This is a genomic window from Bacillus sp. RC251, from assembly GCF_044908765.1.
GTDB classification, from domain to species: Bacteria; Bacillota; Bacilli; order Bacillales; family Bacillaceae_G; genus Bacillus_A; species Bacillus_A wiedmannii.
Map to the genome: position 1 here is coordinate 1 of NZ_JBIYDP010000012.1, position 57671 is coordinate 57671.

The window sequence follows — 57671 nt, forward strand, 5'->3', positions numbered from 1 at the left end:
AAAATATTATCCGGTATTAGCCCCGGTTTCCCGGAGTTATCCCAGTCTTATGGGCAGGTTACCCACGTGTTACTCACCCGTCCGCCGCTAACTTCTTGAGAGCAAGCTCTCAATCCATTCGCTCGACTTGCATGTATTAGGCACGCCGCCAGCGTTCATCCTGAGCCAGGATCAAACTCTCCAATAAAGTTAGTTTGTCTAGCATCTAAAAATAAAAATTGACGTTTCACGTTGTTTGTTTCGTTCAGTTTTCAAAGAACTACTCGGTCGCTCATTTGCGACTTCCTTATGTTAACATCTTCGTTTTTCGATGTCAACTAAGTTTTTCAATTTCTTTTTTGTCGTTTTCTGCGTTTCCGCATCAGCGACGGTTATTAATATATCATGGTGAAATTCGAAATGCAACACCTTTTATAAACTTTTTTTTAGATCACCCTAATTTCTTTGTTAATATCATATACTTAAACGAAATATCTCTTTCATGTATACATAATTCCTACATATATTCTATATAAAGTAACTCTATCAAAAGCGTTTCTTTCTATAATAAATGTTTTATTTATATACCATATCATACAAGGAGGAATATATATGGACTATGCCGATTTATTAATCAAACTAGGTCTCTCGGCTATTTTAGGGTTCGCTATCGGTTTAGAGCGCGAATTAAAACGAAAACCACTTGGTTTAAAAACTTGTTTAGTTATTTCTATCATTAGTTGCCTCCTGACGATTGTTTCTATTAAAGCGGCTTACAATTTACCACATACCGATCATATGAATATGGATCCACTTCGACTTGCCGCTCAAATTGTATCAGGAATCGGTTTTTTAGGTGCCGGTGTTATTTTACGAAGAGGAAACGATAGCATTGCAGGACTAACGACTGCTGCTATGATTTGGGGTGCTTCTGGTATTGGTATTGCTGTTGGGGCTGGATTCTATATCGAAGCGATTTTCGGAATGTGTTTCCTTATGATTAGCGTTGAACTTATACCATTAGCAATGAAATTTGTAGGACCGAGATCATTTCGTCAACGTGATATCGCAGTAAAACTTGTTGTGCGAAATATGGACAATATCCCAATTGTAATTGAAGAAATAAAAGAAATGGATATAAAAGTTAAGAATATGAAGCTCAAAACATTGGAGAATGGCTCTCACTATTTACATTTGAAATTATCTATCGATCAAAAAAGGCATACCGCTGATGTTTACTACGCCCTCCAGCATCTTGAAAGTGTCCAACAAACTGAATTAGAAAGTATGTAATGTAAAACAAACTCTCTTTTAAATTAGAGAGTTTTTCTTTTTTCTATAATGGTAACAATGAATGTAGTCCTGCAAAGTAAGGAGGAATAAGAGTTTGAAATCCCGTCCAAATTTAGTAGATACATTTCGTGATTCCATTATTTTTCGTTTAGTTTGCTTTATTGTTTTACTTACTGCTTTTTCTGGCTTCCTTATACATAGATTAGAGCCATCGCACTTCACCACATGGTTTGATGGAGTTTGGTGGTCAATCGTTACCATTTTCACCGTTGGCTATGGTGACTTTGCCCCGCATACACTAATAGGCAAACTTATCGGTATGGGTATTATTTTATTTGGAACCGGTTTTTGTTCTTATTATATGGTTCTGTTCGCCACTGATATGATTAATAAACAATATATGAAAATTAAAGGAGAAGAAGCCGCTACCTCTAACGGTCATATGATTATCGTGGGTTGGAATGAACGGGCAAAACATGTTGTAAAACAAATGCACATCTTACAACCGAACCTTGATATCGTTTTAATTGATGAAACACTTTCTTTACTTCCAAAACCATTTCATCATTTAGAATTTATAAAGGGGTGCCCGCATCACGATCAAACTTTATTAAAAGCTAATATTACAACAGCTCACACTATATTAATAACAGCTGATAAAGAAAAAAATGAAAGCTTAGCAGATACACAGTCCATTTTAAATATTTTAACTGCAAAAGGTCTCAATCCAAACATTCACTGCATCGCTGAACTTCTTACTTCTGAACAAATACAAAATGCAACTAGAGCTGGTGTATCAGAAATTATAGAAGGAAATAAATTAACGAGCTACGTATTTACCGCTTCTCTTTTATTCCCTTCCATTTCAGGCGTACTATTCTCACTTTACGATGAAATCTCTGATAACAAATTACAACTGATGGAGCTTTATCCTTCCTGCACTGGACAAACTTTTGCAAATTGTAGCTATACTCTTTTAAAGCAAAATATTCTCTTACTAGGTATAAAACGCGACGAACAATATATGATTAATCCAGTCCATTCCTTTGTTCTCATTGAAAGCGACATACTCATTGTTATTCACCATTAAGAAAATGTTTTTCTAGTTCCTGCATGAGCACTTTCCCAATATTGATATATTTTCTTTTTACATCTCCGTCTGGATCTTTCGGCTCAGCAAATTGATCCATCCCACTCGTTCCAGCCGTTAAAGTATTTACGTGATCATCTAGTTCGTCTTGATATACGTGCGAAAGAATATACGGCGTTTCCAGACGGACTATTACACCAGGCACATCTAATTCGCCATTCACTGCTGTAAATGGCACTCGCAGAAATTGATAGCCATCTTCTTCATCGATTTTGTAATCAAAGCATCCTTTATCGTAATCCCAATTGCCACCAATGTTATACCCAAGTGGCTTCATTATCTCTTCTAACTTATATAACGCATATGTACGTCCTTCTAAATTTGATTGAATCGGAATCAAGCCCATCCCTCCTAGACTTTTTCTTTAGCATACCCACTCTAGTTTCAATATACCGATGGACTTTTCGATAAAATAATAAAAAGCGACCGGATTCCGGTCGCTTTTTATTATTTTAAACGCTCTTCTAATTCTGCTTTTAACTTTTCAAATCCTGGTTTACCAAGTAAAGCAAACATGTTTTTCTTGTATGCTTCTACTCCTGGTTGGTCGAATGGATTTACGCCTAATAAGTAGCCGCTCATCGCACATGCTTTTTCGAAGAAGTATACAAGGTAACCGAATGTGTACTCATTTAATTCAGGGATATTTACGATTAAGTTTGGTACGCCACCATCGCTATGTGCAAGTAATGTACCTTCGTATGCTTTCGTGTTTACGAAGTCTACAGTTTCACCAGCAAGGTAGTTTAATCCATCTAAATCGTTTTCTTCTGATTCAATTGTTAGTTCATGTGTAGATTTACCTACTTTCAGAACTGTTTCGAATAAGTCACGACGACCTTCTTGAACGTATTGACCTAATGAGTGTAAGTCAGTTGAGAAGTTTGCTGAAGATGGGAAAATACCTTTTTGATCTTTCCCTTCACTTTCACCAAATAACTGTTTCCACCATTCAGAGAAGTATTGAAGTGCCGGCTCATAGTTAACAAGCATTTCAATTGTTTTTCCTTTATTGTATAAAGCGTTACGAACTACTGCGTATTGGTAAGCTGGGTTTTCTTCTAGTTCTGATGCACCAAAGTCATCATGACCAGCAGCTGCACCTTTCATCATCTCTTCAATATTTAAGCCACTTACTGCGATTGGTAATAAACCAACTGGCGTTAATACAGAGAAACGTCCTCCAACATCATCTGGAATAACGAATGTTTCGTAACCTTCGTTATCAGCTAATGTTTTTAATGCACCACGTGCTTTATCTGTCGTTGCATAAATACGTTTGCGAGCTTCTGCTTTTCCATACTTTTCTTCTAATAACTTACGGAAAATACGGAATGCTAGTGCCGGCTCTGTTGTTGTACCTGATTTGGAAATAACGTTAATAGAGAAGTCTTTACCTTCTAATACGTCCATTAAATCTTTCATGTAAGTGGAGCTAATGTTTTGTCCAACAAATAGCACTTGTGGAGTTTTACGTTGTTCTTTAGATAGCGTGTTGTAGAAAGAATGGTTTAACATTTCAATTGCTGCACGTGCTCCTAGGTAAGAACCACCGATACCTACAACAAGTAAAATGTCAGAGTCATTTTTAATTTTTTCTGCGCATTTTTGAATGCGAGCAAATTCTTCTTTGTCATATTGAAGCGGAAGGTCTACCCACCCAAGGAAATCGTTCCCAGCTCCAGTTTTTTCGTGGATTGCATGATGTGTTACTTTCACTGCATCACGTAAATAAGTGATTTCATGTTCACCGATGAAGGATAACGCTTTAGAATAGTCGAACGTTACATGTGTACTCATCTTTTTCCCTCCAATAATGTATATGTATTTCTGTATTCACTTTAGCGAAACTGAAGTTGTAAATCAAGCGATTCAACCATTGTAAACGTAACCAATATATATTTTTTAGAAAAAGTTCATTTTTTGCATAAAAATTCGCATTTTTCGGTATAGATGTATATACATCCTTTTTCTTATATTTTTTATGTATAAAAACAACATAACTACGCCATTCTATAAAGGAGTTAATTAACTCATCGCTTGTTCACGCTTCACAATTAAGGGGGGCTTTTTCATGAGTACTCTGCAACGTATCGCATTAGTCTTTACTGTAATTGGCGCTGTGAACTGGGGACTAATCGGGTTCTTCCAGTTTGACTTAGTGGCAGCCATTTTCGGTGGACAAAATTCAGCTCTTTCCCGTATTATTTACGGCATCGTCGGTATTTCTGGGCTTATCAATCTTGGTTTACTCTTTAAACCATCAGAAAATCTTGGCACTCACCCAGAAACGAACGAAATCCACTAGTCAGTATGTCTTTATTTCACCTCCGACATACGAATATGATTGCATGCAATCATATTTGCAAATATATATCATAAGACAAAGTAAAAGAGGAACGCTCATATGCGCTCCTCTTTTACTTTGTTAACTCGGACTCTTCAATCCATTCGGTTAGCTTTTCTCGCAGCGTATTAAATCCGTTCTCAGATGGATTCGGTATAAGGATCCGCCCTTGTTTTCTTCTCGCCGCTTTTAACGATAAACTCATTTTTCTGTGTTCTTCATCAATTGAAAGTACTTTTACTTCTACTGTATCGCCGACTTTTAAAAAGTCATGAATATCCTTTACATATCCATTTGTAATTTCAGATATATGCACAAGCCCTTGTGTTTCTGCATCTAACGCTACAAATGCTCCGTAATCTTGAATCCCAGTCACTTTCCCTGTTACAACCACTCCAGTTGTATATTGTTCTGACATATGAAACACTCCCATACGTTACCATTTTCTCTACAATTGTAGATAGTAAAGCAGATGATTTATTGTTAAATATCCGATTAGTTAGTACGTACCCTAAGTAAAGCTACTCAGGATATGCATACCTTATATTAGTAAATTATACCACTATGACAGAACTCATTCAAAATTAACGAAAAATTTCCTAGAGTACGTATAATTTTCTAATATTGGGATAGAATACTAACACATGGCTTTCTAGTATTCCCCCCCTTTTATGGACAAAACGTATTATGTTTTGTCCTTTTTTTATTTTCTATAAACCGTTCCATTCTCTTCATTGCTTCCATAAGTTGTTCAAGCGATGTTGCATACGAGCAACGAATAAATCCTTCACCACTTTCGCCAAATACACTTCCAGGTACAACAGCCACCTTTTCTTCTAATAATAACTGTTCTGCAAATTCTGCCGAAGATAGTCCAGTTGAAGAAATAGAAGGAAAGACATAAAATGCTCCGCCCGGCACATGACACGTTAAACCCATTTCATTAAACGATGTCGTCATAAAATTACGGCGTTTCTTATAACTATCTCTCATCCGAATTACTTCATCATTCCCCGCGCGTAACGCTTCGAGTGCTGCGAACTGAGACATTGTCGGTGCACACATCATGGAATATTGATGAATTTTAAGCATTAATTCCGAAAATTGAACAGGAGCTGCAATCATACCGAGGCGCCATCCTGTCATTGCAAACCCTTTTGAAAATCCCGAAATTAAAATTGTATGCTCGCGCATATTTTTAATACTCGCGAAACTTGTATATACTTCGTCGTATACAAGCTCTGCATAAATTTCATCAGATAATACGATTAAATTGTACTTCTCAACAATCACTGCTATTTCTTCAAGCTCGGATTTATTTAACATTGCACCTGTTGGGTTATTTGGTGAACAAAGCAAAATTGCCTTTGTTTTCGCTGTAATAGCTGCTTCAATTTGTTTTGGTTGTACTTTAAACTCGTTTTCTAAAGTCGTTGCCACAGGGACCGGAACTCCTCCAGCTAATGTCACAAGCGGTGCATAAGAAACGAAACTTGGTTCAATAATGAGTACTTCATCATCAGGATTTATAATGGCGCGCATCGCTACATCTAACGCCTGACTCGCTCCAACTGTAACAATGATTTCATCGTTCGGATCATAAAATACTGCAAATTGTTTTTTTAGATACTTTGCTATTTCTTGGCGCAGTTCCAATAATCCTGCATTTGCTGTATATGACGTATATCCTTGTTCTAAAGAACGGATGCATGCTTGCCTTACATTCCAAGGTGTAACAAAGTCAGGCTCTCCTACTCCAAGAGAAATAACACCTTTCATATTTGCTGCTAAATCGAAAAACTTTCGAATACCAGATGGTTGTAAAGATTCTGCCGTTCTAGATAGTTCAAATTGCTTCATGGTGTCACCACAATGCGCTTATCATCATCGTTTTTTTCGTAAATAATTCCCTCATGTTTATACTTTTTCAAAATGAAATGCGTTGTTGTAGAAACAACAGATTCAATTGTTGCTAATTTCTCAGAAACAAACATCGCTACTTCTCCCATTGTCTTTCCTTCTAATGTAATAGAAAGATCGTATGTCCCTGACATTAAATACACAGATTTCACTTCTGAATAACGATAAATTTGTTCAGCAACCGCATCGAACCCAACGCCGCGCTTTGGCGTAACTTTCACATCGATCATCGCCGTTAAACCTGTATGTTCTTTTACCTTCGTCCAATCGATATGTGTTACATAATCCACAATAATCTTTTCCGCTTCTAATTTTTCAACCATCTTCTTTACTTCTTCTACTTCTATATTTAACAGCTTCGCTAATGTATCTACAGATAATCGACTACTTTTTTCAAGACAAGCTAATAATTCTAATTCTTTTTCTGTCACCATATAAATCATCCTTCCTTTTCAGTTGTGTCTAAATTATACAAATACCCTTTCCAGTTTGAAAAGAAGATTTTTTTAGTGAATTATGTCAAAATAAAGTGAAACTTTAATTCATGGAAAGGTTCACCCCATGGATTATTAGCCCACACCAATCGGGCTTTTACGAGCAGTTGATCTCCCACCTCACTTCTTTGCCTCAACCGTCTTTTTAGGTGGGAGTCTTACTGCTCGTTAAAGCGGGGGAAAGTGAAACTTTAATCAGGGGGAAAATGCGTGATAAAGCGAAAGGGGATGGAACCGTGAAACCAAAAGTTTATATTGCTGAACCAGTTCCAACATTTGTAGAAAACTATTTATCAGAACACTGTGATTATGAAAAATGGGAGCAAAATGAGAAGGTACCTCGTGATGTCCTATTGGAGAAAATACAAAATAAAGATGGCTTATTAAATTTCGGATCTGCTATTAATGAAGAATTATTAAATGTAGCTCCTAACTTAAAAGTAGTGAGCAACATTTCTGTCGGTTACGATAATTTTGATTTACAAGCGATGGAAAAGCGCAATGTCATTGGAACGAATACACCATATGTATTAGATGATACAGTAGCGGACCTTGTTTTCGCTCTTATGTTATCTGCTGGTCGCCGCGTCTGCGAACTCGACTCCTACGTGAAAAATGGTGAATGGAACGCCGAAATCGGAAAAGAGCACTTCGGGCTGGATGTACACCATAGTACAATCGGTATTATCGGAATGGGACGAATTGGAGAAGCCGTTGCAAAACGAGCGAAATTCGGATTTGATATGAATGTTCTGTATTATAACCGTCGCCGTAAAGAAGAAGCTGAACAAAAATTCGATGCTACATATTGTGATTTACAGACGTTACTCAAACAATCTGATTTTATTGTTCTTCTTACTCCATTAACAGATGAAACGTATCATCTTATCGGAGAAAAGGAATTTTCATTAATGAAAGAAACAGCAATCTTCATTAATGCCTCTCGCGGAAAAACAGTAGATGAAGAAGCGTTAATACATGCGTTAACAGAAAAGAAAATCTTTGCAGCAGGCATTGATACTTTTACACAAGAGCCGATTCAAAAAGATAATCCGCTCTTATCATTACAAAATGTTGTGACTTTACCACACATCGGATCTGCAACATTAAAAACTAGGCAGCAAATGGCTATGACAGCCGCTGAAAATTTAGTTGCAGTGTTACAAGGAAAAACACCGCCTAATATTGTTCGTGGATAATGATGAATAAGCAAAAGGCAAGATGACATCGTCATCTTGCCTTTTTTTGTTAACATATTTTTTTCTGCCTTGGAGATGATATGAACAAAAATCAATGGAGTGACAAAAAATGAATCACGAATATACTTGTCCTTATTTCACTTTTTCCACTCGCGGCACTACTATTCATTACGAGTTGTATGAACATGACAACAAAACGGAACGTCCTACTTTCGTACTCGTTCACGGCTTTTTATCTTCCTCATTCAGTTACCGCCGCCTCATTCCTTTATTATCGAAAGCAGGAACAGTACTAGCTCTTGATTTGCCACCGTTCGGAAAAAGTGATAAGTCTCATCTCTTTAAGTATTCTTATCATAATTTAGCAACGGTTATTATTGATTTAATTGAACATTTATCTCTCTCAAATATTGTGTTAGTTGGGCATTCTATGGGTGGACAAATTTCTCTCTATGTAAACCGTATACGCCCTGAATTAATCTCAAAGACAATTTTACTATGCAGCTCTAGCTATTTAGCACGCGCAACCTTACCTTTACTGTACTCTTCTTATTTACCGTTCTTTCATTTATACGTAAAGAACTGGATTATACGGCGCGGGATTGTTCATAACTTAATGAATGTCGTTCATGATCACTCATTAATTGACGATGAAATGAAGGAAGGTTACTCCGCTCCTTTTTATGACAACCGTATATTCCCTGCTTTAACTCGTATGATAAGAGACCGTGAAGGTGATTTATCTTCAACTGAATTACAAAAAATCGAAACACCTACACTACTCATTTGGGGTGAAAAAGATCGTGTGGTCCCTGTACATGTAGGTCATCGGCTACACAAAGATTTACCAAATTCGAAATTTATTTCTTACGAAAACACAGGACATTTACTACCTGAAGAAAAGCCTGAACTTGTTTATGAAGAAATTATCGCTTTTTCTGCACAATAATATAAAGTGAAACTTTAATCAGTGGGGGGCTTCATCCTCCACTGATTATTAGTTGAACCAATCGGGCATTTACGGGCAGTGGATCTCCCCCTAACTTTTTTGCTCTACCCGAATTTTGAGGTGGGAGTTTTACTGCCCGTTAATGCGGGGCAGAAGGCTGTCGGAAATTCCGACAGCCTACAATGAACAACTTCCGCCTTCTTTTATTACAAGTAATTCCACAGCTAACTTCTCACATTTTCCAAGCGCAGGTACTTCCTCAAAAGACATAAAGTATATATGTTGAATCTTTTTTGCGATGTATTTTGGATCGTCGAACACACTTACGACGTTCACAACATCGCTCGCTTCTGTTTCATAAAACTCCGGTCCCATTTGAAACGGATCCCAATTCTTCACAACCTCTATCATCTTTTCATATGTACCCATTCGCTTCCCGCCTTTTCACTTTTTAATGCTTTTCTTTATCCTATCACATCAGCTATTCTATAAGAAGAGAGAGAACTTTCATAACTTAACGGTTTACAGAAGAAGGGGGCAAACTTATGCAACTATTTCATAAAACAGTCAATCGACGTGGAACTCATAGTACGAAATGGGATACGTATAAAAACGAAGAACTTCTCCATGCTTGGATTGCTGATATGGATTTTGAAGTACCACAACCAATTCAGACTGCTTTAAAGAAACGTATCGAGCATCCTATTTTCGGCTATACACTTCCTCCCGAAAATATTGGAGATATTATTTGTAACTGGACAAAAAAACAGTACAACTGGGATATTCAAAAAGATTGGATTGTCTTTAGCGCGGGAATCGTTCCAGCTCTTAGTGCGAGCATACAGGCCTTCACAAAGGAACACGAATCCGTTCTCGTACAACCACCTATTTATCCCCCATTTTTCGAAATGGTCACAACAAACAACAGACAATTATGCTTGAGTCCTTTACAGAAACAAAATGATACATATACGATAGACTTTGATCATTTAGAAAAGCAATTTCAACAAGGCGTCAAACTCATGCTTCTTTGTAGTCCTCACAATCCAATCGGGCGTGTTTGGTCAAAAGAGGAACTTACACAACTTGGCACGTTATGTACAAAATATAATGTAATCGTTGTCGCGGATGAAATTCATTCCGATATTATTTACGGAGATCGTACGCATACACCGTTCGCTTCCTTATCTGAAGAATTAGCAGCGCGCACGATTACTTGTATGGCTCCGAGTAAAACATTTAATATCGCTGGATTACAGGCATCGATTATTATCATTCCAAACGAAAAACTCCGTCAAACCTTTATATCTATCCAATATAGACAAGGTTTCCACGGATTAAATACATTTGCCTATACAGCGATGCAAAGTGCCTATACAGAATGTAATGATTGGCTACATGAAATTCGATTATATATAGAAGATAACGCTCAATTCGCTTGTAAATATATTAAAAATCACATACCCGCTCTTTCTGTAACGAAACCAGAAGGTAGCTTTTTATTATGGATTGATTGCTCCCGCCTACAGCTTTCTCAAAATGAACGCACTGCATTACTTGAGGAAAAAGGGAAAATCATCGTTGAACCTGGTGAGAAATACGGATTAGGCGGCGAAGAACATATTCGAATTAACATCGGCTGTCCAAGATCTGTTTTAGAAGAAATTTTAAATAGACTGCGCCATACGTTTTCAGAATAAGAAAGGAGGTAATTCGGGAAAACCTCCTTTATCAATATCTTTTCAAATACGTTTCACAAAAAAAGCTACCATGCACGGTAGCTTTTACTTTTTCTTCATATCCGATGCTTTTTTTACAATGACACCACAAGCAATTCGATCACCGGATTTACCTGTCGGTTGTGTCATACCATCATCAGCGTTCTCTGTAATAATAATAGACGCTCCATCTTTTCTATGAATCGTCGTTTTTCCTTCTTCAAGCGTTATATGCGGCGCATCGATTTCTGCTTTAATTTTTCCAGAACCATCTGCAATTACGTTCGGTAAATCACCATTTTCTGCACCTTTCGGATTAAGAAGACCATGCTTTTTATTATCAGGATTAAAATGATTCCCAGATGATTCAAATCGTGGTGCTTTACACTCACCAATTTCGTGTACATGTATGCCGTGCGGGCCAGGTGCGAAACCTTCCCCTTTAACCGTAATTTTCACTCCGCTTGTTTGCTGCACTACTTTTGCAGTCCCCACTTCATCGCCTGAAGCATTATGTAATTTCACGTCAATTTCTTTCGGCTTTCCTTGGTCACAACCTGCCATCAGAAATAATAAACAACAACTGAAAAAAAGCCGTTTTTGCATTCTATTCCCTCCAAAATATATTCTGCCCTTAGATTGTCCGAGCATAGAGGGAAACATACAAAAATGAGTTACTGTTTCTTTTCCGCTAACAGTTTTTCTTCAACTTTCTGTAACCGCTCCGCTTCTCGTTTTGATACACGAATGAACATACGCCACGTAGCAACGGCACCAATGATAAATAGAACGCAAACAATCCCTGGAATAATATATTCTGTTTTATCTTCCGGAAAATATAAAGGCATCATATTGAACACTCCTTATGTTTGGATTGAAAAACATCAGAATTTTCTGTTATATATCTTTAAATTATAGTTGAACCGATTCATATTCTCAAGGGGGCGTTCCGAAAGAGAAGGATTTCTTTGACTCCTTCGCACACTTTCCTTACTATAAACTTGAGGTGAAAAATATGAGAGAAACATTTGAAATTGGCGAAATCGTTACTGGTATTTATAAAACTGGCAAATACATCGGCGAAGTTACAAATAGCCGTCCTGGCAGTTACGTCGTAAAAGTGTTAGCTGTTTTAAAACATCCGGTGCAAGGTGACTTACATAACGTAAAACAAGCTGACGTACCATTTTTCCATGAAAGACGCGCTTTAGCTTTCCGTGAACAGACGAACATTCCGGAGCAAATGGTGAAGAAATATGAAGGAGAAATTCCAGAGTATACAGAGTCACTCAAATTAGCATTGGAAACTCAAATGAATTCATTTTCTGAAGATGATTCACCTTTTGCGGTTCGTAGTCTAGCAACATTAGAACAGTTAAAAAAAGACTACAAACTTTAAAAAAACAAAACGACCAAATTACATACTGTGCAATTTGGTCGTTACTGTGTACTCACTTTCTTTAACACTTTTGAAAAATCAACTAGTTCTCCTAACGTTGGAGGTGCTGGTTTCACTAAATACTCTTTATCTTTTTCTACTAACTTAAAAATATTATACGTCGTCATCGCATCATCTAGCGCACAATGATGCTTACCCGTCCCTGCTTTTCCATATGCCTCAATTGCTTTCCACAATCCTGTTTGATTTCTCTCTCCAAAAAACTTCTTATACTCAAGTGATAAATCACGACACTGTCCTAAGAACGGAAAGTCTACTCTTGCCATTTCACAATTATGCTTCAACACTTTCATATCCATATTTCCCCACGTAACAATGGTTGGTTTACATCTCCTTTCATATTCTGCAAGTTTTTCAACAAGTTCTGGAAACGAAATTCCTTTATCTACGACTTCTTGTTTAATTCCTAAAAATTTCTTACATCGATCCGTTAAAGAAGGAAAAGTTTTCGGCCTAACATGAGCTGAATACGTGTCTTCTACCTTACAGCCAACAACCGAAACGAGTCCTACCTCAATAATTTCCGGGAAAAATCCTTTTGGTTTTTTTCTGTGCTGGGGCATCGTAAACTCAAAATCCAAAAATAAAAATTGTTGTTCATCCATACGATCCCTTCCTTATCATCTTTGTCATTCCTTTCTATTTGACACTCCTACACGAACAAGCTCGAATGCTAATTCCATTTTAAATATTCAGATTGGATGTATCTTATATATATGTCAAATGCCCACAAATATTTTTAAAAATAAGAAAAAATGACCGATGCAGAAAATATGACAAAATACCCCCTCTCATTTACATCCTCCATTTTTCTACTTTATAATGACTTTATGTGTGTTTCTTTGGGAACATTTTTGACACACTAAGAAAAGTGAATGAAAGGAGATGAGAGTTTTGCACGAAACAACGCAAGAGCTCGCAAACTGGCAGTATTATTTTGCTATCGCAGTCTTTTTAATTACATATGCCATTATTATTTCAGAAAAAATTAATCGCGCTGTCATCGCACTTCTTGGTGCAGCACTCATGGTAATTATGGGGGTCGTTGATTTACACAACGCCTTTACGAAACATATTGAATGGGGGACGATTACGCTACTCATCGGTATGATGATTCTGGTGAACATTACGAGTAAATCGGGTGTCTTCCAATACGTTGCCATTAAAGCAGCAAAAGGGGCGCAAGGAAATCCAATTAAAATTTTAATTTCACTTTCCTTACTTACTGCGCTTGGTTCCGCATTTTTAGATAACGTTACAACTGTACTTCTTGTTGTTCCAGTTACTTTATCTATTACGCGCATACTGCAAGTAAATCCTGTTCCTTATTTACTTTCTGAAATTATTTTTTCAAACATTGGAGGAACAGCAACATTAATTGGTGATCCACCTAACATTATGATTGGTTCTGCAAATAAGCATTTAGATTTCAATGCGTTCTTATTCAACTTAGCACCTATCGTAATCATTATTATTGCTGTTACAGCGACAATACTTTACTTCATGTACCGTAAACAATTAATTGCTGATCCTGTACAAGTTAAAAAATTAATGAGTTTAGATGAAAAACAATACATTAAAGATCCAGTATTAATGAAAAAATCTTTAACCGTACTTGGACTTACAATCGTAGGTTTCATGACTCATTCGATCTTCCATGTTGATGCAGCTATCATCGCTTTAACTGGTGCTACTGTACTTATGCTAATCGGTGTGAAAGAACATGAAATTGAAGAAGTATTCGCAAGTGTAGAGTGGGTAACAATCTTCTTCTTCGCGGGACTATTCGTACTCGTTGGAGGACTTATCGATATCGGGCTTATCAAAATGTTAGCTCAAAAAGTAATTGGAATAACAGGCGGAGATGTTTCTTACGCATCTATCCTTATTTTATGGGTATCTGGTATCGCCTCTGCAACAATTGATAACATTCCATTCGTTGCAACAATGATCCCACTTATTAACGATATGGCAGTTGGGCTAGGTTTATCACCTTCTGACGCACAAATCGACGTATTATGGTGGGCATTAGCATTAGGTGCTTGTCTAGGTGGAAACGGAACATTAATCGGAGCTTCTGCTAACGTAATTGTTGCAGGTATCGCAAGTCGTGAGGGCCATAAATTTAGCTACATGGAATTCCTTAAAGTCGGCTTCCCAATTATGATCGTTTCATTAATCATTTCTCATATTTATATTTATTTACGCTACCTTATGTAGTAGAAAAAGGGTTGTCACATGTGACAGCCCTTTTTCTTGTTCAATACAATTATATGAATGATTTTTCAAATATCCCTACTCGTTATACCTTACCGGCTCATTCCGAATAATGAACAAGTGAATCGGTAAGAAAACCGAAAATGTGATTGTATGAATAATCGTAAACAATATAGAATTCGTTCCGTATCTATCTAAAATTGCGTAGATAAGATAAATAGACAGCACAATCGATACAGCTGTTGCTAATAAATATAGAATTGGTACGAAGTTAAAAATGAAACATGCGACATATATGCCGAATACTTTCCATCCTGCTTCTTCTTTTAAGAAATCCGGTAATTTATCTTTTGCTAAATCACCCCATATCTTACTATTTAAAAAAGGAATAAACGCAAGAGCACCATCCGTTGCACCATCATTTTTCGCCATCGTATACAGTGCAAAAGCCGTTAATAAATACGCAATAATTGCCCAAATCAATACAACAAGAATAAACGCAAAACTAAGAGCAAAGAAACCTGCTAGTACGCCTTGATCTTCCATCTTATCCTCTCCTCTCTACTCTCAACATATTTCATTCCATTGCAAGTTATGTTTTAAAATTTATCCAAACTCTCTGTATAATAATAGGAGCGAGATAATAAGAGAGGAGAACGTACTTATGCATCCATTTGTACAAGCATTACAAGAGCATTTCACAGCCCATAAAAATCCTGAAAAAGCAGAACCGATGGCACGTTATATGAAAAACCACTTCCCATTTCTCGGTATTCAAACACCTGAAAGAAGACAGTTATTAAAAGACGTTATCCAAATACACACTCTTCCAGATCAAAAAGATTTTCAAATTATCGTACGTGAACTTTGGGATTTACCAGAACGTGAATTTCAAGCGGCTGCACTCGATATTATGCAAAAATATAAAAAGCATATAAATGAAACGCATATCCCGTTTTTAGAAGAACTCATTGTAACAAAATCTTGGTGGGATTCTGTCGATAGCATCATCCCTACATTTTTAGGGGATATCTTTTTAAAACACCCAGAATTGATTTCTGCATACATCCCAAAATGGATTGCATCAGACAACATATGGTTACAACGCGCCGCTATTTTATTCCAGCTAAAATATAAACAAAAGATGGACGAAGAACTTCTTTTCTGGATTATTGGACAACTACATTCTTCAAAAGAATTTTTCATTCAAAAAGCGATTGGCTGGATCCTTCGGGAGTATGCAAAAACGAAGCCCGATGTCGTTTGGGAATACGTGCAAAATAACGAGCTTGCTCCCCTTAGTAAACGTGAAGCAATTAAGCACATTAAACAAAATTACGGAATAAATAACGAAAAAACAGGCGAGACTCTATCATAGATAGACGCGTTCCTCTATTGAGATTTAAAAAAGAACGTGTTAGAATATGTTCATTATTATTAATATAAGTAGCGATGACGGACTTATAAGTACTTGCACAAAAGCGATTCAGGGATAGTGAAAGCCTGAAGCCGCAAGGAAACGGCAGTCCCGAGCAATACGTGATAAAGTGGATGCACCTGTTGTGTATCAACTAGGGTGGAACCGCGGGCAAACGCTCGTCCCTAGGCAATTAAGCCTTGGGATGAGCGTTTTTTTATGTTTTCAAAGCATATACCGCTCGTTTCACTAGTATCTGAGCACGTCATCGCCAATACGTTAACTTTCAAAAGGAGGATTTTATTATGTATTCAATGGAACAAGTTGTAAACTTAGCGAAACATCGCGGTTTTGTTTTCCCTGGTTCTGAAATTTACGGTGGTCTTGCAAACACTTGGGATTACGGTCCACTTGGAATCGAATTAAAAAATAACGTTAAAAAAGCTTGGTGGAAAAAATTCATTCAAGAATCTCCATACAACGTTGGTTTAGACGCAGCTATTTTAATGAACCCAAAAACTTGGATCGCTTCTGGTCACGTTGGTAACTTCAACGATCCAATGATCGACTGTAAAAAATGTAAAGCGCGTCACCGTGCTGACAAATTAATTGAAGATGCACTAGATGCAAAAGGCATCGAAATGGTTGTTGATGGTCTTACTTTCGACCAAATGGCTGACTTAATGAAAGAACATGAAGTAAAATGTCCTGATTGCGGTAGTGAAGAGTTCACTGAAATCCGTCAGTTCAACTTAATGTTCAAAACATTCCAAGGTGTTACAGAGTCTAGCACAAACGAAATCTTCCTTCGTCCTGAAACAGCACAAGGTATTTTCGTAAACTTTAAAAACGTACAACGCTCTATGCGTAAAAAGCTTCCATTTGGTATTGGCCAAATCGGTAAGAGTTTCCGTAACGAAATCACGCCTGGTAACTTCACATTCCGTACACGTGAATTCGAACAAATGGAACTTGAATTCTTCTGTAAGCCTGGTGAAGATTTAGAATGGTTCGCATTCTGGCGTGAAACTTGTAAGAACTGGTTACTTTCACTTGGTATGACTGAAGAAAGCATGCGTCTTCGTGACCACGGTGAAGAGGAATTATCTCACTACAGTAACGCAACAACTGATATTGAATTTAGATTCCCATTCGGTTGGGGCGAACTATGGGGCGTAGCATCTCGTACAGACTTCGATTTAAAACGTCACATGGAACACTCTAATGAAGACTTTAACTATATCGATCCACAAACGAATGAGCGTTACGTACCGTACTGCATCGAGCCATCTTTAGGTGCTGACCGTGTAACATTAGCATTCTTATGTGATGCATATGAAGAAGAGCAATTAGAAAACGATTCTCGTACAGTTCTTCGTTTCCACCCTGCTTTAGCACCATACAAAGCAGCTATCTTACCATTATCTAAAAAGCTATCTGAAGGTGCTACTGAAGTATTCGCAGAACTAGCTAAAGACTTCATGGTAGACTTTGACGAAACTGGTTCTATCGGTAAACGTTACCGTCGTCAAGACGAAATCGGTACACCATTCTGTATCACTTACGACTTCGACTCAGTTGAAGACAAAGCTGTTACAGTACGTGACCGTGACACAATGGAACAAGTTCGTATGCCAATTAGCGAGCTAAAAGGCTTCTTAGAGAAGAAAATCCAGTTCTAATTATAAAAAAGAGGCGCTCTATTGAGCCGCCTCTTTTTACTTTTCACGTTTTTCTTTAATTGCTACTGTACATCTTGATATACATAGTAAATCATCATTCTCATCAATAATACGTACATCCCAAACCATCGTTGAATGTCCTCTATGTATCGGTGTTCCGATTGCTGTTACAATTCCATCTTTCTTTGAGCGAATGTGATTTGCATTAATTTCTAGACCGAAACAAATACATTTCTCTTGATCAATTAAATTGTATGAACCAACGCTAGCTACTGTTTCTGCTAATGCAAGAGATGCACCACCGTGTAAAAAACCAAATGGCTGATGCGTACGCTCATCAACAGGCATCGTAGCAACCACCTTATCTTCTGTCATCTCTAACAACTCAATTCCAAGTGAATCCATTAAAGTTTTTCCCATATCGTTTCCTCCTTCTCTTACTTTAATTGAATGTATAATTTTACCTATTTATTTTCAAACTACTTATAACACTTATATAAGGAGGTTTCACCTAAATGAAACAGAAATTTTGTATATTACTGCTTATGTTCTCCTTGCTGACTATTGTACCAAATTGTGCACTAGCAGCCAAAGCATCCAACCTGACAATCGATGTTCAGACTGTAACACAAAAAGGTAAGAAACCTTATATAGAATATCAAATTAACAGACCTTCTTTTCACAATTTTTCCGATTCTAAATTTCAAAATAAGCTCAATTTCTATTACAAAAAATCTACTGACAAATTTAAAACCAAATTAGAAAAAGACGCAAAAAAATATTATAAAGAAACGGAAGGATCTAGCACACCTTTTCATCCGTACGTGGCGAATGTTGATTATAAAGTTTCCTTAAATAAACCACCCTTACTCAGCCTATATTTGAATTACTATCAATATACAGGCGGAGCACACGGTCTTTATACGTGGAAGGCAAACACATTTGATTTAAATGAAAAAAAGTTACTACGCTTAGATGATTTATTTCAACAAGAAGATAAATATAAAGAAGTAATCCTCGCTGAGATCGTAAGACAAATTAAACAAAATGAAGGCATTTATTTTCCCGATGCAACTGAAAAGGTCATGAGCACGAAAAAGTTCCACTTCTTTTTAGAACCAGACAATCTCGTCATTTATTTCCCTTTATATGAGATTGCTCCTTATTCAAGCGGAATTCCTCAATTTCGTATTCCGTATACGTTGCTAAGAGATTATTTGAAGCCTTCTTATCAAAATATTTTGATTGACAACAAGTAAATATTTTCGCTACGATAATGTTAACCTGAAAACAACAGGAGGTTAACATTATGAGAAGATTTCATGTTTTAGATTTAGCATTAGCTGCCATGTTCGTCGCTCTTATGGCCATTGGTGCAAATATTGTCTCTTGGGCACCATTCCTGCAAGTGGCGGGCATCCCATTATCTATGCAACCATTTTTCGCAATTTTAGCAGGGCTTCTTCTTGGAAGTAGACTTGGCGCATTATCAATGACTGTGTATATGCTCGTTGGCTTAGCTGGTGCACCAATCTTCGCTAACTTCAAAGCTGGATTTGGAGCACTTTTAGATCCTACTGGTGGTTTTATTATTGCATTTATTATCGTTGCTTACGTATCCGGAAAACTAGTAGAACAAAAAGAACGACCAACATTCAGTACATTTGCAATTGCCTCTTTCACAGGAATCATTTTAACTTATATTATCGGTACTACTTATATGTACGGGGCAGTCAATTTCTTTATGGGTGGTAATATGAGTTATAAAGCTGCTTGGATGATTATGATGTGGTTTGCAGTAAAAGATATTGCATTTACAATTATCGGTGCTATTATCGCACCTCGCATATACTATGCTGTACGCCGTTCTGCTTATCGAAACAGTCACTTCGTTTCATAAGTTGTTTTTTTGATATTTGCATGGGATACCGTTTCCCTTGATTATTATTCCCCTTCCCTAATCGGGTTTTTATTACGTACTAAAGAGGCTATCCTTCTATTGGAAGATAGCCTCTTTTTTCATATGGTTAGCACTTTCTATTCTTCATATATATTTGATTTTTAGATACAAATAAATTATGCTTGAAAAAGAATTAAACTAAAGTAAGGATTTGATTATAGATGGGGAGAGAATCCTCTCAAGAACATACAAAAAGATTTCTCATAGTAACACTATTTTTTACGCTTGGGACAGCTTTAGGAAAGCTACTTGGCTTTGCAAAAGAAATCACACTTGGAGCTTATTTCGGTACAAACCATGCCGTTGATGCATACGTTGTAGCTTTAAATATACCAACTATTGTTTTTACTGGTATCACAGGGGCCTTCGCCTTTTCTTTCATTCCTATCTTTATGGAGTTAAAGGGAAAGGATTCCCTTAAAGCATATCGATTTATGAATAACTTTTTAAACATTGTTCTACTTATTTTTTTCATTCCGCTTTTGCTCATTGAACTACAGCCGAACTTATTTATTTCAATATTTGCAAATGGGCTCCCAGAGCAAACAGCTTTATTATCAGCTTACCTATTACAAATCATTTTCCCAACTGTATTCTGTACATTCATGATTGATATTTTTAATGCTTATTTGAACAGTTTACATAAATTTCGCATTACAAGCATGCAATGGGTTGTATTAAATGGTATTACCCTTATTATATTTGTTTCCCTTGTTAATTGGATTGGAATTTACGCACTCGCATTAGGCGTTATTATCGGAAACATTGTACAAAATACACTTGTTTATTTTGCTTCTAAGCGCGAGGGGTATCGCTATCGATTTGTAATCGATTGGAAAGACCCTTCTTTAAAAACGATGATTAAGTTGAGTATTCCTGCTTTCATTACAAGTATGTCTATTCAAATTAATCTACTTGTGGATCGTACACTAGTATCTGGATTAGAAGAAGGATCTATTGCAGCCCTTAATTATTCCCAAAAATTATACTTCATTCCTCTTGGATTAATCGCTGCTCCAGTCTTAACAGTTATGTATCCTAAATTTGTCGGTTATGTAACTGACTCAAAATGGAAAGATTTCGTAAATTTAATGGAAACGAATATAAAAGTATTATTATATTTATTTATTCCCGTTTTTATTTATTTTACCTTTTTTACAGAACAAATTGTCAAAGTTGTTTATAACTATGGTGAATTCGGGAAAGATTCTATTATGATGACAGCAACTGCATTGCAATTTTATGCGCTAGCCGCTCTCATGCAACCTTTAAAAGATTTACTTGATCGTTTACTATTTTCTTTAAAATTGAATCGATATATTATGTACGCATCAATTTTTTCCATGATTATAAATGTTATATTATGTATTATACTCGTTAACAAAATGGGCTTAGCTGGTGCAGCTCTATCTACGTCAATAGCATCGGCTAGTACAGTAATCATACTATTGTGGATGTTCCAAAAATTCATGAAAGAGAAAGAAGCAGTAAACTTGTACTACGGTGGCTTTTTATTCAAATGCATTGTGGCATCCTTTATTAGCTTGTTTACTTCCAAGCTGATGCTTCATTTTACACATGATACAAAGTTGCTTATTTTATTAGCAATAGCGATTGGCGCCATCGTTTACTTATTAGTCACTTACATGTTAAAGATTAAAGAACTACAACAATTGCTATCGCTATTTTTAGGTAAAAGGAATGATATAAATGAATAAAATTATGTACCTTTTGAATTATGTTGGGGATGGTGGATCAGAAAAATACGTCCTAGATTTAATTCAATCTATGGATCCAGAATGTTGTATTCTTGTATATTCTACTCCTGGTCCTTTCTTACATAAGTTTGAAGCATTAAATATACCCATATATCAAATAGAAATGAAACACCCTTTTGATATAAAAACTGCATGGAAACTAAAAGAAATAATTGCAAAAGAGCAAGTAGATATTGTTCACGCACAATTTTTACGTGAAAATTATATTGCAATTTTAGCAAAGTTATTAGGGGCATCCATCCGTGTCATTTGGACATACCATGTGGATGTCCCCATGTCACTTCCTTTAAAATGGTGCAATAATATATTCACTCGTTATAATGACACCATCATTTGTATTTCACAGTTTATGAAACAGCAACTCCTTCAAAAAGGAGTTCGAAAAGATAAATTAAAAATAATTTATAATGGCTTAGAGGATCCTTATTTAAACAATTTACCCTCTGTTCATAAACCGATGAAAATCGCTGTAATTGGAAGGTTAAGCGAAGAAAAAGGACAACCATTTTTAATACACAGCTTACAAAAACTAAAAACAAAATTCCCTTCTTTACAATGGCACTGTAACATTATTGGAGATGGTCCATTAAAAACTCAATTAGAAGACTTAGTGACTGCTTTACAATTAAATGATTCCGTTTCTTTATTAGGTTTTCGAGATGACATTATTAAAGAATATAGTGCACACGATATCATCGTAATTCCTTCTAAAAATGAGGGGCTATCCTACGTAGCAATTGAAGCGATTGCTATGAAAAAGCCTGTGATTGCGACAAATATTGGCGGATTACCAGAAGTTATTGTTCCAAATCAATCTGGTATTTCTATACCATATGGAGATGTCGAACAATTGGCAACTGCACTGGCAACATTATTACAAGATGACAAACTCTACTATTCTTTAGCAGAATGCGGACGCGAATATTATTTACAACATTTCACCTTCTCTAAAATGATAGAAGAGGTGAAACATATTTACCGCATACCATCATCATGTTAAAGGGGCTTAATATATTATGATTCAGCTAAATCGATTTCACTATATTACTTTAAGTATTTTCCTTATTATAGTAGGATTAATATTTTCAGCAACTTATACCGGGCTATTCATTTCGGCATTATTAGCAATAACTGCCTTTCGAGATGAAAAGCTCGGTATTGCTTATTTACTATTATTTATTCCAATGCGCCCCTTTTTAACTGCCTACAATGCAGGGTTTAAATTTATTGGGATTTTCATTATTCTCGCTTTATTATGCAAAATCATTTTGCAATATCGAAATACTGCTTCAAAACTTTTTACATTTCATTATTTTGAAATCGCATATTTCCTATTTTGTTTATTCGGAGCGATTGTAGGATTAATTAACAATGTATCTTTAGCAGCAATAATTATGCAGTTACATACCCTTTTACTATACTATTTTGTATTCTATATCGTCTCTCGATTGTCATTCACCCGAGATGATTTCATATTGTTTGCAAAAGTAACTTTCGTGGCTGCAATTATCATTTCGATTCAAGGCTTAATTGAAAAAATTTCTCTCCGTAGTATGCTACTACCGGAGGTATGGAAAAATCTCGATCTAGCTCCTACTAATAAAATTCGTATATATGGTATGGCTGGTGGCCCAAATGAACTTGCACTTTATTTAATAATTGCATTTATTATTTCTTTATATTTGTTAAAAAATGCTTCCATAAGAATGAAGTACATACTCTATGTAGGGCTAACAATTATCGCGACAACTTTATGGTTAACCTATTCACGCGGAGCATTTTTAGCGTTAATAACCTTTGGAGTGCTTTATATCATTATCCATCGTAATATACCGTATTGGAAAGCATTAATCCCTATAATACTCATCTCATTTATATGCGCTACTGGAATCTCTCTTATGACAAACTATTTAGAAGGAGATGCTCTAGGTGCAAAACGCTTTTCAGAAGCACTATCAGAAGACACATTAGAATTAAGTAAGCAAGACGGTCGAATATATTATGTACAGAAAGCATTAGAAATCTTCCGTGACAAACCAATTACCGGATATGGTTTCGGTACATTCGGTGATGCAGCTACTCAAACACACTCGTCACCAATTTATAAATCGTATAATATTACATGGAATTTTTATTCTGACAACCAATACATCCAAATTCTAGCGGAAACAGGACTTATCGGAGTCATTTTATGTTCGATATTTGCATATGGAATTTTAAGTGCTTTCTGGAAACTAAGAAGAAATTCAATATTTAGTCCCATTCTCTTATGTTTATTTGTTGGTGCTATTATAGGAAGTGCCTTTTATAACATATTAGAGAATGCCGTCTTCATGATGTATTTCTTCCTCATTACGGGATGTATATATAATAAAAAAGGACTACTGAAATAATCAGTAGTCCTTTTTTATTATATTTTCTTCTGTTTCCTTGATACAATAAAAGCGCCTAATAGTGTGATAACAAAAGTAATAAACGAAACAATTGCTCCCATTACAAATCCTGGGGAAGTATACTTTAATTCAATTGTATGCGTTCCTTTTTCTAAATCTAATCCAAGGAATGCATCATTTAATTTAAGTAACTTAGCTTCTTTACCATCAACTGTTGCCTTCCAGCCTTTATCATATGGAATAGATAGGAATAAATAGTTATCTTCCTTCACATCAATTTTTCCTGATACCGTGCGACTTGTGTAATTCTTTACATCAAATGACTGTTGTTTCAGTACATTTATTCGCTTATCAAATGCTTCTACATCAAGTCCATAGAATAATTGTTGTTCCATCTCAATGGAATGACTACTTCCTTTGACTTCAACTTCAACCTTGACTTTTTCATTATCAAAATATCCTAAATCTAAAATACCATTGTTCCAATAGTAACGAGGATATTCAGTGAATTTTTTACCAAGTGATTTTCCATTTACATATACTTTTGTAATATCAGTTGGTTCCACACGTAATTTTGTATACAATTGTTGCTTACCTTTTACATCAACTGTATATTTAATACTTGCTTTTTGTCCACCCTGCTGTTTAACCAATTCGATTGGCTTTTGATTTGTTTGAGCTATTTTTTCGGTTTCAGCCTGTAGCTCTTTTTTCGTTTTCTCGCTCGTTTCCACAACTGCTAAATTATTATATTCTACAGAAAGTGGGTTTAACGGTTGATAGTAACTAACTTGTTGCCCATCTAATTTACCAATCAATTCGTTTTGCTTCTCAAAGGAATTTGTATAGTTGATTCTTTGTACTTTCAACTTGTCTTTTCCTTTAACATCAAATTCATCTTTATTTACCATGTATCCGAACGAAAGCGCATTTTTATTCTCATATACATAATTGCTTCCAACATGATCGATTTCAGACCATCCGTATTTATTTAAAGGTTGATCAGAAATCATATATTTTACACCAAACAAGGCATCAGTAGAGAGAATCCCTTTACCATTTTGTAAAATTAATGCCTCTAGATATCCATAACCTAAATCTTGCATGTATAAATTCAAGTGACCATTTGCCACAGAATTGAAGTGTGTTACGCCCTTATATCCAAAGCGTAGCGCATCATTCCATGTAACACCTCTTGTCGTTTCCATTCGATAAAGTCCCTTGTCCTGCTCGGCTACTTTCTGAATGGTCTCTTCATATTTTGGATACGGCGAAGCATATTCTTGACGATTAATATATCCGTATTCATAGCCCATTAACTTAACCATGTATACTGTATTAGTTGCTACATCTAGCCCTACTATAGCTAATAAAGCCAAAGAGATAATTGCTTTATTTTTTCGCAAGCGAACTTTTCCAAATAACAATAATGCATACATAATGATTAAAAAGGCATTAATTACAATCTTATTTGACTGCATATAACTTGGAGCTACTTTTCCTAATAATAGCAGCATAAATATATTAAACAATACAACCTTTTTTAAAGCTGGTATTAATTCCTCTTCGAATACCATAAACGTTCGAACTGCTACATAAATGAGTACAAAGGAGAATGTAAATGAATAACGATACGGGAAATTCGTTGGTGGCTCAAAACCATGCCAAGCAATATTTAAAAACGGAATTTCAAAAGAAAGGATTAGGAATAACAGTACGCTTCCATATACAATCTTTTCTTTCAATGAAATTCTCTTTGTAATAAAGAATAATGGAATGAGTAATACAGTTAAAACACCTGCATAAACGTTCGGCATTCCATTTACTGTCGTATCAATTACGCCATTAAAGAATCGTGCATAAAAATCAAAAGGATCAAAATTAAATGCTGTAGAGAATGGAATCTTAGTACGTTCAACAAAGTTGCTCTTTAAATCCATGTATGTTGGTAGCGTAATAAATGCAGACATTCCACCTGCCAATCCTGTTCCAAGACAGAACCATACGAACCTTTGCATTAATAATTTTATATTTCGAATATCGTAAAGCACACAATAACGTGCTACAAAATAGATAAATGTAAAAATCCCTACCATAAAGGAAATATAAAAATTCGTAATAAATGTAAGTGCTAAACTAAATGTGAATAACACCCATTTTTTTTCTGCAACTAGCTTTTCAACACCTAACATAATAAGTGGTAGTAAATAAATAGCATCTAACCACATTACACAGAAAGAATATACTGTTACAAATGACATTAAAGCATAAAAAGTTGAGAATAGCGCAATAGCAATTTCACGACGCTTCATCATATGACTTAAATAATACGTCATTGTAAAACCAGCTAATCCTGTTTTTAATAACGTCATTAACATAATCGCTTCTGGAATATGCGAACGATCAAACAGGAGAATAAGTAGTGAAAAAGGACTAGCTAAATAATAAGCAAATACTCCAATGAAGTTTAACCCCATTCCACCTTCCCAGCTATAAAATATACTTTTTCCATTTTTAAACACATCATATAAATACGTGTAAAACTGCACATATTGTGTGTGTAAATCCGTTACAAGGATTGATTTTTCTCCAAACGGTGCAATACCCAGTAAAATAAAAATGACACCATAAATAGAAAAAGGAAGTAAAAAAGCAAAAGTATATAAAAACTTCTTTTTCTTAAACAAATCTAACAGCACTTGCATTATACTCCTCCATATCATTCTTCATTAATCATTTATTACCAAATTTTATGTATAAAAAACAATAGCCGGCATAGAGCCAAGCCATTGTTTTTTATATATTTTGACCGTTTTCTATATCGGTCTTCTTTTTAAAAATAATATATTTACTCGCAAAATAATTTACAACCACAACAATAACGTTTGCAATAATTTTCGCTACTAAATCATTCATACCTAGCCATTCAATTAAAACAATCATGGATGCGATATCAATGAAATACGATACAATACGGAATCCCATAAAGTAGACAAACTCTTTTACTACATGAGCAAAACTTGTTTGTTGACTGTTAAATACATACTTCTTATTTGTAATATACGCAAACAGTACCGATACAATCCAAGCAATTGTTGTTGCTATTTTGTAATCCATTCCAATTAACGTTGCACAAATAAAATACGTCACAATGTTGATTAACGTCGTTAAACCACCGAAAAGTAAATAGTTAAAGATTTCTTTCGCTTTATTATTCACACTTCTAATCCCCTAGTGATTTGATTTTACTTTACGATCTTCTACGCTGTATAATTTCGCCGTTTTTTGATCGCCATCGATATTCGTTACTTTATCATCATTATATTCATCTACAAAATATAGCGGACGTTGTTTTGTTTCATTGAAGATACGTCCTAAATATTCCCCAATAATACCGATAGAAATTAACTGTACACCACCGATGAATAGAATAGCTGTCATCATAGATGGATATCCACTTACTGATTCACCATACATTAGCGTCTTAATAATAATCCAAATCATATAGATAAAAGCTAAGAATGAAACAGTAAATCCCATGAACGATGCAAGGCGCAATGGCGCTGTTGTAAAGGATGTAATTCCTTCAATAGCAAGATCCATTAGTTTGAAATAGTTCCACTTTGTTTCACCTGCAGCACGAGGATCACGATCGAATAAAATTTCTTTCTTATTATAACCAATCCAGCTAAACATCCCTTTTGTATAACGCTGCGTTTCACGAATTTTCTTTAATGCCTCAACACAACGACGGTCTAGTAAACGAAAATCACCTGTATTTTCTTGGATCGGAATTCTTGTTGTTTTCTTTAGCAAGCTATAAAATTTACCAGCTGTCCATTTCTTCGCCCATGATTCACCTGAACGAGAACGACGTTTTGCATAAATATCATCATACCCTTGCTCCCAGTACTTGATCATTTCAGGGATTAATTCTGGTGGATCTTGTAAATCAGCATCAATGATAATTACTGCATCTCCAATTGCATGATCAAGACCCGCAATCATTGCTGTTTCTTTTCCAAAATTTCGTGATAAGTCTACATACGAAATACGCTTATCATTCATTCTAAATTCCTTAATAATATCTAACGTGCGGTCTTTACTTCCGTCGTTAACAAACAAAATTTCAAAGTTATAATTTGGAATGCCTTGAAATACCCCTGTTAAACGACTATATAATTGATCTAATACCTCTTCTTCATTATACGCCGGTACCAATATAGTAATAGTCTTCAAAAAAGGTGCTCCTTTCTTTTTCAAGCCTGCTCATAAAGAACATCTTATAAGCACAGATTAGACATAGTAAACTGGATGTTTATCTTAGAATACCTCTTTCTCCAATTCACTATGTCTAACCTCACATATTTATAAATAAGTTAATTTTTCACAGTATTTTTTTGTCCGTTCACAATTTCTTCCATAATCGCTAATAAATCATCTTTTAACTCTTCATGTTGTAACGCCATTTCGATTGTTGTTTGAATAAAGCCTAGCTTCTCTCCAACATCATAACGCTTTCCTTCAAAATCGTATGCGAACACACGTTGAATTTCGTTTAGCTTTTGGATTGCATCTGTTAATTGAATTTCACCGCCAGCACCAATATCCTGCTCTTCTAAGAAGCGGAATATTTCTGGTGTTAACACATAGCGTCCCATAATTGCTAAGTTTGAAGGTGCCTCACCTGGAGCCGGTTTTTCAACAAATTGCTTCACTTGATAACGGCGACCCTCTTTTTCTAATGGGTCAATAATACCATAGCGATGCGTCTCATTTTCTGGAACAGTTTGCACACCGATCACAGATGAAAGTGTATGCTCATACTCATCGATAAGCTGTTTTAAACAAGGTTTTTCAGCTTGTACAATGTCATCACCAAGAAGAACAGCAAATGGCTCATCGCCGATGAACTTACGAGCACACCATACTGCATGTCCTAAACCTTGTGGTTCTTTTTGACGAATATAGTGAATATCTACCATTTTCGAAGATGCTTGTACTTTTTCAAGTAACTCATATTTTTTCTTCTCTAATAAGTTTTGTTCTAATTCAAATGCATTGTCGAAATGATCTTCAATCGCACGTTTTCCTTTTCCTGTAACGATAATGATATCTTCAATACCAGCCGCTACAGCTTCTTCAACGATATATTGGATTGTTGGTTTATCAACAATTGGTAACATTTCTTTAGGCTGTGCCTTTGTAGCTGGTAAAAAACGTGTCCCAAGACCAGCTGCAGGAATAATAGCTTTTCTTACTTTTTTCATGCCTATAACCTCTTTCTCTCATCTTTGGTATATATTCGCATTTGTCCAAGCAGTAGTTATTTTTATTATTTTTCCCTTATCAAACCATATTTATGGGATACATTCTTATCCAAATGAGTATAACTTTTATACTATATATCTATCAATTTTCTTATTAAACTAAAGTTTTTTACATGTTAACTTCTTCACTAACTGCAAAAGACACTTCGTACAAATTCTACATGATTGTCTCTTTATTCGTCAAGGTTACTTATTAATCTCTCATGTGCTTCTCCTTATTCTCTACTCATGAGCCCTTTTATTTACTGTATCCTTCGTACAATCGGTCCTAAAAAGCGTAGCAAATCTGACAAATATGCACTTATTTCCTTTTGCAAAAAAGCTAAATAGATGCATGTTAATAAACATGTGAAAGGCCACGTAAATATACATCTTTAAAATTATATAATTTAATTTTTTCACCATAACAATTTCAAATTATACGTAAACTTTTACTAAAATCTATTTTTTATTTTGAATATAGTAACGATCTAATAATACATAAAACAGGAATAACATGGCTATGAAGTAACTCATTCCTTCTGGTGAATCCATCAAAATATTGATTGAAACCGCTGTAACAACTACATGCCATACACTTTTTGCATCTAGACTAATGCTATACATTACATTACCATCTACGAATTCTTCTATTAATGAATTGTTAAATATATGTGAAAGTACATATACGATTACAATGATCATTAATACAGGATAATGTACTTCAACAACAGGTGAGAATAACAGCATAAGCGCTGTAACGAGGACAAACTCCAACGAGCTATCTTTTTTACATTTTCTAATAACTAGAAATGTAATTGCTAATAGTATTATGACATACACAAGGTGAGTTATACTCATTGAATCGTGTGGGAAATATGTCTTTAATACTCCTTTAAATGAGCTATCCCAAGGTGCTCCACCATGCATTTCATTAATTTCATTTACAACAAACAAATCTTTTGTTACATATTCCCAAGCTACATTCCATCCAACTATAGCAATGGTAATCCCTGATGTAACAATCGTTGTAACCACAGCACTTAAAAACACCTTCCACTCTTTCTTATATAGGAAGTATACAAGAAAAATACCCGGTAGTAATTTAAAGCTAGTAGCAAAAACAATCGGAATCCCTGCCAACCACTTATGTTTAGATTGATAAAAATAATATGTTAAACATAATAAAAAGAAGATTAAACGATTGGATTGTCCCCAATAAAAATCAGCAAATACTGGATAAATAATAATAGCCGCAGAAAACAAGAGATACTTTACCCCTTTTGCTCTTCCTTTATACGCAGCTTGTATTACTAAACATACACCCAATATGAATAATATACTATTGAACATGGTCCATAAAAGGCGCGCTTTTTCATAAGGAAATGCTGCGAACCACGAAAGAAATACAGCAAACTGTGGTGGATACATATAGTATCCTAGTGCACCTTTTGTTTCACCATATAGTTGACGAAATGTCTCCATTTGATGGTCCAAATTATACATCATGCTTATAGCATTATCATTCCAAATTGTATGAAATGCATAGTAAAAGAAATGATAATCATCAAACATCCACCCTAACATTGCAGGCTCTTTATAAAGTGGCCATAGGACTTGATATCCTAGCGAGTACCCAATTGCCCCTAGCAAACATATTAAGGAGATAACCTTAAACATTTTCTCGCTTATTTTTATATTTACCATTTATTCTCCTCCAAAACATTATTATGAGACCCATAAAGGAGGTGACATAAGAAAAGCAGAAATCCAGTATATTTCTGCTTCGCTTATACAACCTATTTAATTATACAGTTACTTTCTGTTTTTCTTCTTTTTCTTTATGAGTTAATAATTCTTGCTGCATTTTTTCATTTTCATGCTGATAAATAGCTATAACTTGCGTCAATTCTTTAATTCGAATGGAAGATCTCGAAACTACAACAGTTAAGAAAAATAAAACACATGTTACAAAAAGAAATCCCAAAAAGAATAGCGCATTTATCGGTGTAGCAACTCCCAATAAATGTGAAACCACATCAATTGATTTTGGGAAAATCCCAATCATTAAAATACCGATTAACACTCCATACCATGTTAATACATATTTCAATTCCAATTTTTCTTTACGGACTAGGTTTGTAAAAATAATTAATCCTACTATAACTCCTAAAATAATTAATATTTGAAGGCGAATTGTCACGAAGCATTCTCCTTTCTTTTAGGTTTTAATCGATCAATTGTAATCGCAAGTGTTACTTTAATCATATAGTAAATGGCTTTGTAATTTACTATTGAAGATGTCCCACCCATTCTTTCTCGCATAAGTACTGGAACTTCTTTTACTTCATAATTGTTTCTAATTACAGCAACAATACTTTCCGGCTCTGGATAGTCTTTTGGATAGTACTCACAAAATTCATTAATAATTTTACGATTTACCATTCTAAATCCAGAAGTCGCATCCGTTATTCTTTTTCCAGATACAATTTTGATTAATTTTTCAAAGAAACGAATCCCAACTCTTCTAGTAAATGAAGACTGGAATCCTTCTTTATTAATAAAACGTGAGCCAATAACCATATCTGCTCTCGTATCTTCCATTTCTTTAAGAAGGGCTCCTAAATAGGCCGCATCATGTTGTCCATCACCATCAAATTGTACCGCAACATCATATCCATGGCGCTGAGCATACTTATAACCAGTCTGCATGCCTCCACCAATTCCTAAATTGATCGGTAAACTTACATAATTAAAATTATTATCTTTACATATTTGCTCTGTATCATCTTTTGAGCAATCATTGATAATAACATAATCAAAATCTGGAGCATTCTTCTCTATATCCTCTACAACGTGTATTAAGTTCGTTGATTCATTGTAAGCAGGAATAATAATCAGCTTCTTTTTTAACAATTGGAATCCCTCACTCCACTAATTTTAATAAAAATATCCTAGCATAAACACATTTGCATACAATAGCATACAACATGCTAATCTGGCTGAGCGTTGCGCTGTTAACTCTGAGTGTTGTTTCACATTCATTCTTTCATTAAAGATGAACAATACAATTGGAATGACAGGTAAGAAATATCTTCCTTGTAAACCACTAATGAAATCTGTACCAACTTCAGACCATGTTAAATATAAGCTTAACATAACTAGCCCAACTACACTTACAATTGTGAGTATAAAGACTGCATAATCGAACTTACGTAATTTAAATCCATCTTCGCTATAATCAAAAATGACTGTCATTACAAGTCCTACCATACTAATAAGCACAATACCACTCATTAAATGAGTTACCCATCCAACTTGATTTAGCATGTTCATCCACATGCTCATTCCACTTTCAAATGTTCCAAAAAAAGCTTTTATTACTTCAACTGGATGCTCTAGTATAAACTTCAATTGACCAACAGGATTAATTTTTTCATTTGGATTAATAGTTCCCACAAATTTCATTACGAATAGGTTCCAAGAACTCATTATTAAACCTGGTATTCCTGCCAGTAATAAAAATGACATAACACCTTGCATTTTTGTACGGAATAAATCCCTTCCAATAAACGCAAAAATCAAGAATGATAACGGCCAATACGTAAATTTACATAATACTATTAGGATTAATAAAACAATTGGAATAATAAAATCTTTAATTCCTAACGTATTCTTTTCAGAACGCATAAGCTTCTGCAACATTACAGCAATAAACAGGTAATTTAACCCCATCAGTATTGCATCTGCTGAAAACGACGCACCCAATGATACAAACAATGGAAATGCCGCTAAAAATGCTAACGTATTTTTCAACCTTGGAATAATTTTTATCGCAAGAGCACTCAAAGCAATATACACAGCTAAATTAAAAATCCTTCCTAACATTAGCGCACTAAAAGCTTTTAGCCCCAATATATTAGCAATAATTAAGCCAAGAGCTTGTGGAATATAAGGAATTGGTGTATAAACAGCTGTTGTGGGTTGCTCTACAAAATTCGTTTTATCTGCAAATGTATAGGTATCCCAAATATCACTCTTAGCCCTATCGTATCTTTCGCCATTTGCCAATAACCCATAAGTTGTTTCAAATTGATTCGGGCGTGGCATATCATCAATATTCTCTGGTAAGTTAACGCCCACTTTATCTCCCTGTTTTGTAGAGAGAAGATTCCCTAAGCTAATATCATACGCTTTTGCAAAATGGAAGTTTTCATCAGTTGCCTCAAAGAGTGGATTATTGAAACTGAACATAACCCCCATTATTCCGGTAACAACGACAAAATTTTTAACTGTGTTATTACCAATAAGGAATAAAGCTAATAAAGTAGCTAATGCAGTAACAACTGCTTTTCCAACCTTAAACCAATCAAGTTGATCATATGCTACCTTTGCAGCTATCGCTTGTCCACTTTCTTCTTTACCATTAACAGTCAGTTTTTCATCTGGAGACAATGATGCCCCTGTACGAATAGTAACTTTTTCGCCATTTTCAGCTTCTACTATTTTTACTTTCAAGACAGCATCTTTATTTATGTCTTTTTCAATAGGAATTATAATACTGCTCTTAAAATGAGGATCCTTAATATATTTTTCTCCGCCCCATGTTTTTAAATCGACTCTTTCTTTACTCACGATTTTCCCTTTAGCCGAGAGCTCATACTCTAACACAGCGTTTTTATGATAACTTTCACTTGTAAGAGGTAACAGCAAATGCTTTGGGTTTTCACCTGCAAAATGAATCTCTTGACGCACTTCTTCACCTTGCGCTAAATCAATCATCTTATATTTGCTATAAACAAGACTCTTATTTACAGTGTGTATAGGCCCCGTCAAAAACACATATAAAACTGCACAAAAAACTACAAAAAAAGATAAAAATATCTTTTTTCTTCCTATCATGCTACAAACACCTCGATTATATTATTTTCTAAATATCGGCACACAGTAGATGCACAAAAAATGACTTTTACTGAATGCAAAACACAATAATACCTATAATAATAATCAGATTTCCAAATATCTTCCTTTTAGTTATTTTTTCACCAAGAAAATACCAACTGAATATTAAAATAAAAATATAACTAAGCGATTCAATAACAGGCGCTTGTTTTAATGGAACACCTTTCAAGGCAATTACATTTAATCCAGCGTTAATTACAAATAAAGAATATCCTACAATTACGTAGCGATTTACATATTCTTTCCACTTTGTATCATAATTCGATAATGTTGCCTTCTTTAATAAAATTTGCGAATAGTTTGCTAAAACAACTCCAAAAATGTAAAGCAACACAAATTTATTCATCTTTTACCACCACGACAATCCCTATAATAATAATGACTGCACCAACCAAATTATTCCATTTTATTGTATCACCGAAGAACACCACTGACCATAATAGTCCCCATAAAATAATGACTCCTCGATGGGAATACGCTTTAGATATTTCAAATGGTTTAATAACTTGCTGCCAAATAATTGCGTATCCAAATAAAAGAATTACAAGAATCATGTAGGCAATAAAAAAAGAAATTGATCCAACTGAAAAGTTTGCCGCCCATTTCATATACACCATTATGATAGAGTATAAAAAAAAGGCAACATGTAAAAATATATAATGCTTCATTGATGCTTTCATACACTCAACTCTCTTTTTTTAAAATTGATAGTTATATCATTACTTTTTTACAAATTGCCATTTTTAGTTTATATACACACGAAACAAATTTTAACATAATTAATCCAAAATTTCATTCTGAACTTAATTAAATGCATTTACCGATTGTGCCCAATTTGTGACAATAAAACCAACTACTGATAAAAATTCGAACAAGAAAATTCACTCCAAGTTTCCAAAAAAAAAAAAGCATGAGCATCTAACGCTCATGCTTTTTTAATATATTATTGAACTCGGTTCATAATATCATTCTTTATACTTTCAAGTTTTTCTTCACTATGTTGTAGCGTACTTCCCTGCACCCCAAAATAAAATTTGATTTTAGGTTCTGTCCCAGACGGACGTAAACAGAACCAAGAACCATCCTCAAGGTAATACTTTAACACATTTGATTTTGGTAAATGTATTTCCTCTGTTCCATCCCCTATAATTTTTGTTCTCAAGCTTGCTTTATAATCTTCAGCAATTGTAACTTTTAAACCAGCTACTTCTACAGGACAATTTCCACGGAATGTTGTCATCAAGTTTTGAATTTGTTCTGCGCCATCTTTTCCTTTTAAGGTCAATGACACAAGCCCCTCACGGAAATAACCATGTTTTTCAAACACTTCAAGCAATCCATCATACAATGTCTTTCCTTGCGCCTTATAATATGCTGCAACCTCACATGCGAATAAAACAGATTGAACAGCATCTTTATCACGACAGAATGGCTTAATTAAATAACCATAACTTTCCTCATAACCAAATTGGAAACTATACTGTCCACTTTCTTCATATTGCTTAATTTTTTCTCCAATAAATTTAAATCCAGTTAACGTATCAACTGTATCTAAACCGTATGCTTTCGCAATTGTACGACCAATTTCAGACGTTACGATTGTTTTTAAAACAACACCGTTTTCTGGAAGAGTTCCGTTTTCTTTCTTTTGAGATAGTAAGTAATCAAGCATTAATGCACCTGTTTGGTTACCAGTTAACACTTGGAACTCACCATCGTGATTGCGAACTGCTACTCCTAGACGGTCTGCGTCAGGATCTGTTGCGATTAATACATCTGCACCAATTTTTTCACCATCACGAATTGCATACTCAAACGCCGCGTGCTCTTCTGGATTCGGTGATTTTACTGTAGAGAAGTTCGGATCTGGTAACTCTTGCTCTTTTACAACCGTTACATCTGTAAATCCAACTTCTTTTAAACCACGGCGCACAGAAACATTTGATGTTCCGTGTAATGGTGTAAAGACGATCTTTAAGTCCTTACCAACTTTTTGCACCATTTCTTTATTAATAATGACATTGTTCAATTCTGCTGCATATGCATCATCTACTTCTTGTCCAATAATATGTAATAAACCGCCAGCTTTTAATTGCTCTACGTCAGCTACTTCAACTGTTAACTCATCTTCTACTGCATTTACGTAGCTAATTAACTCATCAGCTTCTTTTGGAGGCAATTGTCCACCATCTTCACCGTATACTTTATATCCGTTATATTCAGGCGGATTATGACTTGCCGTAAGAACGATTCCACTTACTGTATGTAAATGACGAACTGCGAAAGAAAGCACTGGCGTTGGGCGTAAGCTTTCAAACACGTATGTTTTAATACCATGTGCACCAAGTGTTGCAGCTACTTCCATTGCAAACTCTGGAGATTTATGACGAGAATCATATGCAACAACAACACCACGTGCTTTTGCTTCCTCTCCTTGTTTCTCAATAAATTGAGCTAAACCTTCTGTCGCCTTACGTACTGTATATACGTTCAAACGGTTTGTTCCAGCACCAAGTTCACCACGCATACCGCCTGTACCAAATTCTAAATTTTTGTAGAAACTGTCTTCAATTTTCTTTACATCTTGTTTCATTTCCTCTAACTCTTGTTTTAACTCTATATCCAAACTAACAAATGTATTCCAGCGTTCATATTCTTTTTTCCATTCCATTTTAAATTCTCTCCTCTCAATCAAACACAATTTAATTATATGGTGAAAATGATATTTTCCTCAATACTATATTTAATACTCACAAAAACTTTTACATTAAATGTATAAAACAGCACCCATTATGAATACTTTTTGTATAAATTGAAAAGCTATACATAAATAAATATATTCTCGAATAAGGTGAGGTACAATGCAAGAATGGGCGCTTAAACCAGAAATACAACAACATATCCAAGAGATTATCAAAGATATTTCCCTTGCACTTCAAGATATGCAAAGCACATTAGAGAACAATGATAAATGCCTTTTATGTAAAGTCGAAGATATACATAAGTTACTATTACAAATTCAATCAACAACCGCTTCTTACTATCTCAAAACATATTTATCACCATATACAGATTGCTATATCCAACTATTAACTGCAATCAGGCAATTATCTCAAAAACGCCATGGAGCTCTTATTATTATAGAAAGAGAAAAATCATTAGAAGCATATATCCAATCTGGTATAGAAATTCAGGCTCATTTAACAGTTCCGTTACTAGAATCTATTTTTTACCCTGGAAACTCACTTCATGACGGTGCTGTTCTTGTAAATAATAACCATATTATATCAGCAGCAAATATACTACCCTTATCGCAACAAACTTTGACATCCAATCGAAAGTTAGGAACACGTCACCGCGCAGCAATTGGACTCTCTGAAGTCAGTGATGCACTTATTTTTGTTGTATCTGAGGAAACTGGTATAACGTCATTTGCCTTAGATGGAACCTTATATACATTTTCATTATGAAACATATAATACACTTATATTTCCTCGCATAGCAGGAATTTTCTTTCTGCTAATTGAAGTGTTTGGGAACAGGGAGGCGATATGCTAGCCATGAAGAACATATTACAGCAATTTATTACAATACTCTTCGTATGCTTCACTTTTACAGGTTGCATCGATACGAATAATTCGAAAGACATTTCCTATCAAAATCAAGAAACAGAAAAAGGCATAAAAAAGGCAGTTTGGAATCAACTATCCAATCAAGAAAAGCAATATATTATCGGTGATTGGGAAAATGCAACAATGATCAAAACAATATTGCATAAACATAATAGCCGTCAATTTAATGAAGAATATGAAGGGAGAAGTGTCTACCTCGTGCATTTCCCATCTGATACGTCCTATCCCAAAAACGTTGAAGTGTACGTCGATATCGATACAAATAAAATTGTCGGATATAATCAATAAACTATTAAAAAATGACCTTCGAACGAATCTACGATTCATTTGGAGGTCATTTTCTTCGGATCAAACTACAGGATAAATGTTTAAAACAAAATAATAATTTATATGGAAAATCTTCATAAAAATATTCAGTTATCAAAAACTTACTTCTCATAGTAATAACAATGCAATTATCTTCTTTGCTATTATTTCATTTATGATTGCTTATAAGTTGTAACAACCATTCACCTTTATCTTTTTGCTTATTCTCCATCACTAAACCTTTCAACAAACGTTGCAAGTGTACGTACCATTGCACCTGTTGCCCCGGCCGGCCCTAAATCATGCGCTCCTGACGTTTCAGATGTTCCAGCGATGTCTAAGTGTACCCAAGGTGTACCTTCAGCAAATTCACCTAGGAATGTACCTGCCATAACCGCATGTCCTTCACGGCCTGGTGAGTTATTTAAATCAGCAAACTTACTGTTTCGAACGCGTTCTTTATCACGATCAAAAATCGGTAATTGCCAAATTGATTCATCCGTTTCCATAGAAGCTTCTAGCACTTGCTCAAACAACTCTTCATTGTTTGTCATTGCGCCTGTCGTATGATTTCCAAGTGCAACAATTACACCGCCTGTTAATGTCGCAACATCAATAAGGTAGTTTGCACCTAGTTTTTTCGCATACGTAATACCGTCCGCTAACGCAAGGCGACCTTCTGCATCTGTATTTAATACTTCAATTGTTTTTCCGCTCATAGATGTAATTACATCGTCTGGCTTAAATGCTGTACCACTTACAACGTTATCAGTTGATGGAATAACAGCGATCACATTTTGCTCTGGGCGAAGTTCACCGATAATTTCCATCGCACCTAATACAGCAGCAGCACCGCCCATATCACCTTTCATACCGACCATGCCTTCACGTGGTTTTAAAGAATAACCACCTGTATCGTATGTAATTCCTTTTCCAACAAATCCAATGACATCTGTCCACTCTTCTTTTCCTTTATAAATAAGAGCAATCATTTTTGGCGGCTCTGTACTACCTTGGTTTACTGCAAGTAACGCACCCATACCAAGATCTTCCATCTCTTCTTTCTCAAGAACTTTATAATCCATATCATACTTTTCCGCTAACTCAACAGCATACTCAGCAAGCTTCGTCGCTGTTAATACGTTTGGTGGCATATTTACAAGTGTACGAGCCGAATTTGTTGCGCGTCCATGCACGTAGCCAACTGTTAATGCAGCTTCAATTTCCTGTGCATCTTCCGCTGTAATAGCCGTGAACTTCTCTAACTCTACACGATCCTTTTTATCTGATTTATACGTTTGTAATTCATATGTACCAAGACCTTGTACTTCTGCCGCTATATGAGCTACATCAATCACATCTAATTTCTCTGTTACGAAAGAATCAAGTAAGATTGCTGCATCTTGTACTTTTGCTGCTTGTAACGTTTTAAACGCCTTACCAAGAGCCGCACGTAACGTTTCTGTCGTATAAGATTCTTTCTTTCCTAAACCAACGAAATAATAACGTTTCACATTTGTTTTCCCTAAACTATGTACTTTCGAAATAGCTTTCTTCTTAGTAGAAAGTTCTTTCTCTTCTAATAAAACTTGTAAGTGTCCTTCAAATGCTTTGTCCAGTTCTTGTACAAAACTACTCGTTTTCTCTTCTTCAAATAAGGCAACAATAACCGCTTCGTGGCTTGCTAATTCTTTTTGTACTTGAAACATGTTCAGACCCCCTAAATTTCTCTACTCTACCTTTATTATAACTTTATTTTCGATAAAATGCGACAATTCTAACTTCTGTTGCATCCTATATAAAGTGAACCTTTAATCAGTGGTGTTTTTCTTCATCCCCCACTGATTATTAGCCTTCACCAATCGGACTTTTACGGGTAGCCCGCCCCCCGCCTAATTTCTTTGCTTTCGCTGAATTTTGAGGTGGGGTTTTACTGCCCACAAATAGCGGGGTAATCCATCTTTCTTCCATTTCTTCTATTATCAAATAAAAAAGTCTAGCGTAATTACCACTAGACTATCTTTGTTTTAAATATTGCCCACGAAACACTTGCATCGTTTCGTCTTGATTTAACATCGTTAACTCTTCTTCTGAAAACTTACCATTTCCAACTTTCACTACATACACATTCACTTTTTTCTTACCCCATTGGCTATAAACATCTTTCACCGTATCATAATACAGATCAAGACGGTTTCCTTTTATTGCACCGCCCTTATCAGCTACTACACCGTACCCATAACCTGGTACGAATAGAATCGTTCCAATTGGGAATACGCGTAAGTCCGCAGCGATTGTGGAATATAAATCCCTTTTCACCTTAACTCCTGAATATGTAATACCATACTCCGGATGTCCCGGTCTCTTACCAGTTGACTCAATTCCCGACGTATAACCTGTTGCAGTCATTTCAATTGAACGATATTTAGACCAGTCGTTTGCCTGCTCTAAAGCATTTATCACTTCTTTACTCGGAGCAACATTTCTCTTAACTTCTGCTGCATGTACTTCTTTTGCACTCGTTCCCTCATATTTCTTTACAATCTCTAATAAAGAAACTCCTGTGAAAGCATTCCATGTTACGCATAATGCGGATACAAGTAAACAAGTCATCATAATGCGAATACAATATCGTTTTAACATTTTTATATTCCACACTCCTTCATCGTTAATCATTCCCTATACGATGAAGGAATATGCAAAAAAATAATCCCCAAATGAATTGGAGATTAAAACATTTGATATCCGCTTTTCCGAAGTTTCTTAATGACAATTCCGGCTAAAGCAGCACCTACTAATCCAGTAGATAGAATAAACACATCTGCCTGCCCTAAATGCGATACACTTGTCCCAAATGAAGAGAATGTTTCTTTCGGCTTTGAAAAATAATCCCACACACTCGCCTTATTAACAATAAGTATACAAACAATTGGATACACAATAACCATTACCCATGTCGCTCGCAATATCATGTTGAGTAAAAATCCAATTCCAAAAAACAAAATGAAAAATAACATCATTGAAATAAGTAGTACTGGTATACTCACTCTTTCTCCCTCTCCTTCGCATGCGCCGTAAATACATGATAGGCTGTATAACCAAATTGCTCTCCTGGATCTAATGTTTTGTTCATCTCAAGATGTAGTTCTGATCTTCCTTCAAACAAATATTTGATAAGTAGCGACGTATTTGGATCGTCCGCAATCGTATCTGGATATAAAAATGCTACTTCAGACAATTCCTTCTCCTGTACAATAATGTTTTCTCCTTCAGGCTCCAAAAGGAAAATAATCATATTATCACTAATCTCATTGCGAATCACGCCCGATCGAACACCAATGATCCCCTTCACATGAGCGACGATACCTGTCTCTTCTAACACTTCACGTTTCACAGCTTCATCAACCGTCTCACCTTCATTTACAAAACCAGCCGGCAATGACCATTTCCCCTTTAATCCACTATATTTTTTCTTAACGAACAGCCACCTGCCATCTTTTGTAGCTACTAAGCCACCAACAGCTAGCCATACTTTCCCTCGCTTCTCCATGATGTAATACCCTCCTCTACTAGAACGGACAGAATATTCTTTCTTTTTTATATATTATACTATATTTTTAAAATGAAAAAAGCAGAAACAGCTCTTAGCCGTTTCTGCTTTTTCTATTATATATTAAAAGAACTTTAATTTACCTTTTTTAAGAACTAATAAAGGTCCACCTAATAAGAATAGGTAACGGTTATCGATAACTTTCTTCATGAAGGAAGCTTTCCAACCTGTTAACTTTTTGCCCATAACAACGCCCATTGCATCGTCATGACCTAAAGAACATACAGATCCTTTATTGTCGAATGCGAATTTTTTCATTTCGCCTTTACCACGAACTAACACAGTTAAGTTGTGTGCAATGTTGTAACCTTCTTGAATTGCGATTTGTGCCGTTGGTGGGTATGGACGATTAATTTCTTCGTTAATGATTAACGCTGCGTCACCAACCATAAATACATCTTCGTATCCTGGAGCGTGCATGTACTCATCAACTTTTACACGTCCGCGCATTGCTTCAAAGCCAGACTCTTCTACAATACCGTTACCACGAACACCCGCAGCCCAAACTACTGTTTCAGACTTAATTAATTCAGTATCATCGCCGTTTGCAACGATAATACCTTCTTCAGTTGCTTCTTTAATTGCTGTACCGATGCGGAATTCTACACCTTTTTTCTCAAGTTGTTTTACAGCGTATTCTACTAATGCCGGATCGAAACCTGGAAGTGCTGTTGGAGCAGCTTCTACACAGATAATACGTGCTTTTTCACGTGGTACATTGTACTCTTTGCAAAGTTCAGGAACACGGTTTGCAAGCTCACCTACGTACTCGATACCAGTAAATCCAGCACCACCAACAACGATTGTTACTAACTCATCGCGCTTTTCAGTTGCATATTTAGCGAAACTAGCTTCCATATGCTCACGAATTTCACGAGTTGCATTAATGTTAGCAATTGAGAATGCATGCTCTTTTAATCCTGTAATTCCGAATGTTTCTGATTCGAAACCAAGACCGATCACTAAGTAGTCATACTCTAGCTCGCCGTCTTTTAAGATGATGCGTTTTTCAGCAGCTTTAATTTCTACTACTGTGTCTTGTACAAAGTTCACTTTATTTGTATCAATAACGTCTTGAATATCTAGACAGATTTTTTCATCTTGTAATGTACCAGCTGCGCTCTCATGTAACCAAGTCGCTTGGTAGTGATAGCTGTTGTTGTTTACTAACGTAATTTCAGCTTCATTTACAGATAATGCTTTTTGCAGACGAACAGTCGTAATCATCCCGCCATAACCTGCACCTAAAACTACGATTTTTGGAGTCTTCACCAAATCACAACCCTTTTCTTTATATAATAGTAATGAAAAATAATACCAAGTACTAAAAACTATATTTGTCAAGAATGTGGAATTTATCACATTCTATATCATAACAAAACGCAGTCAAAAAATCGTACGAATTTTGTCATAGAAATTTAACATAATACTTCCCTATATTAGTCGGTTTTATTCCAGAATTCAAGCGTCTGGCGAATTATCAATATTTTAAAATAACATAGCGTTTTCAAGGGTTTTTCAGCCTTTTTTTCATGTATTTTCCTTTCACCATATTTTATACAATTAAAAAAGCATCTATGCGAAAACTTACACACAATTCAGTCGTTTTCAGAAGTATTATGAACTCAAATATGCTATCATTTATTTGAAAGTGTCATCATTTGCAGGATTTTCGTGTACATATGAACAATATATGAAATCAATATCAAAATTCCATCTATAGGGGGAATGAAAGTGACAGAAAATCAAAAAGTTTACGACATAACGATTATTGGTGGTGGTCCAACAGGGCTGTTCACAGCATTTTATGGCGGTATGAGACAAGCAAGTGTAAAAATCATTGAAAGCTTACCTCAACTTGGAGGACAATTATCCGCACTCTACCCTGAAAAATACATTTATGATGTAGCTGGATTCCCGAAAGTGCGCGCACAAGAACTAGTTGATAACTTAAAAGAGCAAATGAAGAAATTTGATCCAACCGTTTGTTTAGAAGAAGCTGTTGATACGCTTGAGAAACAAGCTGACGGTATATTTAAACTTGTTACGAATAAGCAAACTCACTATTCTAAATCAGTTATTATTACTGCTGGCAATGGTGCTTTCCAACCACGCCGCTTAGAATTAGAAGGTACAGCAAAGTATGAAAAGAAAAACTTACATTATTTCGTTGATGATATGAATAAATTTGCTGGTAAGCGCGTCGTAGTATTTGGCGGCGGCGACTCAGCTGTTGATTGGACAATGATGTTAGAGCCGATCGCTGAAAAAGTTACAATCGTTCATCGCCGTGATAAGTTCCGTGCACATGAACATAGCGTAGAAAGCTTAATGAATTCTCGTGCAGAAGTAAGCACACCGTACATACCAGTAGAACTCATTGGTGATGACAACATTGAACAAGTCGTTCTTCAGCATATAAAAACAGAAGAAAAAATTATCATCGATGTGGATGATGTCATCGTAAACTACGGCTTCGTTTCCTCTCTTGGCCCAATTAAAAACTGGGGCTTAGATATACAAAAAAACAGCATTCTCGTGAACTCGAAAATGGAAACAAATATTCCTGGCATATATGCTGCTGGTGACATTTGTACATATGAAGGAAAAGTAAAACTCATTGCTTGCGGCTTCGGTGAAGCACCAACAGCAGTAAACAATGCAAAAGCTTACTTCGATCCAAACGCAAAACTTCAACCGATGCACAGCTCAAGTATGTTTTAATATAGAAATGAAAAGAACTCCTTTTACGTGAAGGAGTTCTTTTGTTATTGTGCTACCGTACCCTTCCAAAATATGTTACAATAAATAAGAACAAACGTTTCATTTGATAAGGGGGATATTTTAAAATGAAAGAACCTATTATAGTAAAAAAAGAAGCTTTCCAAGCAATCGGCGTTTCGATTACGACGACAAATGAAATAGAGGCATCTACTGAAGGAAAAATTCCAGGGCTTTGGAACCAATACTTCCAAGAACAAATGATGCATCACATCCCAAATCAACAAACGAAAGAAACATTCGCGTTCTACTCAAATTACGAATCAGATGAAACTGGTACATATCAATTTACGATCGGTATGCCCGTTTCTTCATTAGAAGACGCACCTGAAAATATGACAACTTTAACAATACCTGCTGCTACATATGCGATATTTACAACGAGAAAGGGACCAGTTGCTGAAGTCGTTTGTGAGGCTTGGGAATATATTTGGCAATGGTCAAAAGAAAACAAACGTGCTTTTACAACAGACTTTGAGCTTTATGATGAAAAAGCAACAGATCCAACCAACGGACAATTGGATATTTATATTGCATTAGCCTGAACGACAAAAAAGAAGATACCATTTGGTATCTTCTTTTTTGTCGTTAAATAACCACTGTGCAAACCCAACATTATTGTCTACAATGAAAAAGTGCAGTATAGAAATATTAGAAACTGTATAAAACGATTGTTAATAGGTTTTTTAGTTTAAATTTGTCACATAGAAAGGAAGCAATATGGAGGAACTACAACAAAATAAATCTGCTTTAAAAGAAAATGCGAAACCATTATTAAAAAATACGAATTTCCTTTTCCTTTGGGCAGCTACTCTTTTTTCAAGTTTTGCTTTAGCCTTTTTTACTTTTTCACAAACGTGGTACATAGCAAAAACATTAAACCTTGAGGCTTCACTCGGTGTTGTTTTCGTAGCTCTTAGTGTTCCAAGGCTTATTTTTATGATTATCGGCGGTGCTGTAGCTGATAAATTCCCGAAAAAAAACATTATGTTTTATTCTAATATTATTCGTGCTATTCTCGTCGCAACCATCCTTACATGGTTCATCGTAGGTGATGTAACACTATATACATTTGCTTTATTCGCTTTATTCTTTGGGCTTGCTGATGCTTTTTTCTGGTCAGCTGATGGATCTATCTTACCTGAACTTGTAGAAAAAAGCCGTTTAACACAAGCAAATTCACTTACACAAATGACAAACCAAGCATCGGTCATCTTAGGCCCTGTACTTGGCGGAATTCTTATCAAATTTACGAACTATGAAACGATCTTTTCGATCACGATTTTATTACTGATCATCGCAGCCATACTCGTTCAAAAAATACAATTTACGATGCCAGAACAGCAAAATACAGACAAAGGCATGTTCACTTCTATTAAAGAAGGCATCTTATATGTAAAGGAATCACCATTCCTTTCAACCTTCCTTATTTGTAGTGCCTTTTTAAACTTATTTTTAATCGGTCCGATGCAAGTCGGTTTCCCGCTTTTTGTTAAAAATGTTCTGCACGGTGACTCGCTTCAGTTTAGTTACTTAGAAGCATCTGTAGGAGGCGGAATGGCGATAGGCGCTGTCATTGTCGGTTTAAAAAATATTAATCGTAGACGCGGTCTATTTTGCATTATCATGATGCTACTGTCTGGTGTATTCTTCTTATCCATCAACTTTAGCACCGTACTTTGGCAAGCATTATTAGCTGGCATTTTTTACGGTATTACAATTGCAATGGCTATCGTTCCGCTTATGGCGATGATTCAATCGACAGTAAAAGAAGAAATGATGGGACGCGTAATGAGTTTACTTATGCTCTCATCAATGGGCTTTATCCCGCTTTCTTATGCATTCACATCAATCGCACTTGCAATAGGAATTCCAATCGTAACCGTTATGAAAAGCGGTGCAATCGCCGTTATCGTCTTCGTACTCTTTGTAGCGATTCGTGTTCCAGTTGTAAGGAAGTTTGATTAACTACTTGGAGTCATGTGTTATACGCATGGCTCCTTTTTAAACGGATCAAATAACTGTATCCCCTTACTTCTTCTCACAGCTGCTCCCCATTCTAATCCAACCTCTAAAAATAGATCCCGCACTGTACTGTATAAAAGAGCCTTCACATTTTTACGGATTTCCCCGTATTTATACGCTCTCACAACACTCTTCACTCGCCAAATGAAGTTTCCATACACTTCGTCATCAGCTAATATTTGCTCCAGTAAAACACCTTGCTCTAGTAACCCGCTCTTTTTATATGCAAGTTCCACCTTACTCCAAAATATATTAATCTTTTTCGGATTACGCGTCATCGGCACAAGTGCGTATATAAAAGGCTTCGGTATATCGTGACGGCAATACGTCTCATCAAGTTCGTACGTTTCTTTTCTATTCTCTTTTATTTGTGGAATGTTTTTAAAAAGAATTGTTTCCCCCTCATATTTTTGCTCCTTTTTACTACAGCCATCTGCACGATCCTCACTTTCACATGCGGACAGTTTCATACGGTCATCCATGCGGTCAATTGCAGATGTAAGAAATACATATAAGTTCGCACTATATCCACCGCGCTTATGTCTTTCTTTTGTCGCAACACGCTTTATAATTCCTAGTTCCTCTAATTTTGCAATTGAACGGCGTACTGTACGAATACTTTTTCCAACATTTGTAGCAATCGTCTCCATTAACGGACAAGCAACTCCCACTGTTTTCTGTTTCTCATTCACTGCATACTTTCCTAAAAAATGAATAATAATAACATCCGTTTTATTCAATTGAAATCGATAGCACTTCAAAACTTGTTTTTGGTATGTATTAAACTCTTCTTTACTTCGAAATTCACTATATGGTTTCATTAAATTATATAAGCTTCCCATTTTTATCACCTCATTTATAGGTAAGAAGCAGGAAGAGAAATTGGCGTGATATTTAATATTTTTTAGTGGAGATGAAAATATGATCGTAATTAGCGCTTGTTTAGGTGGTATCGCTTGTCGGTATGATGGAAATGACAATCTCGTTTCAAAAATAGAGGAGTTATTACAAAGAGAAGATACCTTACTTGTTTGCCCTGAAGTATTAGGAGGATTGCCAACACCTCGTCCCTCAGCTGAAATTATTGGCGGGAATGGCGATGACGTTTTGGATGGAAAAGCAAAAGTGATGACAAAAGACGGTGAAGATGTCACAGAAGCATTTGTAAATGGCGCTTATAAAGCTCTAGAACAAATGAAAGGTTTACATCCTGAATATATTATTTTGAAAGAACGCAGTCCATCTTGTGGTAGTTCAACGATTTACACCGGAGAGTTTAACGGCAATAAACAAATTGGTTACGGGGTAACAACTGCTTTACTCAAAAGACATGGATTTAAAGTCATTTCAGAAGAGGATTTTGAGAATATAAAAAGGAATTGACCCTGTTCGTCAATTCCTTTTTTCTTTCTTATTTTGCACCTAGTTTTTCTTTCACTTTCGCAGGAAGCTCATCTTTCTTTACTTCTTCCCAAGCTGATACACCTTTTTTATCTGAATAGTATACACGTAAGAATGCATCTTTACGAAGATTTTTTTGAGCATTAAATTCTAATTCTTTTTCTTTTCCGTCTTTATCAAACCCTTTTAATTTATACTCAAAATGTTTGTATGGCTCTCCGTTATCAGACTTACCATTATACTCTTTTCCATCTACTGTAATTTGAACATAATACTCGTCTTTACCCATACGATTTAAATCACAGCCAACTAATAGGCTTGCAAATACAACTAAAATACTAAAAAGTGCAATATATCTTTTCATTTCCTTCACCTCATGTGTTTTTCTTATATTGTTATCTTAAAGCCTAAGCTTTAAAGAAGAAATTCAAAAACATGACATGAACATTACACTTTTGTAAGATAATAATTATTTCTTCACTTTAGAAGCCGTCATCCCATCACCAATTGGAATGAGTACGGATTCTAAACTTGGATGAGTTGCTACTACTTCATTAAACTTCTTCATAACTTCTGTATAACGTTTTTGTTTCGCACTTTCATCAGCTACACTACCACCAGCTAAAACATTATCTGTAACAATTACAGCACCTGGATTAGCAAGCTCAATACAGTACGTTAAATAATTTTCATAATTCTCCTTATCGGCATCGATAAAGAAGAAATCAAACCGCTTATTACTTGTGACTAATTTCTCAAGACTTTGTAAAGCAGCACCAGTCATATACGACACTTGTTTTCCAAATCCCGCTTTATGTAAATTACGATGCGCTACCTCTGCGTATTTCTCTTCTAGTTCAAGTGAAGTTAACGTACCTTCTTCTCCAAAACCTCTCGCAAGACAAATGCCACTATACCCACCTAATGCACCTATTTCTAATACATCTTTTGCTCCAGAAATGGAAACTAACATCGTTAAAAGTTTCCCCGAAGAAGGTGATACCGATATCGGCGGCATTTCGTTTTCTTTTATGGAAGCAATCACTTCATCCAAAAGAGCATCTTGATCACAAAACACTGAATCGATATAACGATTAATTTGTTTCATCAGATGCAGTCCCTTGCTCTAGATTTGCCTTCTCATCTAACGTAGGCGCTTCTTCTGTTTCACTCTCATGTATTTCAAATAGTTGTGTAAATTCATTAATAACCATATCAATTGCCTTTAATTCCCCGATTAAAATTTGCTGAATTGACTGGAATTCTGGCTCACTTAACTGTTGTTTAATTGTCGCTCGTTTCAAATTCATCATTTCTAAAAAGGCAATTGCTCTCCCGCGGCGAAATGTTTTCGGTCCGCGATGATGCGATCCATCTCTCCCTTTATGACGCTCACCACGGTGGTGTCCTTCTTTCATGAACTTATCTTTTCTCATTTCAAATCCCCCTTTGTATACAAATGTATACGTTTATTTCGTTAATCAAAATTGTATACGTTTGTATACGAAATGTCAAAACAAAAGAAAAACCGCTAATTAAAAAGGAATCATTTAACTCCTTTCTAAGTAGCGTTTTCGTTTTCAATATGTGAAAAGGGATTCCTAAATGATGAATGGAATATATATTTATTGTTTTCTAGCTTTTGAGAGGAGAAATAATATGAATCCTATTTTATTAGATGTTCCGTTACAAATAGAAACAGACAGACTCATTCTTCGGGCACCACTTCAAGCTGGTGAAGGAAATGTAGTACACCAAGCTATTAAAGATTCAATTAGTGAATTAAAACAATGGCTGCTTTTATTCCAGTCAATTCCTACTGTTGAAGAAACGGAAATTCTCCTGAGAAATGCGCATATAGATTTTTTGAAAAGAGAAAGCTTCCGCTATCTTATCTATCATAAGGAGACAAATGATTTTATTGGAACTGCTAGCCTTCACGCAATTGATTGGAAGGTTTCTAAATGTGAAATTGGATACTGGATTAACACGCAATTTGGTGGCAATGGATATATGACAGAAACAGTAAGTGCGTTAATAAACCTTGGATTTCAGTTATTCAAATTTAGAAGGATTGAAATACGATGTGAATGTAATAACACGAAAAGTCGTGCGATTCCTGAAAAACTAGGTTTTGAGCTTGAAGGGATATTACGTAATGAAGATCTTTCAGCTGACGGTAAACAACTAATTGATACTTGCATCTTTGCAAAGATAAATTAGATTTTAAAATTCATTGTGCAACATATCTTAAGGTCGGTTTCTAAATTTGGAAGGCGACGTTTTGATTTTTTACGACAAAAGAAAAGACCTCCTTAACGATTTTATTTCATCGCTAAAAAGGTCTTTCTCTATTTCTGCTAAAAACTTAGCACTCTTCTGGCTTACCAGCATTCGTCGCTGTACGGAAAGATGATCCACATCCGCATGATGCGATTGCGTTTGGATTGTCGATTGTGAATCCGCCGCCAAGCATAGATTGTTTATAATCAATTTTTACTCCTTTAACAATTGGAGCACTTTCTTTATCGATAACAAATTCAACACCGAAAAATTCAAGAACTGTGTCGTCTTCTTTTGGTTCTACTTCAAATCCTAATCCGTAAGAAAGGCCAGTACATCCGCCGCCATGTACAGCAAGGCGCACGTACTTCTCTCCATCTTCAGCATCTTTTAACATATCTTTAATTTGAAAAGCTGCTTGTTCTGTTACTTCAATCATGAAATACACCATCCTTTCTGTTCTCATTCTATTATACATCTTTACGCTTCTATCTTGTACTCATACACTCCGCGGCAAATTACTTCCGCTGGTCCTTTCATTAACACATTGCCTTCTTCTGTCCATGCAATCATTAAATCGCCGCCAGCTAAATGAACTGTAATTTCCTTACCACGTTCCATCTTTCCATTTAAAATAGAGGCTACAACCGCAGCACACGCTCCTGTTCCGCAAGCTTGTGTTACACCAGATCCACGTTCCCAAACACGGAAGTTCATCTCTGCATCATTCAAAATCTCGATGAATTCAACATTTACTCGCTCTGGAAACATTTCATGTGTCTCCAGAACTGGACCAAGTGTTGTAAGAGGTGCTTGCTCTACATCATCAACAAAAATAACCGCATGCGGATTCCCCATTGAAACAGCTGTAAATGCGTAACGATGATTATTGTATAAGAAGTTTTCACGAATAAATGGTGTTTCACCTTCACCAAGCATCGGTATTTCTGCACGTGTTAAACGCGGTGCTCCCATATCGATTTTCGCTAATGTAACTTTCCCTTCTTCTACCGTTACTTCCGCCGTTACAATACCAGCTAACGTTTCAATTGTGAAAACTGTTTCTTCTACTAGTTTATGCTCATACGCATATTTCGCTACGCAGCGTAAACCGTTACCACAGCTCTTTCCTTCTGAACCATCATTATTAAACATGCGCATTTTCACCGGAGCTACGTCAGATGGACAAATTAAAATCATTCCATCTGCTCCAATACCAGTATTAATATTGGAAACCTTTTCCGCCACAAGAACTAAATCTTCTTCAGGAATTTGTTCTTCAAACATATTTACATATATATAACTATTGCCAAGACCATGCATTTTTGTAAAAGAAAATTGGCTCATTTGTATTCACTCCAAAAATAGTTTGTTATTTTAAGTATAAAATGCATGCTTTTAGAACACAATATGAATGTCCCCCGTTTCTCATATTTGACAACATTTGGCGATGAGCCATTCTTGCACAAATTGTGTAAGAAAAAAGCCCTTCTACAAGGGCCTTTTTTATTTACATACAATATTATCCTCCCCCGCGAAAGAAGATTTTATCTAATAGAAAAAGGTGCTGCTGATTGCAACACCTTAAAACATTGGATTTTCATCCAAATACTCATATACATTATGGACAAGTTCTTCTACTGTAGCACCTTGTACGACTTCACCATTTACAAGTGCAAACGGCCCTTCAAAACAAATACCACAATATCCTAAACAACCATATTCCATTACATCTAAATTCGGATCTTTTTCTAATTTCTCTAAAGCTGCTTGTGAACCACTCGCAAGGTTACCTACACAAAATTCAATTAATGGTTTAATCAAAATTCTCCCCCCTGTACTACAAAACAAATTACCTTCTGACTATCTATAAGAAGAAAACTAAGCTGTCTCTTGTTGTTTTCGTTATATATTCTAAACTATTTAGTTACTTCACTATTTCACTTCAAAGTAGATGGACTTATTTTATATAACATGCTACTTGCAATGAAATGGTAACTACAAAGGCAAAACAGTTTACTTTACTTTTCTTCTTATTGTACAACAGAGTATTCATTCATGCATTGTTATTTGTTCACAAATTCGATATAATTTGATTGAGTAAAGTCGAAATATTTTATTAATATAAAATTGTGTGATTAGGGGATATTTCAACAGAAAAGGGGTAATCCATCATGAAACACCTCGTAATACTGGGTGGCGGCTACGGGGGAATGAGAATTCTACAGCGGCTACTTCCAAGCAACCAACTTCCAGATGATGTACAAGTGACATTAATCGACAAAGTACCATACCATTGCTTCAAAACTGAATATTATGCATTAGTTGCGGGTACTATTTCAGAAACACATATTCGTATACCGTTTCCCGAGCACCCACGCCTCAATATTCAATACGGCACAATAACAAATATTGATCTCGAAGAAAAAGCTGTTCATCTCGATGGCGGCGAAGCGATCCCATATGATGATTTAATTATCGGTCTTGGCTGTGAGGATAAATATCATAACGTTCCTGGGGCGAAGGAATATACACATAGCCTACAATCGATTGAACAAACACGTAAGACATATGAACAATTAAATAGTCTAGAACCAAACGCAACAGTAGCTGTCGTTGGTGCTGGATTAAGTGGCGTTGAAGTTGCAAGTGAACTTCGCGAAAGCCGTTCTGATTTAAAAATTCACTTATTTGATCGAAAAGATAGAATTCTATTCCCATATCCAGAGAAATTAAGTAGATACGTAGAAGAATGGTTCGTAAAACATAAGGTTACTATTATACGAAACTCTAACATTACAAAAGTAGAACCAAATATTGTGTACAACCACGATGAACCACTTGAATGTGATGCAATCGTCTGGACAGCTGGTATTCAAGCAAATGAAGTTGTTCGAAACCTTCCAGTTGAACAAGATGGTAGCGGACGGGTTGTTTTAACAAAATATCACAATATTCCAAATAACGAGCACGTGTATGTTGTAGGAGATTGCGCAGCACTTCCACACGCTCCATCTGCACAACTTGCTGAAGGTCAAGGAGAACAAATTGTCCAAATATTATTAAAACGTTGGAATAATGAACCACTTCCTGACGAACTACCTGTAATTAAATTAAAAGGTGTTCTCGGCTCTCTTGGTAAGAAGCACGGCTTCGGTTTACTAGCAAACCAACCATTAATGGGACGTGTACCGAGATTATTAAAATCCGGTCTTCTTTGGATGTACAAATATCATAAAGGTTAATACTTTACAGGCTGTCTACTATGTAGGCAGCCTCTTTGCATCAGTTTTTAAAAATTATCAGACACATCTTTCTCAATATGAATAATGATTTATTTTTCATTTTTATATTAAAAACTACCGATAAACAGTGTATGCTATTCATAAGTTGTTTTATTATTTCCTTTAAGACCGAAGTCATTCGGTCTTATTTTTTATGTTGTAAATACTTTTACAGGAGGTATTCCATTTCACTTATGAACTTAACGAAACTAAACGATCGAATAGAAGCGAAGAAGAAAGAATTGATCTATCTCGTTGAAAAGTACGGATTCACTCATGATAAAGTGATTTCTTTCAGCCAAGAATTAGATCGTTTACTTAACTTATTAATAGAACTCAAGACGAAGAAAAAACGTTGCTCTTTATAACCATTTCCCCCTCTTTTTTTGATACGATAGAACTAGAATCAGAAAGGAGCCATCTATGTTTATATTAAAAGACGTTACATATAAAGATATACTACAAATTCCTTATTTACAGATTCAAAAAGAAAAAATCACATGTATTATCGGTGAGAGTGGGAGCGGAAAAAGTACATTGCTCCGCATGCTAAATGATTTGCAATCTCCAACATCCGGTACAATTGAATATAACGGAAAACAAATTTCCGATTATCCTCCAATTCAATTACGACGTGACGTAGTCATGCTTGGACAAACGCCACCTATTTTTGATGGAACGATTAAAGACAATCTATTAATGGGACTTCGTTTTTCTGAAAAACCATTTCCAAATGACGATGCCTTGCGAAGCGCATTAACGACTGTTAGCTTAGAAAAAAAATTAGAAGACAACGCTGATTCATTATCAGGCGGAGAAAAACAACGACTTGCTTTTGCACGTATCGTACTTATGGATCCACCTGTTTATTTATTAGATGAACCAACCTCGGCACTAGATAGCGATACAGAACGCCGCGTTATGAAACAATTTACTATGCTAGCAAGAGAAAAGAAAAAAACAGTTATCTTCATTACACACTCACAACAACTTCCAGAAGAAATTGCAGACGATATTATTGAGATTAGTAAAGAAAACGGTGCAACTAGAAAGGAAGTGCTCTCTGTTGAAGGGCGTTATTGAACTCCAAATTTGGCAACTTGCAGCTGCCTATATTTTCATTCTTATTTTAATTGGACTTGTAAAATTAAAAGGAATACCTCGCGAAAAACAAATCGCGCTCGCAACATTCCGTATGACGATTCAGCTCGTACTTGTTGCATATGTCCTTACATACGTATTTGAAAATAGTAATCCATTTTATACAATTGCTCTTATTACTTCTATTACTACCTTTGCAATTTTTAATATTTATAAACGGGTTAACATCCCAATGTCTAAAGAATTAAAACGAGTAGCCGCCCTTTCCATGGTCGCCGGATCAATTGGGCCACTTCTACTATTTATCTTTGTTATTATCGGTCATGACCCTTGGTATGCTCCGCAATATATCGTTCCGATTACGGGAATGTTAGTCGGGAATGCGATGACAGGCGTTTCTCTCGGTGCAAATACGTTCTTAAATAATATGAAATCGCAAAGAGGTCAAATTGAAGGTGCACTTATGCTCGGCGCAACACCGAAAGAAGCTGCTGCTCCGCTCATTCGAGACGCTTTTGACTCTGCTATTTTACCAACAATCAATTCTATGGTCGGAATGGGGATTATAAGCTTACCAGGCATGATGACTGGTCAAATCTTATCTGGTGTATCACCATTTACAGCCATTCAATATCAAATTGCTATCATACTTGGTATTTCAGGAAGCACTGCTTTTGCTGTTATTATCTTCTTACAGCTTGGATATAAAACATTCTTTAATAAGCGGTGTCAGTTGAAAGAGATTGACTATGCTGCGAAGTGAATCGTAACTCTCGCTTGGTAAATGATGCACCGTTCTCGGTGAGTGAAATTATATCGACGATTTTTCGAATATATCTATCATAACTCAAAATATATCGACGATTTTTGAAATATATCGGCGATTCGACAAGGAATATCGACTTACCGACAAAAAATGACATAATAAAAAGAGGAGGCCTATTCGCCTCCTCTTTTACTTACGCCTTCTTCACGAACTGTGATTTTAATTTCATAGCTCCGAAACCGTCGATTTTGCAATCGATATCGTGATCGCCATCAACTAGACGGATACTTTTTACTTTCGTACCGATCTTCACAACTGAAGAAGTTCCTTTTACTTTTAAATCTTTAATGACAGTAACAGCGTCGCCATCTTGAAGAACGTTTCCGTTCGCATCTTTTACAACTTTTGCACCATCATTATTTTCAGTTTCTGCTTCTTGGCCCCACTCATGAGCACATTCTGGACATACGAAAAGAACGCCATCCTCATACGTATATTCTGAATTACATTTTGGACAATTAGGTAAAGTAGCCATAAATTCATTTCCTCCGTTCATTATTTATACGTAAAAATCAAAATTGATGTTTACATCTCGATAAATAAAATTTGTATAGCATTTCTTTATAGTGCCATAGTCTCACGTTATTGACAACCCTACCTCAAATTCTCACTTTTTATTGTATTTTACAAATTTTTAATTCGTATGGTGTTTCCAATAAAAAAGAAGAACCTTCACAAGATCCTTCTTTTCAAAATGAACGAGTTCTCACTAGAACCCCCAACCATTCTCTTCAATATAAAATTGATACTCTTCCAACTCTTCTTCACTTATCTTCTTATTATTCTCGTATACCTCTTACCACTCGAAATAATCTTCAGCGAAATAAACAGCAAATTTAATTTTTACGTTTTTCTTCTCCGTATAATCATAACCGGTAAATTCTACTACATCATAATCTTTTTCTTTCGTTACAAGCTTCCACGTTGGATTATCCGTCATAATCTCTAAAGTAAATCCTTCATCACTTGCACGAACAACGTTTTTTATATTTGGTTCAGTTCGTAAAAAGGAGAGTCCGAACATAGCTCCACCAAATACTAGCGCCACTATAACTTGTACACCAATCATGCGAGCCAAGCTAGCGCCACCCTTTGATTGTAAGTAATACGCCTTCTCATGATCAGGCATATTTTCTTCCTTATGTAAAATACGGACAGCGTGCTTATAATATAAACGGTTTCCTTGCCATCCAGTAAATATCATCATTCCTAATTGAAAAACTAGACCAATTGATAAAAAAATCCCATCTGGAATATCTATAAAAGGAGTTACAAATATACTAGGTACCGCCAGTAACGTAAGTATAATAAACAACTTATACATTTTACGATAAGCTAACCAAAAAACTGGGAAGAAAAAGGCTACCCAATTCCAAGTATTTCCTTGCGCTGGATTTTCTATCTTTCCCCACTTAAAGTCATAATACGCCGTATTCTTTTGAACGACTGTATGTAACTGTTGCGGAGAAATTGTTTCTTGTAAAACAGTGTCCCTCACGTACATCATCCTTTTCTCATTTCTACATACGTGTATTTTATAGAAATAAAAAGAAGGAATCTAACAAAAAGTACATATATTTCATAAAAATGAACGAAAATCGAATATATTCCAACAATTATCCGTTTATTATTTCATATTACTTTTAAATATATTAGAATACTTATGAATGATACGTTTAATACACTAAGTTAAACTTTTTATATATTTAATACTAAAAATGTTTCACATGAAACTATCCATATTTCGTATTACCTTTCCTCTACACAGTACATGTAAATCCATTTCTACAAAATACGAAAGACGCCCTTTTCAAAAAGGCGTCTTTTTACAGTTGAAAATTTACTAATATAAAAAATGCATTATTTAATAAATGAATCCCCCATGGGACGAGTAAGTTATTTGTTTTCTTATACGTATAAGCTAAACATATACCACCACCAAAAATATATAAAACACTCCCTACTGTAAGGGGATGACCTAAAGTAAAGATAACAGCACTTATAACGGCACTACTAAGTGTAGAAAAGCGCTGAGATAATTTCGTGAAAAACATCCCCCGAAATAAAAGTTCTTCCCAAATCGGTGCGAAAATTGTGAGTACAACTACGTATAAAATGATTTCACTTTTAGTAGGCTCTATTACTATATTAGATTCATTCACACCAAGCCCATGTGGTAAAACTAAATTTAATACC

The 57671-nt window shown here is 35.5% G+C and carries 62 protein-coding genes, 1 rRNA gene and 1 pseudogene (1 of these 64 running past the window's edge); 26 read left to right on the forward strand and 38 right to left on the reverse strand.

Annotation, left to right across the window (positions count from 1 at the left end; all coding sequences use genetic code 11):
* Window positions 1–187 (reverse strand): 16S ribosomal RNA (locus ABH961_RS24555); the annotation flags it as partial.
* Between the two features lie 404 nt (window positions 188–591).
* Between ABH961_RS24555 and ABH961_RS24560 the strand changes: the two genes are divergently transcribed.
* Window positions 592–1272, forward strand: a complete 681-nt coding sequence (locus ABH961_RS24560; RefSeq protein ID WP_000384160.1) for an MgtC/SapB family protein — start codon at window positions 592–594, stop codon at window positions 1270–1272.
* Window positions 1273–1366: 94 nt separating this feature from the next.
* Window positions 1367–2362, forward strand: coding sequence for a potassium channel family protein (locus ABH961_RS24565; RefSeq protein WP_087986054.1), 996 nt, complete (start codon window positions 1367–1369; stop codon window positions 2360–2362).
* Here the strand turns inward: ABH961_RS24565 and ABH961_RS24570 are convergent.
* Both ABH961_RS24570 and ABH961_RS24575 read right to left on the reverse strand, forming a co-directional pair.
* Window positions 2349–2762: a YugN-like family protein gene (locus ABH961_RS24570; protein WP_137014476.1), complete on the reverse strand. Its 414-nt coding sequence runs from the start codon at window positions 2760–2762 to the stop codon at window positions 2349–2351. The two genes, ABH961_RS24565 and ABH961_RS24570, sit on opposite strands and share 14 nt — an antisense overlap.
* A gap of 107 nt (window positions 2763–2869) precedes the next feature.
* On the reverse strand, window positions 2870–4222 hold the full coding sequence (locus ABH961_RS24575; protein ID WP_048542213.1) for a glucose-6-phosphate isomerase: 1353 nt from the start codon (window positions 4220–4222) through the stop codon (window positions 2870–2872).
* A gap of 274 nt (window positions 4223–4496) precedes the next feature.
* Between ABH961_RS24575 and ABH961_RS24580 the strand changes: the two genes are divergently transcribed.
* On the forward strand, window positions 4497–4730 hold the full coding sequence (locus ABH961_RS24580) for a DUF378 domain-containing protein (protein WP_048542215.1): 234 nt from the start codon (window positions 4497–4499) through the stop codon (window positions 4728–4730).
* Window positions 4731–4842: 112 nt separating this feature from the next.
* On the opposite strand, the gene yugI is transcribed toward ABH961_RS24580, so the two are convergent.
* From yugI to ABH961_RS24595, 3 genes are all read right to left on the reverse strand, one after another.
* Complete coding sequence (gene yugI / locus ABH961_RS24585) at window positions 4843–5187, reverse strand: S1 domain-containing post-transcriptional regulator GSP13 (RefSeq protein WP_000003769.1); 345 nt, start codon at window positions 5185–5187, stop codon at window positions 4843–4845.
* A 251-nt stretch (window positions 5188–5438) separates the two neighbouring features.
* Complete coding sequence (locus ABH961_RS24590; protein WP_098642734.1) at window positions 5439–6629, reverse strand: aminotransferase; 1191 nt, start codon at window positions 6627–6629, stop codon at window positions 5439–5441.
* Window positions 6626–7123 (reverse strand): Lrp/AsnC family transcriptional regulator, encoded by a 498-nt coding sequence (locus ABH961_RS24595; RefSeq protein WP_000255701.1) that lies wholly within the window; start codon window positions 7121–7123, stop codon window positions 6626–6628. Before ABH961_RS24595 ends, ABH961_RS24590 begins: the two co-directional genes overlap by 4 nt.
* Window positions 7124–7389: 266 nt before the next feature.
* Between ABH961_RS24595 and ABH961_RS24600 the strand changes: the two genes are divergently transcribed.
* Together ABH961_RS24600 and ABH961_RS24605 are read left to right on the forward strand one after the other, a co-directional pair.
* The gene (locus ABH961_RS24600) at window positions 7390–8382 is read left to right on the forward strand and encodes a 2-hydroxyacid dehydrogenase (protein WP_002008866.1); all 993 of its coding nucleotides are present in this window, start codon (window positions 7390–7392) and stop codon (window positions 8380–8382) included.
* 109 nt (window positions 8383–8491) lie between these two features.
* Window positions 8492–9331 carry an alpha/beta fold hydrolase gene (locus tag ABH961_RS24605; protein ID WP_001015207.1) on the forward strand — a complete coding sequence of 280 codons (840 nt, stop codon included), beginning with the start codon at window positions 8492–8494 and terminating at the stop codon, window positions 9329–9331.
* A gap of 177 nt (window positions 9332–9508) precedes the next feature.
* Here the strand turns inward: ABH961_RS24605 and ABH961_RS24610 are convergent, their stop codons facing one another.
* On the reverse strand, window positions 9509–9760 hold the full coding sequence (locus tag ABH961_RS24610; protein WP_000537643.1) for a YugE family protein: 252 nt from the start codon (window positions 9758–9760) through the stop codon (window positions 9509–9511).
* A 116-nt stretch (window positions 9761–9876) separates the two neighbouring features.
* Here ABH961_RS24610 and ABH961_RS24615 point away from each other — a divergent pair, with 116 nt between their 5' ends.
* On the forward strand, window positions 9877–11031 hold the full coding sequence (locus ABH961_RS24615) for a MalY/PatB family protein (protein ID WP_098078252.1): 1155 nt from the start codon (window positions 9877–9879) through the stop codon (window positions 11029–11031).
* Window positions 11032–11115: 84 nt separating this feature from the next.
* Here the strand turns inward: ABH961_RS24615 and sodC are convergent, their stop codons facing one another.
* On the reverse strand, window positions 11116–11655 hold the full coding sequence (gene sodC / locus ABH961_RS24620; protein WP_098078254.1) for a superoxide dismutase [Cu-Zn]: 540 nt from the start codon (window positions 11653–11655) through the stop codon (window positions 11116–11118).
* A 68-nt stretch (window positions 11656–11723) separates the two neighbouring features.
* Complete coding sequence (locus ABH961_RS24625; protein ID WP_000982763.1) at window positions 11724–11900, reverse strand: hypothetical protein; 177 nt, start codon at window positions 11898–11900, stop codon at window positions 11724–11726.
* Window positions 11901–12064: 164 nt separating this feature from the next.
* On the opposite strand from ABH961_RS24625, the gene kapB reads away from it, so the two are divergent.
* A complete protein-coding gene (gene kapB, locus ABH961_RS24630; RefSeq protein ID WP_098078257.1) occupies window positions 12065–12448 on the forward strand; it encodes a kinase-associated lipoprotein KapB in 384 nt (127 codons plus the stop codon).
* A 41-nt stretch (window positions 12449–12489) separates the two neighbouring features.
* On the opposite strand, the gene kapD is transcribed toward kapB, so the two are convergent.
* Entirely contained in the window at window positions 12490–13113 is a 624-nt protein-coding gene (gene kapD / locus ABH961_RS24635; RefSeq protein ID WP_000344317.1) for a 3'-5' exonuclease KapD, read from the reverse strand.
* A gap of 289 nt (window positions 13114–13402) precedes the next feature.
* Between kapD and ABH961_RS24640 the strand changes: the two genes are divergently transcribed.
* On the forward strand, window positions 13403–14728 hold the full coding sequence (locus tag ABH961_RS24640; protein WP_141520002.1) for an ArsB/NhaD family transporter: 1326 nt from the start codon (window positions 13403–13405) through the stop codon (window positions 14726–14728).
* 75 nt (window positions 14729–14803) lie between these two features.
* Here the strand turns inward: ABH961_RS24640 and ABH961_RS24645 are convergent, their stop codons facing one another.
* Window positions 14804–15271, reverse strand: a complete 468-nt coding sequence (locus ABH961_RS24645; protein WP_000390066.1) for a hypothetical protein — start codon at window positions 15269–15271, stop codon at window positions 14804–14806.
* Between the two features lie 118 nt (window positions 15272–15389).
* On the opposite strand from ABH961_RS24645, the gene ABH961_RS24650 reads away from it, so the two are divergent.
* Window positions 15390–16103: a DNA alkylation repair protein gene (locus ABH961_RS24650; RefSeq protein ID WP_098132425.1), complete on the forward strand. Its 714-nt coding sequence runs from the start codon at window positions 15390–15392 to the stop codon at window positions 16101–16103.
* 344 nt (window positions 16104–16447) lie between these two features.
* A complete protein-coding gene (locus ABH961_RS24655; protein WP_000287155.1) occupies window positions 16448–17824 on the forward strand; it encodes a glycine--tRNA ligase in 1377 nt (458 codons plus the stop codon).
* A gap of 36 nt (window positions 17825–17860) precedes the next feature.
* Here the strand turns inward: ABH961_RS24655 and ABH961_RS24660 are convergent, their stop codons facing one another.
* Window positions 17861–18244, reverse strand: coding sequence for a hotdog fold thioesterase (locus ABH961_RS24660; RefSeq protein WP_000520763.1), 384 nt, complete (start codon window positions 18242–18244; stop codon window positions 17861–17863).
* Between the two features lie 95 nt (window positions 18245–18339).
* Here ABH961_RS24660 and ABH961_RS24665 point away from each other — a divergent pair, with 95 nt between their 5' ends.
* The 5 genes from ABH961_RS24665 (at window position 18340) to ABH961_RS24685 (ending at window position 23955) form a co-directional block, all read left to right on the forward strand.
* A complete protein-coding gene (locus ABH961_RS24665; protein WP_098078265.1) occupies window positions 18340–19083 on the forward strand; it encodes a DUF3298 and DUF4163 domain-containing protein in 744 nt (247 codons plus the stop codon).
* 50 nt (window positions 19084–19133) lie between these two features.
* Window positions 19134–19724, forward strand: coding sequence for a biotin transporter BioY (locus ABH961_RS24670; RefSeq protein ID WP_001252152.1), 591 nt, complete (start codon window positions 19134–19136; stop codon window positions 19722–19724).
* A 221-nt stretch (window positions 19725–19945) separates the two neighbouring features.
* Complete coding sequence (gene murJ, locus ABH961_RS24675; protein WP_000532294.1) at window positions 19946–21502, forward strand: murein biosynthesis integral membrane protein MurJ; 1557 nt, start codon at window positions 19946–19948, stop codon at window positions 21500–21502.
* Complete coding sequence (locus ABH961_RS24680) at window positions 21495–22562, forward strand: glycosyltransferase (RefSeq protein ID WP_048542232.1); 1068 nt, start codon at window positions 21495–21497, stop codon at window positions 22560–22562. The genes murJ and ABH961_RS24680 overlap by 8 nt, the downstream gene beginning before the upstream one ends.
* 16 nt (window positions 22563–22578) lie before the next feature.
* Window positions 22579–23955, forward strand: a complete 1377-nt coding sequence (locus ABH961_RS24685) for an O-antigen ligase family protein (protein ID WP_048542234.1) — start codon at window positions 22579–22581, stop codon at window positions 23953–23955.
* Window positions 23956–23972: 17 nt separating this feature from the next.
* Here ABH961_RS24685 and ABH961_RS24690 read toward each other — a convergent pair whose 3' ends face one another.
* The 11 genes from ABH961_RS24690 to ABH961_RS24740 form a co-directional block, all read right to left on the reverse strand.
* Window positions 23973–26660 (reverse strand): YfhO family protein, encoded by a 2688-nt coding sequence (locus ABH961_RS24690; protein ID WP_098642732.1) that lies wholly within the window; start codon window positions 26658–26660, stop codon window positions 23973–23975.
* Window positions 26661–26751: 91 nt separating this feature from the next.
* On the reverse strand, window positions 26752–27174 hold the full coding sequence (locus ABH961_RS24695) for a GtrA family protein (RefSeq protein ID WP_001060121.1): 423 nt from the start codon (window positions 27172–27174) through the stop codon (window positions 26752–26754).
* Window positions 27175–27186: 12 nt separating this feature from the next.
* Window positions 27187–28194 carry a glycosyltransferase family 2 protein gene (locus ABH961_RS24700; protein ID WP_048542238.1) on the reverse strand — a complete coding sequence of 336 codons (1008 nt, stop codon included), beginning with the start codon at window positions 28192–28194 and terminating at the stop codon, window positions 27187–27189.
* A 140-nt stretch (window positions 28195–28334) separates the two neighbouring features.
* The gene (galU, locus tag ABH961_RS24705) at window positions 28335–29225 is read right to left on the reverse strand and encodes a UTP--glucose-1-phosphate uridylyltransferase GalU (protein WP_048542239.1); all 891 of its coding nucleotides are present in this window, start codon (window positions 29223–29225) and stop codon (window positions 28335–28337) included.
* A 501-nt stretch (window positions 29226–29726) separates the two neighbouring features.
* Window positions 29727–30971 (reverse strand): glycosyltransferase family 87 protein, encoded by a 1245-nt coding sequence (locus tag ABH961_RS24710; RefSeq protein ID WP_098078273.1) that lies wholly within the window; start codon window positions 30969–30971, stop codon window positions 29727–29729.
* Window positions 30972–31071: 100 nt separating this feature from the next.
* On the reverse strand, window positions 31072–31467 hold the full coding sequence (locus tag ABH961_RS24715; RefSeq protein ID WP_048542243.1) for a DUF2304 domain-containing protein: 396 nt from the start codon (window positions 31465–31467) through the stop codon (window positions 31072–31074).
* On the reverse strand, window positions 31464–32180 hold the full coding sequence (locus ABH961_RS24720) for a glycosyltransferase family 2 protein (protein ID WP_048542245.1): 717 nt from the start codon (window positions 32178–32180) through the stop codon (window positions 31464–31466). The genes ABH961_RS24715 and ABH961_RS24720 overlap by 4 nt, the downstream gene beginning before the upstream one ends.
* A 24-nt stretch (window positions 32181–32204) precedes the next feature.
* A complete protein-coding gene (locus tag ABH961_RS24725) occupies window positions 32205–34166 on the reverse strand; it encodes a DUF2142 domain-containing protein (protein ID WP_048542247.1) in 1962 nt (653 codons plus the stop codon).
* A gap of 67 nt (window positions 34167–34233) precedes the next feature.
* Window positions 34234–34572 (reverse strand): EamA family transporter, encoded by a 339-nt coding sequence (locus tag ABH961_RS24730; protein WP_048542249.1) that lies wholly within the window; start codon window positions 34570–34572, stop codon window positions 34234–34236.
* Complete coding sequence (locus ABH961_RS24735) at window positions 34565–34906, reverse strand: hypothetical protein (RefSeq protein ID WP_000648045.1); 342 nt, start codon at window positions 34904–34906, stop codon at window positions 34565–34567. Before ABH961_RS24735 ends, ABH961_RS24730 begins: the two co-directional genes overlap by 8 nt.
* 263 nt (window positions 34907–35169) lie before the next feature.
* Window positions 35170–36897: a phospho-sugar mutase gene (locus ABH961_RS24740; protein ID WP_404520203.1), complete on the reverse strand. Its 1728-nt coding sequence runs from the start codon at window positions 36895–36897 to the stop codon at window positions 35170–35172.
* Window positions 36898–37087: 190 nt separating this feature from the next.
* On the opposite strand from ABH961_RS24740, the gene cdaS reads away from it, so the two are divergent.
* Entirely contained in the window at window positions 37088–37696 is a 609-nt protein-coding gene (gene cdaS, locus ABH961_RS24745; RefSeq protein WP_048542252.1) for a sporulation-specific diadenylate cyclase CdaS, read from the forward strand.
* Window positions 37697–37786: 90 nt separating this feature from the next.
* Window positions 37787–38146, forward strand: coding sequence for a hypothetical protein (locus ABH961_RS24750; RefSeq protein WP_003295594.1), 360 nt, complete (start codon window positions 37787–37789; stop codon window positions 38144–38146).
* A 239-nt stretch (window positions 38147–38385) separates the two neighbouring features.
* On the opposite strand, the gene pepA is transcribed toward ABH961_RS24750, so the two are convergent.
* From pepA to ABH961_RS24775, 5 genes are all read right to left on the reverse strand, one after another.
* The gene (pepA, locus tag ABH961_RS24755; protein WP_098642731.1) at window positions 38386–39873 is read right to left on the reverse strand and encodes a cytosol aminopeptidase; all 1488 of its coding nucleotides are present in this window, start codon (window positions 39871–39873) and stop codon (window positions 38386–38388) included.
* Between the two features lie 307 nt (window positions 39874–40180).
* Window positions 40181–40807 (reverse strand): 3D domain-containing protein, encoded by a 627-nt coding sequence (locus ABH961_RS24760; RefSeq protein WP_000920109.1) that lies wholly within the window; start codon window positions 40805–40807, stop codon window positions 40181–40183.
* Window positions 40808–40893: 86 nt separating this feature from the next.
* Window positions 40894–41211: a YuiB family protein gene (locus tag ABH961_RS24765; RefSeq protein WP_098048570.1), complete on the reverse strand. Its 318-nt coding sequence runs from the start codon at window positions 41209–41211 to the stop codon at window positions 40894–40896.
* Complete coding sequence (locus ABH961_RS24770) at window positions 41208–41714, reverse strand: NUDIX hydrolase (RefSeq protein WP_048542261.1); 507 nt, start codon at window positions 41712–41714, stop codon at window positions 41208–41210. The genes ABH961_RS24765 and ABH961_RS24770 overlap by 4 nt, the downstream gene beginning before the upstream one ends.
* A gap of 123 nt (window positions 41715–41837) precedes the next feature.
* On the reverse strand, window positions 41838–43046 hold the full coding sequence (locus ABH961_RS24775) for an NAD(P)/FAD-dependent oxidoreductase (protein ID WP_000856605.1): 1209 nt from the start codon (window positions 43044–43046) through the stop codon (window positions 41838–41840).
* Window positions 43047–43508: 462 nt separating this feature from the next.
* On the opposite strand from ABH961_RS24775, the gene ABH961_RS24780 reads away from it, so the two are divergent.
* The 3 genes from ABH961_RS24780 to ABH961_RS24790 all read left to right on the forward strand — a co-directional run bounded on the left by ABH961_RS24780 (window position 43509) and on the right by ABH961_RS24790 (window position 46523).
* Window positions 43509–44498, forward strand: a complete 990-nt coding sequence (locus tag ABH961_RS24780; protein ID WP_141520003.1) for an NAD(P)/FAD-dependent oxidoreductase — start codon at window positions 43509–43511, stop codon at window positions 44496–44498.
* Between the two features lie 125 nt (window positions 44499–44623).
* Window positions 44624–45100 (forward strand): GyrI-like domain-containing protein, encoded by a 477-nt coding sequence (locus ABH961_RS24785; RefSeq protein WP_048542265.1) that lies wholly within the window; start codon window positions 44624–44626, stop codon window positions 45098–45100.
* A gap of 175 nt (window positions 45101–45275) precedes the next feature.
* Entirely contained in the window at window positions 45276–46523 is a 1248-nt protein-coding gene (locus tag ABH961_RS24790; protein WP_098847367.1) for an MFS transporter, read from the forward strand.
* A gap of 17 nt (window positions 46524–46540) precedes the next feature.
* On the opposite strand, the gene ABH961_RS24795 is transcribed toward ABH961_RS24790, so the two are convergent.
* A complete protein-coding gene (locus tag ABH961_RS24795; protein WP_098642730.1) occupies window positions 46541–47422 on the reverse strand; it encodes a helix-turn-helix domain-containing protein in 882 nt (293 codons plus the stop codon).
* A 79-nt stretch (window positions 47423–47501) separates the two neighbouring features.
* Here ABH961_RS24795 and ABH961_RS24800 point away from each other — a divergent pair, with 79 nt between their 5' ends.
* A complete protein-coding gene (locus ABH961_RS24800) occupies window positions 47502–47963 on the forward strand; it encodes a 2-thiouracil desulfurase family protein (RefSeq protein ID WP_048542270.1) in 462 nt (153 codons plus the stop codon).
* A gap of 28 nt (window positions 47964–47991) precedes the next feature.
* Here ABH961_RS24800 and ABH961_RS24805 read toward each other — a convergent pair whose 3' ends face one another.
* From ABH961_RS24805 to ABH961_RS24815, 3 genes are all read right to left on the reverse strand, one after another.
* A complete protein-coding gene (locus tag ABH961_RS24805) occupies window positions 47992–48345 on the reverse strand; it encodes a YxeA family protein (protein ID WP_048542271.1) in 354 nt (117 codons plus the stop codon).
* A 105-nt stretch (window positions 48346–48450) separates the two neighbouring features.
* Window positions 48451–49089 (reverse strand): O-methyltransferase, encoded by a 639-nt coding sequence (locus ABH961_RS24810; RefSeq protein WP_098078282.1) that lies wholly within the window; start codon window positions 49087–49089, stop codon window positions 48451–48453.
* Window positions 49076–49417, reverse strand: coding sequence for a hypothetical protein (locus tag ABH961_RS24815; protein ID WP_001224266.1), 342 nt, complete (start codon window positions 49415–49417; stop codon window positions 49076–49078). The genes ABH961_RS24810 and ABH961_RS24815 overlap by 14 nt, the downstream gene beginning before the upstream one ends.
* A gap of 223 nt (window positions 49418–49640) precedes the next feature.
* Between ABH961_RS24815 and ABH961_RS24820 the strand changes: the two genes are divergently transcribed.
* Window positions 49641–50204 (forward strand): GNAT family N-acetyltransferase, encoded by a 564-nt coding sequence (locus ABH961_RS24820; protein WP_048542276.1) that lies wholly within the window; start codon window positions 49641–49643, stop codon window positions 50202–50204.
* A 145-nt stretch (window positions 50205–50349) separates the two neighbouring features.
* Here the strand turns inward: ABH961_RS24820 and ABH961_RS24825 are convergent, their stop codons facing one another.
* The 3 genes from ABH961_RS24825 to ABH961_RS24835 form a co-directional block, all read right to left on the reverse strand.
* On the reverse strand, window positions 50350–50703 hold the full coding sequence (locus ABH961_RS24825) for a HesB/IscA family protein (protein ID WP_000573828.1): 354 nt from the start codon (window positions 50701–50703) through the stop codon (window positions 50350–50352).
* A gap of 41 nt (window positions 50704–50744) precedes the next feature.
* The gene (gene dapF, locus ABH961_RS24830; protein ID WP_048542278.1) at window positions 50745–51611 is read right to left on the reverse strand and encodes a diaminopimelate epimerase; all 867 of its coding nucleotides are present in this window, start codon (window positions 51609–51611) and stop codon (window positions 50745–50747) included.
* A gap of 237 nt (window positions 51612–51848) precedes the next feature.
* Entirely contained in the window at window positions 51849–52088 is a 240-nt protein-coding gene (locus ABH961_RS24835; RefSeq protein WP_000595024.1) for a YuzB family protein, read from the reverse strand.
* A gap of 350 nt (window positions 52089–52438) precedes the next feature.
* Between ABH961_RS24835 and ABH961_RS24840 the strand changes: the two genes are divergently transcribed.
* The 4 genes from ABH961_RS24840 to ABH961_RS24855 all read left to right on the forward strand — a co-directional run bounded on the left by ABH961_RS24840 (window position 52439) and on the right by ABH961_RS24855 (window position 55412).
* Window positions 52439–53509, forward strand: coding sequence for an NAD(P)/FAD-dependent oxidoreductase (locus ABH961_RS24840; RefSeq protein WP_000682062.1), 1071 nt, complete (start codon window positions 52439–52441; stop codon window positions 53507–53509).
* A gap of 233 nt (window positions 53510–53742) precedes the next feature.
* Complete coding sequence (locus ABH961_RS24845; RefSeq protein ID WP_001054620.1) at window positions 53743–53916, forward strand: aspartyl-phosphate phosphatase Spo0E family protein; 174 nt, start codon at window positions 53743–53745, stop codon at window positions 53914–53916.
* Window positions 53917–53971: 55 nt separating this feature from the next.
* Complete coding sequence (locus ABH961_RS24850) at window positions 53972–54631, forward strand: ABC transporter ATP-binding protein (RefSeq protein WP_098078285.1); 660 nt, start codon at window positions 53972–53974, stop codon at window positions 54629–54631.
* Window positions 54615–55412: an ABC transporter permease gene (locus tag ABH961_RS24855; protein WP_048542284.1), complete on the forward strand. Its 798-nt coding sequence runs from the start codon at window positions 54615–54617 to the stop codon at window positions 55410–55412. The genes ABH961_RS24850 and ABH961_RS24855 overlap by 17 nt, the downstream gene beginning before the upstream one ends.
* Before the next feature lie 196 nt (window positions 55413–55608).
* On the opposite strand, the gene phnA is transcribed toward ABH961_RS24855, so the two are convergent.
* The 3 genes and pseudogenes from phnA to ABH961_RS24870 form a co-directional block, all read right to left on the reverse strand.
* The gene (gene phnA / locus ABH961_RS24860; protein ID WP_048528370.1) at window positions 55609–55950 is read right to left on the reverse strand and encodes an alkylphosphonate utilization operon protein PhnA; all 342 of its coding nucleotides are present in this window, start codon (window positions 55948–55950) and stop codon (window positions 55609–55611) included.
* Between the two features lie 234 nt (window positions 55951–56184).
* Window positions 56185–56979: pseudogene (locus tag ABH961_RS24865) on the reverse strand (DUF2628 domain-containing protein).
* A gap of 322 nt (window positions 56980–57301) precedes the next feature.
* Window positions 57302–57671, reverse strand: partial view of a CPBP family intramembrane glutamic endopeptidase gene (locus ABH961_RS24870; protein ID WP_404520211.1) — the 3' portion only. It continues 308 nt past the right edge of the window; 370 of the gene's 678 nt are visible here — the last part of the coding sequence; the start codon falls outside the window, past its right edge — the gene reads right to left on this strand; its stop codon occupies window positions 57302–57304.

What these genes read in the sequence shown, in the direction of transcription:
- ABH961_RS24560 (WP_000384160.1), top strand. Translation starts at nt 592, where the DNA reads ATGGACTATGCCGATTTATTAATCAAACTAGGTCTCTCGGCTATTTTA.
- ABH961_RS24575 (WP_048542213.1), bottom strand. Translation starts at nt 4,222, where the DNA reads ATGAGTACACATGTAACGTTCGACTATTCTAAAGCGTTATCCTTCATC.
- ABH961_RS24580 (WP_048542215.1), top strand. Translation starts at nt 4,497, where the DNA reads ATGAGTACTCTGCAACGTATCGCATTAGTCTTTACTGTAATTGGCGCT.
- yugI (WP_000003769.1), bottom strand. Translation starts at nt 5,187, where the DNA reads ATGTCAGAACAATATACAACTGGAGTGGTTGTAACAGGGAAAGTGACT.
- ABH961_RS24590 (WP_098642734.1), bottom strand. Translation starts at nt 6,629, where the DNA reads ATGAAGCAATTTGAACTATCTAGAACGGCAGAATCTTTACAACCATCT.
- ABH961_RS24595 (WP_000255701.1), bottom strand. Translation starts at nt 7,123, where the DNA reads ATGGTGACAGAAAAAGAATTAGAATTATTAGCTTGTCTTGAAAAAAGT.
- ABH961_RS24600 (WP_002008866.1), top strand. Translation starts at nt 7,390, where the DNA reads ATGCGTGATAAAGCGAAAGGGGATGGAACCGTGAAACCAAAAGTTTAT.
- ABH961_RS24605 (WP_001015207.1), top strand. Translation starts at nt 8,492, where the DNA reads ATGAATCACGAATATACTTGTCCTTATTTCACTTTTTCCACTCGCGGC.
- ABH961_RS24610 (WP_000537643.1), bottom strand. Translation starts at nt 9,760, where the DNA reads ATGGGTACATATGAAAAGATGATAGAGGTTGTGAAGAATTGGGATCCG.
- ABH961_RS24615 (WP_098078252.1), top strand. Translation starts at nt 9,877, where the DNA reads ATGCAACTATTTCATAAAACAGTCAATCGACGTGGAACTCATAGTACG.
- sodC (WP_098078254.1), bottom strand. Translation starts at nt 11,655, where the DNA reads ATGCAAAAACGGCTTTTTTTCAGTTGTTGTTTATTATTTCTGATGGCA.
- ABH961_RS24625 (WP_000982763.1), bottom strand. Translation starts at nt 11,900, where the DNA reads ATGATGCCTTTATATTTTCCGGAAGATAAAACAGAATATATTATTCCA.
- kapB (WP_098078257.1), top strand. Translation starts at nt 12,065, where the DNA reads ATGAGAGAAACATTTGAAATTGGCGAAATCGTTACTGGTATTTATAAA.
- kapD (WP_000344317.1), bottom strand. Translation starts at nt 13,113, where the DNA reads ATGGATGAACAACAATTTTTATTTTTGGATTTTGAGTTTACGATGCCC.
- ABH961_RS24645 (WP_000390066.1), bottom strand. Translation starts at nt 15,271, where the DNA reads ATGGAAGATCAAGGCGTACTAGCAGGTTTCTTTGCTCTTAGTTTTGCG.
- ABH961_RS24650 (WP_098132425.1), top strand. Translation starts at nt 15,390, where the DNA reads ATGCATCCATTTGTACAAGCATTACAAGAGCATTTCACAGCCCATAAA.
- ABH961_RS24655 (WP_000287155.1), top strand. Translation starts at nt 16,448, where the DNA reads ATGTATTCAATGGAACAAGTTGTAAACTTAGCGAAACATCGCGGTTTT.
- ABH961_RS24660 (WP_000520763.1), bottom strand. Translation starts at nt 18,244, where the DNA reads ATGGGAAAAACTTTAATGGATTCACTTGGAATTGAGTTGTTAGAGATG.
- ABH961_RS24665 (WP_098078265.1), top strand. Translation starts at nt 18,340, where the DNA reads ATGAAACAGAAATTTTGTATATTACTGCTTATGTTCTCCTTGCTGACT.
- ABH961_RS24670 (WP_001252152.1), top strand. Translation starts at nt 19,134, where the DNA reads ATGAGAAGATTTCATGTTTTAGATTTAGCATTAGCTGCCATGTTCGTC.
- murJ (WP_000532294.1), top strand. Translation starts at nt 19,946, where the DNA reads ATGGGGAGAGAATCCTCTCAAGAACATACAAAAAGATTTCTCATAGTA.
- ABH961_RS24680 (WP_048542232.1), top strand. Translation starts at nt 21,495, where the DNA reads ATGAATAAAATTATGTACCTTTTGAATTATGTTGGGGATGGTGGATCA.
- ABH961_RS24685 (WP_048542234.1), top strand. Translation starts at nt 22,579, where the DNA reads ATGATTCAGCTAAATCGATTTCACTATATTACTTTAAGTATTTTCCTT.
- ABH961_RS24690 (WP_098642732.1), bottom strand. Translation starts at nt 26,660, where the DNA reads ATGCAAGTGCTGTTAGATTTGTTTAAGAAAAAGAAGTTTTTATATACT.
- galU (WP_048542239.1), bottom strand. Translation starts at nt 29,225, where the DNA reads ATGAAAAAAGTAAGAAAAGCTATTATTCCTGCAGCTGGTCTTGGGACA.
- ABH961_RS24710 (WP_098078273.1), bottom strand. Translation starts at nt 30,971, where the DNA reads ATGGTAAATATAAAAATAAGCGAGAAAATGTTTAAGGTTATCTCCTTA.
- ABH961_RS24725 (WP_048542247.1), bottom strand. Translation starts at nt 34,166, where the DNA reads ATGATAGGAAGAAAAAAGATATTTTTATCTTTTTTTGTAGTTTTTTGT.
- ABH961_RS24730 (WP_048542249.1), bottom strand. Translation starts at nt 34,572, where the DNA reads ATGAATAAATTTGTGTTGCTTTACATTTTTGGAGTTGTTTTAGCAAAC.
- ABH961_RS24735 (WP_000648045.1), bottom strand. Translation starts at nt 34,906, where the DNA reads ATGAAAGCATCAATGAAGCATTATATATTTTTACATGTTGCCTTTTTT.
- ABH961_RS24740 (WP_404520203.1), bottom strand. Translation starts at nt 36,897, where the DNA reads ATGGAATGGAAAAAAGAATATGAACGCTGGAATACATTTGTTAGTTTG.
- cdaS (WP_048542252.1), top strand. Translation starts at nt 37,088, where the DNA reads ATGCAAGAATGGGCGCTTAAACCAGAAATACAACAACATATCCAAGAG.
- ABH961_RS24750 (WP_003295594.1), top strand. Translation starts at nt 37,787, where the DNA reads ATGAAGAACATATTACAGCAATTTATTACAATACTCTTCGTATGCTTC.
- pepA (WP_098642731.1), bottom strand. Translation starts at nt 39,873, where the DNA reads ATGTTTCAAGTACAAAAAGAATTAGCAAGCCACGAAGCGGTTATTGTT.
- ABH961_RS24760 (WP_000920109.1), bottom strand. Translation starts at nt 40,807, where the DNA reads ATGTTAAAACGATATTGTATTCGCATTATGATGACTTGTTTACTTGTA.
- ABH961_RS24770 (WP_048542261.1), bottom strand. Translation starts at nt 41,714, where the DNA reads ATGGAGAAGCGAGGGAAAGTATGGCTAGCTGTTGGTGGCTTAGTAGCT.
- ABH961_RS24785 (WP_048542265.1), top strand. Translation starts at nt 44,624, where the DNA reads ATGAAAGAACCTATTATAGTAAAAAAAGAAGCTTTCCAAGCAATCGGC.
- ABH961_RS24790 (WP_098847367.1), top strand. Translation starts at nt 45,276, where the DNA reads ATGGAGGAACTACAACAAAATAAATCTGCTTTAAAAGAAAATGCGAAA.
- ABH961_RS24795 (WP_098642730.1), bottom strand. Translation starts at nt 47,422, where the DNA reads ATGGGAAGCTTATATAATTTAATGAAACCATATAGTGAATTTCGAAGT.
- ABH961_RS24800 (WP_048542270.1), top strand. Translation starts at nt 47,502, where the DNA reads ATGATCGTAATTAGCGCTTGTTTAGGTGGTATCGCTTGTCGGTATGAT.
- ABH961_RS24805 (WP_048542271.1), bottom strand. Translation starts at nt 48,345, where the DNA reads ATGAAAAGATATATTGCACTTTTTAGTATTTTAGTTGTATTTGCAAGC.
- ABH961_RS24810 (WP_098078282.1), bottom strand. Translation starts at nt 49,089, where the DNA reads ATGAAACAAATTAATCGTTATATCGATTCAGTGTTTTGTGATCAAGAT.
- ABH961_RS24815 (WP_001224266.1), bottom strand. Translation starts at nt 49,417, where the DNA reads ATGAGAAAAGATAAGTTCATGAAAGAAGGACACCACCGTGGTGAGCGT.
- ABH961_RS24820 (WP_048542276.1), top strand. Translation starts at nt 49,641, where the DNA reads ATGAATCCTATTTTATTAGATGTTCCGTTACAAATAGAAACAGACAGA.
- ABH961_RS24825 (WP_000573828.1), bottom strand. Translation starts at nt 50,703, where the DNA reads ATGATTGAAGTAACAGAACAAGCAGCTTTTCAAATTAAAGATATGTTA.
- dapF (WP_048542278.1), bottom strand. Translation starts at nt 51,611, where the DNA reads ATGAGCCAATTTTCTTTTACAAAAATGCATGGTCTTGGCAATAGTTAT.
- ABH961_RS24840 (WP_000682062.1), top strand. Translation starts at nt 52,439, where the DNA reads ATGAAACACCTCGTAATACTGGGTGGCGGCTACGGGGGAATGAGAATT.
- ABH961_RS24845 (WP_001054620.1), top strand. Translation starts at nt 53,743, where the DNA reads ATGAACTTAACGAAACTAAACGATCGAATAGAAGCGAAGAAGAAAGAA.
- ABH961_RS24850 (WP_098078285.1), top strand. Translation starts at nt 53,972, where the DNA reads ATGTTTATATTAAAAGACGTTACATATAAAGATATACTACAAATTCCT.
- phnA (WP_048528370.1), bottom strand. Translation starts at nt 55,950, where the DNA reads ATGGCTACTTTACCTAATTGTCCAAAATGTAATTCAGAATATACGTAT.